Here is a 56568-nt window from a genome sequence, read left to right as displayed (position 1 = left end):
CAGCGTTTCCGCCACGGCTGAAACTGGAAAAACGGCGAAAATCGGTTTTCCGCCACGGCCGAAGAGTAAAAAACAACAAAAACAGCGTTTCGGCCGCGGCCGAAAGCTTAAAAATAAAAAAAATGCGTTTCGGCCATGGCCGAAAAACGAGAAACGGCAAAAACAGCATTTCGGCCACGGCCGAAGCTGAAAAAATGCCTCAAAAACGGTTTTCCAATCCCTTGGAAATGGGGAAAAAGCTTCAAAAACGGTTTTCCAACCTCTTGGAAGTAAGAAAGGCAGATGCTTCAACTGAATTCACATGAATAAAATAACGAAATCATAAACACAATGAGAGTATCATCATTTATTTTGACCTGTTTAGTAGCAATGTCTGCACCGCCTGCTTTCAGTCAGGTGGCACAACGTTACACGGACACCGTGGCTGAAAATGCCACGACATTCATCAGTAAGCGTCCTCCAATCCATGAGCGACTCTTTAAGTCGGAGGCCATAGACAAGGAGATAAAGCGGGTGAAGAAGATTTTGAAAGACAATCCTCGCTTGGCCTGGATGTTTGAGAACTGCTTTCCCAACACCCTTGAGACGACAGTCCACTATCGCGTGAAAGACGGCGAAGACGACACCTTTGTCTACACGGGCGATATTGCTGCAATGTGGCAGCGCGACTCCGGTGCCCAGGTATGGCCGTATGTCCGATTTGTCAATGGCGACCTTCAGCTGAAACGGATGATCAGGGGTGTCATCCTCAGAGAATTTAAGAATACAAATATCGACCGTTATGCCAATGCCTTCAATGATGGCCCAACAGGTGGAGAATGGCAGAGTGACGGGACCGACATGAAGCCCGAGATACATGAACGCAAATACGAAATAGACAGCGAATGCTATCCTATACGCTTGGCTTATCAATATTGGAAGGTGTCAGGTGATGCTACTGTTTTCGGGAATGAATGGCTGAATGCAATCAGAAACACGCTGCTTACTTTCCGCGAGCAACAGCGTAAGAATGGGCTTGGCCCCTACCGCTTCCTGCGTGTCACTGACCGTGCCTACGACACTGTAGGTTGGGGCGGCTATGGCTCGCCTGTAAAACCATGCGGACTGATTGTTTCTGTGTTTCGTCCGTCGGACGACGCCACAATCTTTCCGTTTCTCATACCCGCCAACTTCATGGCTGTGACCACTCTGCGCAAGGCGGCAGAGATACTCACTGCCGTCAACCGCGAAGCCGATCTTGCCAAGCAGTGTAACGACTTGGCCGACGAAGTGGAACAGGCTTTAAAGAAGTATGCCGTCTACAATCATCCGAAATATGGAAATATCTATGCGCTTGAAGTGGATGGCTTTGGAAATCATCTCCTTGCTGACGATGCCAATGTTCCTTCGTTGCTTGGTATGGGCTATTTAGGAGATGTGTCGCTTGACGATCCCACATATCAGAACACACTGCGTTTCGTTTGGAGTGAAGACAATCCTTGGTTCTTCCGCGGTAAGGTTGGCGAGGGCATCGGAGGCCCGCATATCGGTTTGAACATGGCTTGGCCAATGAGTATCATGATGAAACTGTTTATCTCTAAGGATGATAAGGAAATAGCCAAGTACATGACGATGCTCATGCATACTGATGCGGGTACCGGATTCATGCACGAGAGCTTCGATGTAAACGACTCTGACCATTACACTCGTCCGTGGTTTGCATGGCAGAATGGGCTTTTTGCCGAACTTGTCATGAAGCTTATCGACGAGGGAAAGGCTCCGCTTCTCAACAGCCTGAAGTGAAAACATATAGGGATTAATTCGTCAGAACATGGCCAACAGCAATGTTTGTCGGTCATGTTATAGCATTGTTCAACGATCAATATTTACTACACACTTATGAGAAACCTGTACGAGCGGCTTGTGTTGTCTGTCATCCTGATGTGTACAGCACAGATGTTGTCGGCCGTGGAAGAGAACGACTACGCTTCATTCGTCAACCCCTTAGTAGGCTCACAGTCATCGTTTCAGCTGTCTGCCGGCAATACCTATCCTGCCATAGCAATGCCGTGGGGCATGAATTTCTGGACTCCGCAGACAGGAAAGAATGGTGATGGCTGGCAATATGTTTACACTTCGCATAAGATTCGCGGACTGAAACAGACGCATCAACCGAGTCCGTGGATAAACGATTATGGTGTGTTTTCACTCATGCCGGAGGTTGGTCAGCCGGTCTTTGACGAGGAGCAGCGAGCCTCGTGGTTCTCGCATATGTCGGAGATTGTGAAGCCTTATTATTATAAGGTGTATCTTGCCGACTATGACATCAGGGCAGAGATGACGCCGACAGAGCGTGCTTGCATGATGCGGTTGACTTTTCCGAAGACCGACAGTGCCAGCGTGGTCATAGATGCTTTTGATTATGTTTCTGAAGTGAAGGTGATCTCGGAGCATAACATGGTTGTGGGTTACTCTACGAAGAACAGCGGTGGGGTGCCGAAGAACTTCCGTAATTATTTTATCATTAAGTTTGATCATCCCATAGCTTATGCTCTTGATAGTGAAGGTAACGCTTTGCCTTTTGCAACCAAGTGCAAGCGCGGTTGCATCGTAGGCTTCAAGACATCACGCCGAGGTGAGCCTGTGATTGCACGCGTGGCATCATCGTTCATCAGTCCTGCGCAGGCGCAATTAAACTTAAAGGAACTTGAAACTGCAGGGAATTCCATGGAGAACATCATGGAGCGTGGACGCAACTCCTGGAATGCGGCACTCGGACGTATAGAGATTGGCGATGACAACATCGACAACAAGCGTACCTTCTACTCTTGTCTTTATCGCTGCCTGCTGTTTCCACGCATGCTTTGGGAGAGGGATTCGGATGGCAATGTGATACACTACAGCCCCTATAATGGGAAAGTTCTGCCCGGATATATGTACACCGACACTGGTTTCTGGGATACATTCCGTGCCCTTTTCCCATTGCTGAACATGCTCTATCCTGATGTAAACATGCGCATACAAGAAGCACTTGCCAATGTTTATCGTGAGTCTGGCTTCCTACCCGAATGGCAGTCACCGGGTCACCGCGATTGCATGGTAGGCAATAACTCCGCATCTGTCGTTGCAGACGCATGGCTTTCAGGGGTCAAGACCAAGGATGCCGAGACGCTGTGGGAGGCTGTTGTGCATGGCACTGCGGCTGTACATCCGAGCATTGGCTCTACAGGCAGGAGGGGATTTGAATATTATAACAAGTTAGGCTATGTGCCCTATGATGTGAATATCAATGAGAATGTGGCCCGTACGCTTGAATATGCCTATGATGATTGGTGCATCTACCGGCTTGGCAAGGCTATGGGGAAGTCGAAGAAAGCATTGGAACCTTTCAAAAAGCGGGCGATGAATTATCGTAATGTCTTTGATCCGACGGTAAAGATGATGCGTGGCAGACTGAAGAATGGACAGTTTCAGTCGCCTTTCTCACCTTATAAATGGGGGGATGCTTTCACTGAAGGCAACTCATGGCATTGGACATGGTGTGTGTTCCACGACCCCAATGGACTCATAAACCTTATGGGAGGCAGGGAGATGTTCAATCGGATGATGGACTCTGTGTTTGTAGTCCCACCCATATTCGACGATAGTTACTACGGACAAGTAATCCACGAAATACGTGAAATGCAGGTCATGGACATGGGGAACTATGCACATGGCAACCAGCCTATACAGCACATGCCTTACCTCTACGATTGGTCTGGACAGCCATGGAAGGCACAGTGGCATATACGTGACATCATGGGCAGACTCTATAACGCCAATCCTGACGGCTATTGTGGCGATGAAGACAATGGTCAGACCTCTGCATGGTTTGTCTTTTCGGCCTTGGGTTTCTATCCTGTATGCCCGGGAAGCGGCGAGTATGCCATTGGCACGCCCTATTTCAAGCATGTGATTTTGCACATGCCAGAGGGGAAAACGGTAACGATTGATGCTCCGAAGTGTTCTGAAGTCAACCGATATATAGATGCGATGACTGTAAACGGGCTCTCTTGGAATGTGAACTATCTGAAGCTTAGCGACCTTAAGAAGGGGGGGAAGATAGTATTCAATATGTCGTCACAGCCGAATACTTCGCGTGGTATCACAGCCGAAGCAGCGCCATATTCCATGAGTGCTCTCAATGTGAACAAGTAATAAGACAAGATGAGCGCGCATGATGAAATGCCAAACAGAGTTGGTTGTCTTTCCATGAAATAGCCTATAAAGACTGGTTGTCAAAGGGAAAGAGCGTGCCGGATAGGAGTTCCCTTTCATATGTTTTAAGAGAGAGGTTGTTATTTGCGTCAGATTACCGTGTAATATGACTCAAGTTGCGCGGTGTTTTGACGCAGATTGCGACATAATCTGACGCAAGTCACAACGCATAGTGACGCAAATTGCACGGCGAAGTCTGCGAAACGATGAAATCATGCCTGTTGTGTTGCTTTCCTGTCCTTAGGGAACAGCGCTTGAAAATATAGGAAACAGGGGCGATAAACATTGCAGAAAGAGGGAAGTTCAGAGCGGCGATGCCATAGAAAACAGGCTTGCTGACACCTGTATTCAACTCACTATACATGATGAAAAAGAAGTACCAGAGACAGGCTCTGATACTTCTTTTGGTTTTATTATGGGTTAATGCGCTATTGGGCAGTAACCATCTGATAGTAGTCTTGTGTGTTGGCCCAGAAGAGTTTGGTATAGAAACCGGTCGACTCTTTATAATTCTTGGTAATGGCTGCTTGCACATTGTCGGCATTGTAGGTGAGTTCATCGCTTGGATAAGGCAGTCGATGAGCCGGCTTGGGATAGCTGCTGACCTGTGCATCTGTAGCGAAAGTCACTTTTGGATAACCTGTCCGGCGCACTACATTCCATGCTTCCAACTCGTTCATAAAACTGAAGTTAAGCCATAGTTGGGTTGCAACGACCTGCTCGGTCCCGTCCCATATCTGCGTGGCATAGGCTTGGGCTTGGGCTTCTGTGGGCAACTTTGTCTTTCGTTTGCCTGCGTAGCTGTCATTGAAGTATGTGTTGTCGATAGCCTTATAGAGCGTGCTGTTAGTCTTCAATTTCTTGTAGTATGCGAATGATTGTACTACGCCTTTGATGAAATAGTCTTTGGCTTTTGCAGCATTGGCAGTAACACCATATCCTTTGAGATAACACTCGGCAATGCTCAGACTCACTTCGGCGGCGTTGAGCCAGCATGCCGGAAGCCGTTCGTTGCCTTGATAGTTTGCCCAACCTTGAACGGCCTGTGAATCGATAACACAGTAGTAGTTGGCACTCTTGATGCCTTTACTTTGATAGACTTTGATGCTGTCGCTTTCTAAATTGGATATGTCGGTGTTGCTCTTGTTCACGTCGTAAGCCACGTATCTGCCACTTGGATTAGGATCGTAAACGAGGGGCAGGCGCGGGTCGGAGTTGGCATTTGGATAGCCTGTAGACGGAACGTGCATGGCATCGAGCATGGCTTGAGAACCCGAGCTGTAGGGCGAACTGTTGAGAGCTTGCGATACTGACTTTCCATAATTGAAGTCGTCGGTCTGTGTGTCGGCAGCAACACCTTGGTTTTTAGTGTTGTCATCAATCAGAGGATAGGTTGAGGGATTTTCCAAAATCTCCTTGATGGCAGCCTTTGCAACCGTGACACATTCGCCATTGGTAGCCAAGTGGAGGGCGATGCGCAGTCGGAGTGAGTTGACATAACGCTGCCATATGTCGGTGTTTCCATTGGCAAGCGTGAAGTCTTGGCGCTTTAAGTTGGCAACGCCATTGGCATTCAGATTGCCCGCAGCAAAGTAATCGCCGACTTCTTTCAAGTCAATAAGGATTTGTTTATAGGTGTCGACATCGCTGTCATACACGTCTTTCTTCTTTGCATCTGCATAGTCGCTTGATTTCCAGATTGTGGAAGCACCCTTGTAAGGAACGTCTCCCCAGATGGATAGTACTTCGTGGAGCTGTGCCTGCATGACAGTGCGTCCCAACAAAAGGAATATCTTGTTGGAAGGTTGTTCGGTTTCGTTTAGCTTGTTATAGTTATCTTCCAACAGGCGATATTGTGTGAGCATGTCATAGAAATCCTGCCAGCGTGTGTTGAAATATCCTTCACCTGCTCCTCTGAAACGCCCGCGGTTATTGGCATTCCCGATAACTCCTGAGTAGAAACCTGAGGTTGTAGACTGGACATAGTAGCGATAATACACGGGGTTCATCCATTTGTTGCCTTTGTAGAGCACTGCTGTGAACACTTGCGGCACGCCTACAGTTGAAGTCTTGGACGGGTCTTCGTATTTGGCATCGAAAGACGAGTCGCTGCACGATGTCGTTGACAAGAGTGCAAGCCCTGTTAAGGCTAAAGCTATTATCTTTTTCATAGTGTTTCTTATTTAATTTTATACATGTTAGAAGTTTGCACGGAGTGTGAGTCCGAACGAGCGTGAGGTAGCTGTTGTGCCGCCAATCTGTGCCTGATAGATCCAGCTTGTACCATCGGTAGCTTCTGCGTCGAAGAGCTTGAGACTGCGATAGATGTAGAATGGATTGCGTACATAAGCTGACACCGTGAGGGTGTTACAGTGGAACTTCTTCGTAATCAATTTGGGAAGAGTATAGGCAAATGTAATCTCGCGGCATTTCACATAGCTGTTCTTCTGAATGGCATCGGCATAGCTTTGTGTTGCACCTGTACCCCATCCGTATTGGTTGTCATTGACTTCGAATTGGGTAACGATGATGTCATTCGGTGTGCCATCTTCTTTCACGCCTTTCTGAATAAGACCGTTGTCCCATACGAGGTGACCGTTGATCTTGGTTTCTCCGCGCTTGTAATTGGGTATATCCGCAGGATTAACTCTGTGGAGAGAGCCTTTGTCACTGGCTTTATCGGTGTCGCTGTAATAGTAAATACCACCTGTTGCAGCATTGCGCACGCCCACAGCATCTTTAATATTACCGGCATCCATCATGTATTGCCATGGCAAGTTGAGTACATCTCCTCCGATACGGAAGTCGAAGTTGAAGGTCAGTGCGAAGTTCTTGTAGTTCAGCATTCCACCGAAACCACCAGTAGCTTTAGGCATGGCATTGCCCACTTTGTGGCGAGTAGAGGTGTCGGTCATGTAGAGACCGTTGCTGCCTACAATGCGGTTGCCTTTGTCGTCGGTCTTATAGGTGTAGGCATACCAGTCGCCCATGGATTCGCCGACATGCGACTCTAAGCTTGCTGCGCCATTATCGACTGTCATATGAGAAAGTACATCCAAGCCGTCGGCCAGTTTCTTGACCTTGTTTTTGTTGAAAGCGATGTTGAAGTTCAGGTTGAGTCGCCAGTCCTTTGTTAGGATTGGAGTGCCATAGAGACTGGCTTCAAGACCGCTGTTGGTTAGCTCTCCAACGTTCATCAGCATACTTTTTGCACCCATTGAAGATGCAGAAGTCGTGGTGAGGATTTGATCTTTGATGTCATTATAGTAGTAGCTGAGTTCCATTCCGAGTCGGTTGTTGAACCATTTGTTCTCAATACCGATTTCATATTCATACTTGCGCTCGGGCTTAATGTTCTCATTACCAATGTCGGTCGGTACATAATTATAGGTGTAGGTAGTGGAACGGGTGATGCTACCTTGGTTATAAGCCATGTTTGCACGATAGATAGAGGGGGAGTTTCCTACAACACCGTATGATAAGCGCAGCTTTCCATAGTCCCACCATGTAGGTCTTTTCTCTTTCATGAGTTCTGTATAGATGACACTACCGCTGAAAGAAGGATAATAGAATGTATTGTTTCCCTTCTTCAGTGTAGAGGTCTTTTCCTGGCGAGTGGTTCCTTCGAGATAGAGCCAGCTGTCATAACCATAGCTTGCTGTAAGGAAAAGACCGGTTCTGAGTTGGTCTTCTTTCACCATGTTAGCACTCTTTGTGCCGACAGAAGCATTCAGGTGGAACCAGTTCTCCTGTGTAAGTCCTTGGTTGGTATTGACACTTGAGAAATAATAGTCTTCGCGACGACCTGTCCAACCGGCACTGGCTGTGATATTATGTTTCTGATTAAAAGTCTTGTCATAGGTCAGCATGATATCTCCATAATAAATGCGATAACGGCTGTTTGACAGTCCATAATAGTCACTGTATTGTCCGTTGGTTGAGAAGGTGTGTGAATTTTCGGTGTTATATTTGTTTTCAATCTTCTCAATTGTCATGTCGGTTGCTACACGTCCGCTAAGTGTTAGCCCATCGATAATCTTCCATGTGGGGTTGACAGCACCCATGAAGCGTTCATGGTTGACATATTCATTATTGCTGAACACTTTCCAGAAGTATTCACTGATCAATGAGGTTGAACCCATTGGAGAATACAGGAATGTTTCATCGGGAGTCATAGTGTTGGGAGATCCACCGTTGATTTGCGCAACATTATTCATGTAACCGAGACTGGTGACAGTGTGATTGCGAATGTAGGCAATGTCGGTATATCCGCCAAACATACCTGAATAGTTGTTGGTCAGACGGCTAATGCGATAAGGACGGTTCTTGATTCGCTGTGGTTGATAACTTACAGAATAGTTCAACTTGATGTCGCGCGTAACGTCATATGCCCCGGCTAAGTTGAAATTATGACGGCTGTTCTCTGAATTATACTGCATGGAGCGCGTCTGATTATAAGTATAAGAGAAGCGCACATTATTGTGTTCAGTGCCGTTTGTGATAGCAATGTTATAATTCTGGTTGATACCTGTGCGGAAGATATCGGCCCACTGATTATGGTTGATGGGGCTATATGGACGTGTGTTGCCATCGAAGTAAGTCACCGATTTACTGCCGTCATAGGCTGGGCCGTATGAATAGATGGTCGCACGTGGGGTCGTAATCGTGTTTCCTGAACGGTCTTTGTAAACTTTGCGGAAGCCAGTTGCAGCCTCTTCGCCGTCACCTAATGCCCAGTTGTCATAGCCGGGACCAAACTTCTTCTGTATATCCGGCATGTAGGCAACTTTGTCAAAACCAATGCTTGCATTGAAGTCAATGTGGGTACCAGTGCCTCTTGTAGCTGATTTTGTAGTGATCATAATCACACCGTTGGCCGCTTCAGAGCCATAGAGGGCTGATGCTGCCGCGCCTTTCAGGATAGAGATGTTCTCAATATCCTCCGGATTGATGTCAACCAAGCCATTGGCTGTGATACGTTGACTTGTCCAATAGTCACTGTTGTTGGCGTTCCCATTATGGATTGGCACACCATCTAATACCAATAATGGCTGTGTATTGCCGGTGATAGATGACAGACCACGTACCGATACAGAGATTGCGGAGTTGCTTCCTGGTGCAGATTGAATTCTCACACCAGTGGCCTTACCATAGAGTCCGGATGCAATGCTTGCCGAACCTGTGCGGTTCAAATCTGCCGAACCAATGGAGCTGACAGCATAGCCCAACTTCTTGGCATCTTTCTTTATACCAAGTGCTGTGACTACAACCTCGTCTATGTTCTGACTTCCTTCGTCTAAAACCACGTTAATGGTCTTTCTTCCTTTCACATCAATGGCTTTTGTTGAGAAACCAATGTAGCTGAATTCAAGCGTTGCTGTAGCAGAACATTTGATGGAGTAGTTGCCATCAACGTCGGAAACACCTCCGGAAGAGGTGCCAAGGATTTTCACTGTGGCGCCTGCAATAGGTTCGCCTGCCTGATCTTTGATACAGCCTTTCACCATAAAGTTCTGTGCATAGGTGATGACTGTAAACAATAGAAATAAAGCTACCAAAGCCGTTCTCTGAACGCTTTGATAAAGACATCTCGATTGCTTCATCTGAGTAATAGATTTAGATAATAACATATTGTGCTTAGGTTTAAAGAGTTGTTTCTTGCTGAATATTATTGTTTCTTTGTGTGTTGAGCGTGTAATCATTCCAGTTTTCCTTTGGAAGATTCCTTCGCTTACATGTTCAGTTGCAATGCAAAAGGCTCGGTCTTCATGCCTGTCGGCAGGGTAACAGTGACTTTCCCATCATGCGTTTTGATCATTTTGAGCCTCTTCTTTGTGCCAAGGAGCATGACACTTTTGGGCGTATGCACTTGCCATGAGAGTGTCTTTGGCAAAGGCTCATGGTCTTGCAGTGCATAGACTGCATAGCGTTGTTGACCATTTTTACTGACTGTGAACCACAGTTTCCCCTCATTGTAATAGGGTGTTGTCACTGTGTTATAAATTGCTTGTCCATACCGTTGCAGCCATTGGCCAATGCTGTCCAAGCGACTGACGGCCTCGGGTTGAATGCGTCCTTCTGCTGTTGGGCCTACACCTAACACGAGATTTCCACCCTTTGCCACCACTTCTACGAGCGTATTGATGACTTTAGTCGATGTTTTCCATGCGGGATGTCTTACCCATCCCCAGTCATTCGATAGCGGGATACAGCTTTCCCAAGGGAAGTTGAGCTGCTTTTCAGGTATAGTTCGCTCGGGTGTCTGATAGTTTTCGTATGGCCCATGAATAGTGCGGTCGACGATAATCAGACCGGGTTGAAGTTCTCTTGCACGCGAGGCAATGCGTGGCATGTCTATGTCTTGCTGGTTTTTCTTGCATACCCATCCGCCATCAAGCCACAGAATGTCTATCTTGCCATAGTTGCTCAGCAGCTCTTCTGTTTGTGCATGGACAAATTTCTTAAACGCATTCCATCGCCAGGGCCATTGCTTGATGTCGTAGTTGACATTGCGTCCGTGCTTGATTGGATAGACATCCCACCAATAGTCCTGTGAGTGCCAGTCGGGTTTTGAATAGTATTCGCCAATCATGAAGCCTTTGTTGCGGAATGCTTGAAGCACATGGCGCAGTATATCGCGTTTAGGATTGTCACGAAATGCGTGTTGGGCAATGGTGAAATCGGTTTGTTTAGAGTCATACATGCAGAAACCATCATGATGCTTCGTGGTGAACAGCATGTATTTCATACCTGCATTCTTAAACGTTGAGGCCCATTGTTCTGGTTCAAATCGTGTGGGATTGAACTGCTTGCACAACCCCCAATACCACTCTTTGTATTGTTGATAGGTCTTTGTCGTGTCACGTGAAATCCAATTCTCATCGCAGATAGACCATGATTCCACTATTCCCGGTACGGCATAAAGTCCCCAATGAATGAGCACACCAAACTTCAAGTCTTGCCATTGCTTGAGCTTTCTCACCACAAGTGGGTCGGTAGGCCATTCATAGCTTTGCGAACGCTTGTACACATCGCCTTGTGCAGCGACTGTGATTGAGGTGATGAGGGCCATAATGCCCAATACTATTTTCTTGATGTTCATAATTGCTGACTGTTCGATAAGGGTATATTACCTGTTTATTCTGTATTTATGGTACTTTTGAGCAGGATATTGTTCGAAGCACTTCCTATGCAGACATCTATCGGACGAGGTTCAATGGTGGGGTTCATATCTGCTCCGATAAACGTCAGATCTTCTGGGAGAATGTCGAATGCCACCTGTTTAGTTTCCCCCTTTGGTATGAAGATGCGTGCGAAGTGTTTCAATTGCAGTATCGGCTGAACTACGGATGCCACCTGATCGTGCATGTAGAGCTGTGCCACTTCCTCACCATCTCTGTCGCCCGTATTGGTGACATCAAAGGTGACATGAAACCGATTGGCACCGCGTTTCTCTATTCTTAGGTTGTCATAATGGAATGTTGTGTAGCTTAGTCCGAAGCCAAAGGCATATAATGGCACTGCCTTCATCTCTACATAGTCGTGGGGAGCGGGCATGCGCTTATTGTAATAGCAGGGCAACTGGCCTACATGTGCAGGCACGGAGATAGGCAGACGGCCCGCGGGGTTGATGTCACCAAAGAGTACATCGGCGATAGCTTGTCCGCCTTCCTGCCCTGGATAATAGGCCGTGAGCAGTGCATCGGCATGTTGAGCAGCCCAATTCTTCTGCAGCGGACGCCCTTCAATATAGACTACCACAAGTGGCTTGCCTGTTTGTTTCAAGGCAGCTAACAGTTCATTCTGCCGTCCCAATAACGACAATGTGGCGCGGTCATAGCCTTCTCCCGACTCCATGTCGCTCATTTGTTGGGCGTTCACTTCGGCTGCTCCTGTTGCTTGATAATTCGTTTTGAAATCTCTGGCACTCGAACCACCTACGACTGCTATCACAACATCAGCCCACCGTGCTGCGGCAACGGCTTCGGGAATAGTGCTGTTGGCAGTATCTCGGATGGCACATCCCTGCACATATTTAATCTGTTGCATAGAGATTTTAGACTGAATGCCCCTTAATACGGTCTTCACATTGCCCTCTTTTTGCGGTGCCGTGTAGTCCCCCAGCATGTTATAAGCATTGTCCGCGTTAGGGCCCACTAAGGCAATCTTGATGTTTCTCTTGAGAGGTAGGGTGTTGTTTTGGTTTTTCAACAGCGTAATGAGTTGCTGCGCAGCTTTCAATGCCACATCCTTGTCGACCGTGTTGTTGATATCTTGTGTTGCACGTACATTGACGAAAGGATGTTCGAAAAGTCCCATCTCAAACTTCATACGCAGTATTCGGGCACAGGCAGAGTCGATAACACATTCTTTTACCCACCCTTTCTCCACGGCTTCGGCCAACCGTTGATAGGCACGTCCGCCCAAGTCAACGTCTACTCCGGCTTTCAGTGCCATTGCACCTGCCTCAGTCAGTGTGTGCGCCACATGGTGCGTATGCCATAATCCGTCAATACTGTAGAGGTCTGAAATAACAAATCCGGTGAAATTCCAACGTTTGCGCAGAACGTCATTATAGAGCCATTCATTGGCTGTTGAGGGCATGCCATCCATCGAATTATAGGAAGTCATGACGGAAGTTGCCCCTGCTTCAATCGCTTTCTGAAATGGAAGGAAGAAGTTTTGGCATATATCTCGCAGTCCACCAATCGTCTGACAGCCGTTCTGTCCGCCTTCTGTAGTACCATAACCCACGAAGTGTTTCAGTGTCGGGATTGTGGCATAAGGTTGTGAATGCTTTCCTCCTCCAAGACCTTTCACCATTGCTGCCCCCATGCAGGCTGTCAGAACAGGGTCTTCCCCCATGCTTTCTTCCACGCGCGACCAACGCGGATCTCTTGTCAAATCGAGTACAGGGCCGAAACTGATGTGTGCTCCTTGCAACCTGATCTGGCGTGCTATACATTGCCCTGTCGTTTCGGTAAGGTCTGTATTCCATGTGGCAGCAAGCGCTAATCCTGTAGGGAAAACCGTTGTCCCGATAGCCATGTGCCCATGAGGAGCTTCTTCTGCAAAGAACAGAGGAATGCCTAAGCGCGTGTGTTCGATAGCATATTTCTGCAAAGTGTTGGCTGCTTGTGCTGCCAGATAGGGGGTAAGACCGTTGGACAGACTCTTTTTTGTCCAGGGATCAGCGCGGAACGTAGCCCAAAGCATGCCGATGTTGCCTTCTGCAATGTCTTTCTTGAAGGTGTCAGAAGGATATACTTTGTTTTGCTGTAGCGTGTAGTAGTCCCATGCCAACAAGCATCTCAGCTGACCGATCTTCTCTTCAAGCGTCATACGATTGAGGAGATCGGCCACACGTTCAGCGGTAGGTAACTTCGCATTTCGATAAGGATAGTCACCTTTTGCTTGGAGAGTCGGGCACAGACTGCAAGCAGAGAGCAGCAAAACTAAGGTCAGCAGTCGCTTTTTTATCGCGATGTTCATCGGCACTTTGATTTGTTCTTGAGATTTCCTTATGCAGATAACAAACTTTAAGAAGACCGTCTGCAGCGGCTCGACACATAGCCGTTGATGCCTTTTTGACAAGGCATTTCATCATATGGCAATGGGCATGACATTAAAAAAGATAATGGCATAGATAGATTATCGCTTTGTTCCATAGCTCATTTTATTGGCATTTAATAAGGTTCATGTCGTGTGCAGCGTTCGCTTCAAGATGCTTTCTATGTAGGTAGCTCTGTAGTATTCTTTTGCATGGTATTATGAACACTGCTTGTTCTGCACACAAGTATTTCGGCGATAAAGATAACAATAAGCAATGATAAAAGCAAGGAAATTTTAAAATATTTTTGAAAAAGCAACATTTTCACAGGCAATTCGTCTGATTGGATGCTTATTCTTAGGTGGAAATATAGCTTAATACATTTCTTTATTATATTATAAAAACGAAATGAATAAAGCGATATGAAAAGGTATGTATTTCATTTTGAACGCTTAACTGATATGCAGGTTTCTGCGCAATTGCCCTGTGATGTTGTGGCTCTCTTGTAAAGTTCCTTGTCAGTTTTTAACATTTTCAGGGATGACCAAATAGAAATGAAAAGACAATTTCGGTGCTGTTTTGAAGTGATTTCAGTGCTTGGATTTCCTCATTTCAGTCCTCTTGCCTTGCAATCTCAGTCACTTTACCTTGCTGTTTCATTTATTTTATGGTGTGTTTCAATGCAGATTGTGCGGTGATTTGACGCAGATTGCAGCGATTTTCAGCATGATTTTATGTTGTGTTTTCTGTGGAGTTTTGTAACGTTTTGACAGTCAGTGCTTTGTAACTCATTAAAAATCGGCGATGGTTTAGCATGAGGATGCCTTGCTTTTCAAATATTCAAAGCTTACGACTGAATTTGTAAACAACTTTGAGAATTTGCAATTTATACATTCATATACGTATTTATGCAGAACCGTTGCATGGGTATAGTGAGCGTAAGCATAAGAAAGCAGGGGGTGCTTTCATGGTGCTTTTTACTTTATCCACAAGAAAAAGCGCTGCAGCTATGAGAGATGCAGCGCTTCATCTGTTTATTCTTGTGGCTTATCTTGTCGTAGTATAGCGGTGTAACACTGAGCGCACACTTCCCTTTCCGGCATAGAGTTCTTTGACAAAGGCTTCAATCTGTTCGCCAAGACCAGCCTCATAGAGGTCTAAACCGAATATATCCTTGCGACTGTAGAGCTCTTTCAGACAGCTGAAGTCTTGCTTTTTGCTGCCGATTTCAAGTGGGGCAACGATGCTTTGCAGTTCATCGAGCAGTGGATCGGGCGACGGAGTGAAAGGCTTTCCCACGTCGTCAATGCCTTTCAGATAGCGGGCATAGCCGGCCAAAGTCAAGGGGATAAGGATGAGATTACACTTGTCTAAACCGCGCGCAATATACTTCTTGATGGTTTCCCCAAAGCGAATGGACAGCTTCTGTGACGTGTCAGAGGCGATGCGTTGTGGCGTGTCGGGCATGAACGGATTGGGTAAGCGCTTGTTGATGAAGGCACCAATGAACTCATAAGGATTGAGAACACCTGGGTCAACCACAACGGGCATGGCCTCGATATACCCTATTTTCTGCACCAAGGCACGGATGTCGGCGTCTGCAATCTCTGCAGAAATGAGGTCATAGCCAAGCAGACAGCCGAAAATAGCCATGGCTGTATGCAATGGGTTCAGGCAAGTGGTGACCTTCATCGTTTCTACTTTATCCACGGTTTCGCGCGTTGTGTAGAGCACTCCGCCTAAATCGAGAGGCGGACGTCCGTTGGTATAGTGGTCTTCAACAACTAAATACTGCGTTTCTTCGGCATTCACGAAAGGCGCGGTAAAGGTGTGTCGGGTGGTTTCGATATAGTCGTTGTCTTCAAATCCGTCAGCAGCTAAGAGTGCTTTCACCTTTTCATGGGGGCGCGGAGTAATCTTGTCAATCATCGACCAAGGGAAAGTGATCTTGCTTTCGTCTTTCAGATAGTCCACGAACTCCTGCGGAACAAGTCCGTCTTTGGCCCAACGCTCAGCATAGGCAAATACTCCTGCCTGCACTTTACTGCCATTATGCGAGCAGTTGTCCATGCTCTGAACGGTCAACGGGAGCCTTCCTGCCTTGTAACGCTCATAGAGTAATGCCGTCACCTTACCCAAGGCAAAGACCGGAGTCATGCCACGTGCTAAATCATCTTCATTATAACTGTATCCTTTTTCAGTGATAGTGAATGATATCATCTGTAAGGAAGGCTTGCAGAAGATGTCAGTCAATCGCTTCCAATCGGTAAACTGAGGGTCGGCTTTGAGGGCTTCGGTCACGCTGGCAATGACTTTCTTCTCGATCGTTCCCGATGACTGAAGACTTACGAGCAGCGAAAGATTGCCATAAGGCGTATAGGCTTTGTCGATGACCTCATAGTCGAAAGTCTCTGCAACAATGACACCGCGGTCATATTTTCCCGTGTTCAGCGCATCATTCAAGATAGCCGCGGGGAAAGCACGAAAGATGTTTCCGCCCCCAAAGTGTACCCATGTGGGGTTTTCAAAGGTATTTTTACGCACGGCTCTGATGTCAAACTGTGGCAGTTCATACCCCTTGTTTCTCCATTCTTCGGCATTATAGCTGTCGCTTAATAGTTCTGTCAGTTTCATGATATATATGTTTTAGTTTGATTAGTCATAAAATCCCGGCTGCTGATATCTGATGCCTTGTTCGTTGTCGACAGTCGCCAGAATGCCTTGAACCTGTCCCATTGCAAACATACGGCCTAAGAAACTGTAGCCCGCATTATAGCCTTTGGTCTCATCTCCCAGCATAGTCATGCCGTGATCTACGCGCATCGGCAGTCTCGCTACATTGGGATTGTCTTTCCTGCACTGCTCTTCTTTCTCAAAGATACGGCAGAGTTCGATAATGTCGGCCCTTCCTCCGAGGTGGCTTGCCTCTGTGAAATCGCCATTAGGAAACACATGACAGCTGCGCAGATGCACGAACCAAGTGCGGTTGGCATACTTCTCGGCCATCTTTGTCAGGTCGTTCTGTGCACCGGCTGATAAGCTTCCGGCACAGAAGGTCAGTCCGTTGTGCTTGTCGGGCACGGCATTCAGGAACCACCGGACGTCTTCGTCACAGGTTACAATGCGTGGAAGTCCGAGGATTTGGAATGGTGGATCATCGGGATGTACACACATATACATGTCGCATTCGTTGCAAACCGGCATGATGGCACTTAGGAAATAGCGCATGTTTTCACGCAGTTGAGCCTTGTCAATGCCTTTATAGAGCGCAAGAAGTTCGCGGAACAGCTCCACAGGATGCTCGTCTCCTTCCTTGAAGTTGCCGCTAACGAAGCCCTGAGTCTTGATAACGATGTTCTCAACGAGGGCATGATCTTTCTCAGGAGTCATGGTTTTGGCTAATGCATCAACCTCTTTCAGAATGTCACGGCCATTGGGTTGCCCGTCAGGACCGAGGGTTTTGAAGGTTGCCCAGCTTTCTCTTGCTCCCTCACGCTTGAGGATATATATGTCGAAATAGGCGAACTCGGGAATGCTGAAGTATAAGTTGCTGCTGCCATTTGGGTTGGCATGGAGCAAATCGGTACGTGCCCAATCGAGCACAGGCATGAAGTTATAACAAACCGTATGTATGCCTTCAGCGGCTAAGTTGCGCAGACTTATCTTGTAAGTCTCTATCTGTTGGTCGCGATCTGAGCCACCATACTTGATCGTTTCAGTCACAGGCAGCGACTCCACCACGCTCCAGCGCATGCCATAGCTTTCGATATACGTCTTGAGGTCGTGGATTTTCTCGCGTGTCCACACTTCACCTAACGGCACATCATGCAGTGCAGTGACGATGCCTTCTACTCCGATTTCCTTCAACATGGCCAGCGTAATCTTGTCATTCTTGCCAAACCATCTCCATGTTCTTTCCATTTTATTTTAGATTTTAATCGATTGTTTCTTCTCTTTTGTTTTTCTTCATGGGCCGATTATCTTGAAGTTGCACCTCTCTTTGCGCAAACTTAGCATGTTTTCGGTCTGTTTCGGTAGATTTGACAAAGTTAATGAATTGCTGTGTAAACTGCAAATTAACGGGTAAGAAAAAGCAAGAAGTTCAACTTGTTGCCTGAAAAAGGAAAGCGAAGACACTGCAGTGCGGGGCGGATTGGAATTTCGTTTGGCTGCGTGAACTGTTGGAATAAAATGCTTATACATCCTTTGTAAGTAATAAACCAAGAGAAAACACGTTGTAGAAGATATGAAGTGGACTGACCGTTTGCACAACATACGCCTTCTTTTCATCATGGTTGCCGTGCTGATAGCCTTTGCTTCCGTGGTGGTTTCTCATCTTCTCATCAGCGATTTGGCCAAGGAAGAGGCCACGCGAATGGAGGTATGGGCCGAAGCAATGCGTTCTTTGAACGCAGCAGATGAGCATACCGATCTTGCACTTGTATTGAAAGTAATCAATGAAAACCACACTATTCCAGTGATTGTCATTAACCGACAGGGGCATGTTCAGACCTATCGCAATGTAAAACTGCAGGGAAAGAACCAGGCAGACAGTATAAAAGACGCCGTTGCCCAAGCTCAACGCATGCGCACTGACGGTCATGTCATCCGCATTATGCTTGACAACCGCAACGATTATATTGATGTATGCTATGCCGAGTCGTTGCTTCTGCGCCGCTTGTCCTGGTATCCTTATGTCCAGTTGGGCGTCATTTTGCTCTTTGCCGGCCTTGCTGTTTTCGCACTTCTGACCTTGAAACGTGCCGAACAAAACCATGTTTGGGTAGGTTTGAGCAAGGAAACGGCTCATCAACTCGGCACACCTATTTCCAGTCTTATGGCCTGGATGGAGATTATGAAAGAGGCTTATCCCGATGATAAACTGCTTTCTGAGATGGACAACGACGTGAAACGGCTTCAGCTTATCGCTGACCGCTTCTCGAAAATCGGCTCTCAACCCACGCCCGAACAGGCCGACTTGATAGCTGTGTTGCAGCGAGTTGTGGCCTACATGGACAGTCGAACGTCGCGCACGGTGGTCATCATGCTGCATGCTTCGGCTGAAAAAGTGATGCTGAACCTCAATGTTTCGCTCTTTGAATGGGTCATTGAGAACCTCTGCAAGAATGCTGTTGATGCCTTGGAAGGTCGAAGCGGTCGCATAGATATCTATGTTATGCAAAAGGAACAGACGGTCGTGATTGACCTTGTTGACACGGGAAAAGGTATCCGACAGAAGGACATGAAGAACGTGTTTCGCCCCGGTTTCACGACCAAGCAGCGCGGGTGGGGCCTTGGTTTGTCGCTGGCACGACGCATTGTTGAGGAATATCATCATGGAAAGATATTCGTCAAGCAATCTGAAGTGGGGCAAGGCACCACGTTTCGCATCATACTTCCTGAGTTGTGAAAAGGTTTGCCGACGGTTTATCTCCCTTTAGAACACCTCTTCTTCAGCTGTTTTCAGTTTGAAAAACGGCATTGAAAATAGTAAAAAATGAATACAGTCTCTGTCTGTTGAGCAGCTTCTTGAAATCTGAGTAAACTCATATAAAAGTGCATTTTCCTATGAAATCCATTGCATTTTGCTTCATGTCAGCTTGCATTCTCTGTCATGTTATCTTGTATTTTGACGCAAATCACGCAGTGTTTTGACGCAAATAAGGATGCAATATGACGCAGATTGCATCCTTATTTGGTGCGTGTCAACAAAAAAGGGAAGGCATGCATGCTTCCTTCCCTACGGCAAAGATAATGATTTTTTGCAGCGATTCCAAATTTGGTTTGAATTTAGTTTACAAATCATTCAGCTTGCTTGAAGGAGTGGAAAGAAAGAAATTATGGTGGAGAAAGAGGGGAGGTGACATTGATTAAAAGGGAAGATTGTGGACTGAATGATGAGAAACAGAACGCTTCAAGACGTTGCACGAATGTGTACCTTAATTAATATAGACAAGCGATATCGATGATATCAAGTTGAATTATGTTGAAAAATAGTGGGTAGATGAAATGTTGATATTAAGATATTTGTTGGTAGTTTGAATGGTTGACAAAGCTGTTGGCTGCTTAAACACGTAGTGGAAATAATATTTTTTTAACGCTTTCATTGGTTAATTTCAGAAAATATTTGTAACTTTGCAGCCCGTATGGGAAGTTCAGAAGTCTATAAAATCGACCTGAAAGCGTTGGAACAAGGGCAGAATGTCCTTGAGTTTGACTTTGATGATGCATTTTTTCAGTCGCTTGAGACTGCTGATGTGCAACATGGTCGGCTACACACAACGGTAACAGTGAACCGCACTGATGATTATTTTGACGTGGACTTTCATACTGTTGGCAGCGTCGTTGTGCCCTGTGATCTTTGTCTTGACGACATGGATCAGCTTATAGAGGCAGATTGCCGAATGGCTGCTAAGTTCGGAGAAAGCTACTCAGAGGAAGACGATCTTGTGACGGTGGCCGAGGAAGAAGGAATACTCGATATCGCATGGTTTGTCTATGAATCCATTGAACTCAATATCCCCATCAAGCATGTGCATGCACCTGGAAAATGCAACCCTGCTATGATAAGTATGCTCGAAGCGCATTCTGCTACCCGAAGTAGTGGGGATGAAGATGAGAATGCAGTGGATCCACGTTGGGAAGCACTATCCGATTTGAGATTAGAAGAATAGAAAAGTTAAAGATTAAAAGTTAAAAGATTATGGCACATCCTAAAAGAAGACAGTCAAAGACTCGTACACTCAAGAGAAGAACGCATGATAAGGCAGTAGCTCCTACGTTGGCAGTATGTCCAAACTGTAGCGCTTATTATGTTTACCACACTGTATGTCCTACTTGTGGTTACTACAGAGGCAAGGTTGCTGTTGTTAAGGAAGTAGCTGAATAATGGGAAATATCAACGCTATCATCACTGGTGTTGCCGGCTATGTGCCCGACTATGTCCTCAATAATGAGGAACTTTCACGCATTGTTGACACCAATGATGAGTGGATAGTCACACGAACGGGCATTAAGGAACGCCGTATTCTGACTGAAGAAGGACTCGGAACGTCCTATATGGCGCGCAAGGCTGCAAAGCTCTTGATAAAGAAAACCGGTGTTGATCCCGATAGCATTGATGCACTTCTCGTAGCAACTACCACCCCAGATTACATACATCCTTCGACGGCATCTATCGTCTTGGGTAAGCTTGGACTGAAGAATGCGTTTGCATTCGACTTCTCTGCTGCCTGCTGTGGTTTCATGTATGCACTTGATGTGGCTTGTAATATGATCCAAAGTGGCCGCCATAAGCGTATCATCGTTATTGGAGCAGACAAGATGTCATCAATAACCGATTATCAGGATCGCGCTACTTGTCCGCTGTTTGGTGATGGTGCAGGTGCTGTTATGGTGGAAGCGACAGAGGAAGAGAACATCGGACTCATTGATTCTTACCATCGTACAGACGGCAAAGGACTACCTTTCCTGCATGTGAAAGCAGGCGGGTCGGTTTGTCCTTCATCGCATTATTCAGTTGATCATCGTATGCATTATACCTATCAGGAGGGGCGTTTCGTATTCCGTTATGCCGTTACTGCCATGGGTGATGACTGTGAAGAGATACTCAAGCGCAATCATCTTACGATGGATGATGTGGACTATGTCGTTACACATCAAGCTAATCTGCGTATTATAGAAGCTGTAGCCAAGCGTATTGGTGCACCGATGGAGAAGGTATTGGTAAACATTCAGCGCTATGGAAACACGAGTGCTGCTTGCATGCCATTGGTTCTTTGGGACTTTGAAAAAGACCTCAAGAAAGGTGATAACATTATATTGACAGCGTTTGGAGCAGGTTTTGTCAACGGTGCTTCTTATTTGAAGTGGGCCTATGACGGTGCTTCTGCTGCAATGGTGAAGTAGTCTTGACAGACCATATATACAGAGAAACGCATCTTTCTTATTTGTATAATAAGATGATGCGTTTTTCTGTTTGAAACAATCAATAACAGAATGACATTATGCATAAGGCAGGTTTCGTAAACATTGTAGGCAATCCGAATGTTGGAAAGAGTACGCTGATGAACCAACTCGTCGGCGAACGCATCAGTATTGCTACGTTCAAGGCGCAGACAACGCGTCATCGTATCATGGGAATTGTCAATACAGATGACTGTCAGATCGTGTTTTCTGATACGCCGGGAGTGTTGAAACCCAACTACAAGATGCAGGAGATGATGCTTGCTTTCTCTGAATCCGCACTCACAGATGCCGATATTCTGCTTTATGTTACTGATGTTGTAGAGAACCCGGAGAAGAATATGGAGTTCCTTGATAAGGTCAAGAAGATGAAGATTCCTGTGCTTCTCTTAGTGAATAAGATTGATGAGAGCGACCAAAAAACGCTTGGTGACATTGTAACGAAATGGCACTCGCTGCTTCCCAACGCAGAGATTTTGCCTCTTTCTGCCAAGAATAAGTTTGGTGTTGATATGCTCTTGAAACGTATTAAGGAGCTTCTTCCCGAGTCACCTGCGTATTTCGATAAGGATCAGCTTACTGATAAGCCGGCTAAGTTCTTTGTAAGTGAGATCATTCGCGAGAAGATTTTGCTCTATTATGATAAGGAAATACCTTATAGTGTAGAGGTACGTGTGGAGCGATTTAAGGAAAACGACTCTGTCATTCATATCAATGCAGTGATTTATGTGGAGCGCGACAGCCAGAAAGGAATTATCATTGGTCATCAAGGTATAGCCTTGAAGAAAGTTAGTTCGGAGGCACGTAAGGCTTTGGAAAAGTTCTTTGGCAAGAAGATTTTCCTCGAAACGTTCGTCAAAGTGGACAAAGACTGGCGCTCATCACAACGGGAATTGGATAGCTTTGGGTATAATCCGGAGTAAAAGGAAACCTCTCCTATAACCTGCTTCAACATTCCTAAAGGGAGAAAAACGAGCTTGCGGGTTGGCAAAAAAGCTTGTTTGAAAGAACAGAAAATAAGGAAAAATATTTGGCCCTGAATAGAAAGAGGGCATACTCTCCGTCAAAAGGAGGGCCGAAGAATGTATAACTTCAGAAATTAAACAAACAGTATGGCAAATTTAGTAGCTATTGTAGGCCGCCCGAATGTAGGTAAGTCTACGCTTTTTAACCGCTTGACGCAATCTCGTCGCGCCATTGTCAGCGACACGGCAGGCACAACTCGCGACCGTCAGTATGGCAAATGCTCATGGAATGCAAAGGAGTTTTCAGTTGTAGATACAGGCGGTTGGGTCGTAAAATCCGATGATATATTTGAAGATGCAATACGCCGTCAGGTGCTTGTTGCCACAGAAGAGGCCGATTTGGTGCTCTTCCTTGTCGATGTTACCACAGGGGTTACCGACTGGGATGAGGATGTTGCCACAATTCTTCGCCGTGCAAAGCTGCCTGTTATCCTTGTTGCTAACAAGGTTGACAATAGCAGTGAGTACTACGAGGCAGCCGAATTCTATAAGTTGGGCATAGGCGAACCGCAGTGTATCAGTGCTGCAACTGGTGGAGGTACAGGCGATCTGCTTGATATGATCGTTGACAAGCTGCCACAGGAAAACCCAGAAACCATTGAAGATGAAATCCCGCGCTTTGCTGTTGTGGGTCGCCCGAATGCAGGAAAGAGCAGTATCATCAATGCTTTCATTGGTGAAGATCGCAACATTGTGACCGAGATAGCAGGCACAACGCGTGACAGTATCTACACAAGGTTCGACAAGTTCGGTTTCGATTTCTATCTTGTTGATACCGCAGGTATACGTCGTAAGAACAAGGTTAGCGAGGACTTGGAGTTTTATAGCGTGATGCGTTCTATCCGAGCCATTGAGAACAGCGATGTATGTATACTCATGTTGGATGCTACCCGCGGTGTTGAAGCGCAGGATATGAATATCTTCCAGCTCATTCAGAAGAACAACAAGAGTCTTGTTGTCGTGGTAAACAAGTGGGATTTAGTAGAGGAGAAGTCGCAGAAAGTGATAGATACTTTCGAGGCAGCCATACGCAATCGCATGGCACCTTTCGTTGACTTCCCCATTATTTTCGCTTCAGCTTTGACCAAACAACGCATCTTCCGTGTGCTCGAAACGGCCAAACAGGTTTATCTGAACCGTAAAACGCACGTGGGAACTTCAAAGCTTAACGAGGTAATGCTGCCGATTATCGAGGCTTATCCACCACAGAGTGTGAAGGGAAAATACATCAAAATCAAGTATTGTACGCAGCTTCCGAACACCCAGATACCCTCGTTTGTGTTCTATGCCAACCTGCCACAGTATGTAAAGGAGAACTACCGCCGCTTCTTGGAGAATAAGATACGCGAGAATTGGAGCATGCATGGTTGTCCTATCAATGTGTTTATCCGTCAGAAATAAATAGTTTCCTCCTTCCTTCCGCGTGCAGGGAAGGAGGCTTTTTTATAGATTCTATGAAGAAAGTCCTGTTTTTTATATGTTTCTCATGCTTGCTTTTCGGTTGTAAGAAGCAGGAAAAAGATGCCGCAGAGATTGTTGGAAAGACGGCTAAAATCTATTATGATTATCTGCTTCATGATGATTATGCGGCCTTTGTCGATGGCTCTTTTCGCCCTGACAGCATTCCCTCTTCCTATCGTGAACAGTTGATTGACAATGCAAAGATGTTTATTGCACAGCAGAACAAAGAACATCAGGGCATCAAAGAAATCACAATCCGCAGTGCCACTATTGATACCTTGCACCACACCGGCAATGCTTTCCTGATGTTTTCCTATGGCGATAAGACCAAGGAACAGGTGATAGTGCCAATGGTTGAGCGTGGGGGAGTGTGGTATATGAGGTGAAGCCTCACCTCCAACTCCTCTCCAAGGAGAGGGGAGTAGTTTGCTTTATGAATTAAACTTCTGAAGAAAAACGTAATTATAAATAGGATAATTGACTTTATCGAATAAGCCACTACAGATTCTTAGCATGGTAAAAGGATAAAGCTTAGAGTTTATCTGCATTTTATATCCCTCATTCTTTAGGGAAGAATTGGGTAGAGATACTTTCTATTTCGCTTCTCTCTTTTCGACGTTGTGCGTGTTGTGACCTTCCGTTTCCACCTCTTTCACTTTCCTGAACAGGTCGCTTGCAAAGACAAGGTCATTGAGTTTCTTGTTTGTGGAGCTCATGATTTCATTCTTGTTGCCCTGCCATTCCTTGCGTCCATGATAGATAAACATGATGTTTTCGCCAATTCCCATCACCGAGTTCATGTCGTGTGTGTTGATGATAGTCGTGATATTGAATTCTTTAGTGATGCCCGAAAGCAGTTCATCAATAACCAATGACGTCTTAGGATCAAGCCCCGAGTTCGGCTCATCACAGAAAAGATACTTCGGATTGAGTACGATGGCCCGCGCTATGGCCACACGTTTCTGCATACCTCCCGATATTTCATCCGGAAACTTCTGCTGGGCATCTATCAAATTCACGCGGTCCAAGCATTCCTGTGCACGCTTCACGCGCTCCCGATAGTTCATTGTTGAGAACATATCCAAGGGGAACATCACGTTCTCCAATACTGAGAGAGAGTCGAAAAGCGCTGCACTTTGGAAGATCATACCCATTTCCCGCCGCATCAACACTTTCTCTTTCTTCGACATTGTGACGAAGTTGCGGTTGTCATAGAGCACTTCTCCACTCGTAGGTTCAAGCAGTCCGACGAGGTTCTTGATGAGAACCGTCTTTCCACTACCGCTCTGTCCGATAATAAGATTGGTCTTCCCGTCTTCAAAAACGGCATTGATATCCTTCAATACCTCTTTATCTCCGAACGATTTATATAGGTGCTTAACTTCTATCATGACAGTAACTGGGTTAGGAATACATCTGAGAACAAAATCAAAACGCTGCTGGAAACCACGGCATCCGTACTCGCCTTACCCACTTCAACAGAGCCTCCTTCGACCGTATAGCCGAAGAATGACGACACACTGGCAATGACAAAGGCAAAGAACATGCTCTTAATGATACTCATCCAGATAAACCATGCGTTGAAAGAATGCTGTATGCCGAGGGTCAAATCATCAGGAGAGAGCATGTGTCCGATGTAAGCTGTGCTGTAAGCTCCAAGGATTCCGAGGGCCGAACTGAATACAACCAAGAACGGCATCATCGTTACCAACCCCAATATTTTAGGCAAAATCAGATAGTTTGCAGAGTTCACTCCCATGATATCGAGGGCGTCAATCTGCTGCGTTACGCGCATTGTTCCCAATTCTGAAGCGATGTTCGACCCCACTTTTCCTGCCAAAATCAAACACATGATACTGCTCGAGAACTCCAACAGCATAATCTCACGCGTTGTATATCCCGACACCCAGCGAGGCATCCAGGGGCTTTGAATGTTGACTTTCATCTGGATGCAAATCACTGCACCAATGAAAAACGAAATCAAAAGTACAATACCGATGGAGTCGACACCAAGTTGTGACATCTCCTTGACATAGCGTTTGAAAAACATTCTCATTCTTTCCGGCACGGCAATCGACCGTCCCATCAGCAGCAGATAGCTCCCGAAAGTGGTGAGGTATTTATAGAACAGCTTGAAAATAAACATGATGATTATCCTTATTCTTATTTGTTGCAAAAGTAACCAAATTCCTCTGAAAAACTGCTATAAACCTTATAGTTTTTGATTTTTTATTTTGTTATCCTCTTGATTTCAACTAACTTTGCATCAAAATGAAAGAAAATATGGACGAAACACATCTGACAACGCTCCGAACAGAAGGCCTTGTGAAACGCTATGGCAAACGAACGGTGGCCAATGGGGTAAGCATCAACGTCAAACAAGGTGAGATTGTAGGACTTCTCGGGCCTAATGGTGCGGGCAAAACCACGTCTTTCTATATGACAACGGGTAACGTTGTACCCAACGAAGGCCATGTTTATCTCGACGATGAAGAGATTACCAACTACCCCGTTTACAAGCGGGCGCGGGCTGGTATAGGTTATCTTCCGCAGGAAGCCAGCGTGTTTCGCAAGCTGAGTGTTGAGGATAACATCATGGCAGTGCTTGAAATGACGAAGCTTTCGCATACTCAACAGCTCGAGAAATTGGAGAGTCTCATCAGTGAGTTCCGTCTGAACAAGGTGCGAAAGAACAAGGGTGACCAGCTTTCGGGAGGCGAACGCCGCCGTACGGAGATAGCACGTTGCTTGGCCATCGACCCCAAATTTATCATGCTCGACGAGCCTTTTGCGGGCGTAGACCCTATTGCTGTGGAGGATATTCAGCACATTGTGTGGCGCTTGAAATATCGTAACATCGGCATTCTCATTACCGATCACAACGTGCAGGAAACGCTATCCATCACCGACCGCGCTTATCTCTTGTTCGAAGGTCGCATTCTTTTTCATGGTTCTTCCGAGGAATTGGCAGCCAATCCCGTAGTACGCAAGAATTATCTGAGCGAGAACTTCGTCTACAGAAAGTTCAAACCCAATGAAGAAGACGAGGCTTACGAGAGGTAAAAGAGTAGAGGAGGAAACAAAACAAAATGGGAAAGGCCGAACCCTATGAAAGGAAATTCAGCATTGCTCGTAAGTAATCCCATGTGTATAATAGGCCTATTGCAAGCTGGTTCATAGAATTATGTTTCACTAATACATGTATATTATGGAAAAATTCATAAAGTATCAATGGATAGTTTATTTGTTAGGGTGGTTTGTTTTTCAGTTGTTTCCGGCTTATTTTCAGCTCACTTCTGCGCCGGATGAGCTTATTCCGTTTCTTTTTATTGTGGGAATAATCGTGATTGCTATATGTTCTTTTAATTTTGGTATAGCGAAAGGAAAGCTTGCCGGCTGGCTGATGTTTGTATTTGCTATGATAGTTAATGTTGTCGTTGCATTAGCTACGTTCTTCCTCTTGTTAGGGCAGAGTTGGCATAATTAGGTCTTTGGCTTCATGCTTTTTGTTTAATTTCTTTTCTGTTTTTAACACTTCAGAACGCAGTCAAATAGAAATAAAAATGCGTTTTCAGCGCTTGTGCAAAGCCATTTCATGATTTCAACGCTTTCGTTTCCATCTCTTTGGCATGTAACTCCATTCATGTTACGTTGCTATTTGACTCAAACCATGCTGTGATTTAAGTCAGAATGCGTTGTAATCTGACGCAAGTTACACTGCTTTTCAATGGCATTTCATTGCTTGTTTTGCTGCTTCTTTTGTAACTTGTTGATTGTCATTGCATTGCAAGCTCATGAATTTTGGCTTGCATTTGGCTTGGAGTTTGTCTTTGTTTCAAATTCTTCAGGCATTTCATTGCTGTTGTAAATATTCATGATTAAAATTAACATATTTCCCTTTTCTTAAGTGGAAACAAGGTGAAATTTCTTTTCTTTTATTTAATTTTTATATCAAAAATGTTTGTAGGATATGTTATTTCTTTCTATATTTGCAATCTTAATGTATAAAGGATAAAATGATGAAAAGACTATTATTTACATGTGTGGCAGTGATGATTGCCGTATTTGCATTCGCTCAAGGCGAAGAAACTGTGAAAGATCTCAAGCGTGAAAAAGAAGTATTGCAGCTTAACACACAGCTGAAAAAACTCCAGTTAGATTTTGAAAAGGAAAAGATGAAGTATAATTCTATGACAGAAGAAGCTGCATCTATCAATGCTGAGGCAAATGCTGCTACGACAGATTTCAATACTTCTAACGCTTCAAACACTGTGAAAGACGCTAAGTCAACGATGAAGAAGCTTAAGAAAGTAAAGAAAATCAATAAGAAATTGCAAAGCAGTCAGAAGAAACTCGACAAATTGCAGAAGAAGATTAACAAGACACAAGCAAAGATTGACAAGCTCAGTGTAGCTGTTAAGATTGTAGAAAATTAATGTCTTGAAAGACAATAAGGCGTGTCATAACACATTGATGACGCCGGAAAAATAGAGACGAAGCACAGAAAAAGTGTTTCGTCTCTATTTTTTTGTATTTTAATGTCACAGCATTCGAGTTTCTGCGTAAATGGAATAGACACAAGGAATATTGCGTCTGGCATAGACTTTTTGGTGAGTTTAAGCGTCAAATGCTATAGAAATATCAATCGTATGAAAAAGAAACTCCTCGCAACGGGCCTTCTGTGGCTCTCTTTTGTCAGTGCTTCTGCAACGCCGACAGTCGTTGGAAAGGTAGTCAATGGACAGCAGCAGCCCCTGTCTTTTGTGAATGTAATGGTGTTGAACCCTATTGATTCGACCTTTGTGCAGGGTGCTGTTACCGATGAAAATGGGCGGTTTCATATCGAGGTTCCCCAGGAACAATCTTATTTATTGAAGCTGACCTCGGTGGAATATGCCCCGCTTTTCAAGCAGATTAACGGCGATGATGCCGGCACATTGACGCTGACAGAACAGGTGCATGCCTTGAAAGAAGTCGTGGTGAAGGCCAATCGGCCTCAGTTTAAGCCTGTTGCGGGCGGCCTTTCAGTCGACATTGCCAACACACTTTTGGCACAGGTGGGAACGGCTTCTGACGTGCTTCGCCAGCTGCCCCGCGTTGATGTAAGCAATGACGGCAGCGTGAACGTGTTTTCAAAAGGTACGCCCGAAATCTATATCAACAGCAAAAAGGTGCAGAACAAGAGTGAACTTGAGCAGTTGAAGTCTACAGATATTAAGACCGTTGAAGTCATCACGAGTCCTGGAGCACGTTATGATGCCACTGTGAAAAGCGTCATCCGCATCAAAACCAAGCGCTCGCAAGGTGAAGGTTTGAGCTTCCGTGCCGATAATAATGTGAAATATAACGACTATTTGACAGGCTTCCAAGAAGACTATCTGAAGTATCGTCACGGTGGTTGGGAGACCTTCATGGATGCTTATGTGTTCTCTTCGGTTTATGCACAAGACCCACATATCCGCGAAGAAATCAATGGAACGAATGATATTGTGGTTGATCAGCACATACGAAACATGAGTCGCACGTGGGGACTTTACGGCAAATGGGGGACAAGTTACGATTTCGACAGTGACAATTCTGTTGGTTTCAGCTACACTTTGACGCGCAATTTCTATGACAAGGGGCATTCCATCGGAGCTACGCAAGACGTCACGAAGAACGGCAATCCGATAGGACATATCGACCAAGCCTATACTTCAAATGCGCTCGGTGGCCCTAATCATGAAGCCAACGCCTATTATTTGGGGAAACTTGGAAAGGTGGGAGTAGACCTCAATCTGACGGCCTTGTGGAATAAGAACAATGAGACCAAACGGAGTGAAGAAGCGAGTTCACAGCTTACTAACCAGACGGTTACGACGCATAATCTGCGGGAAAATCATCTTTGGGCAGGCAAACTCATTCTCTCTTATCCGCTTTGGAAAGGTTCTCTCAATGTGGGGACAGAACTCACGAGCACTTATTCGCATAGTGAATACAGTAATGATGAGGGTGTTGTGAGTAATGCTTCGAATGAGATTAAGGAGCGAAATGCAGCGGGATTTACCGAATATCAATTCACGTTTGGCAACTTCTCGGCCAATGCCGGCCTGCGTTATGAGCACGTAGTGTCTGATTATTACGAGTTCGGAGTGTATCAAGAAGGCCCCAGCAGACGCTATTCTGATTGGTTTCCTTCGCTCTCTTTGGCTTGGCAGAAGGGCAAATGGGGATTTCAATGCGGTTATGTCTACAAGACGAAACGTCCGAGTTACGGCATGCTCAGCAATGAAGTGCAGTATGACAACCGCTATCTCTATGAGGGAGGAAACCCTTTTCTGCGTCCCGAAAAGGTGCAGAGTGTAAGTGTTGCAGGCACTTATTCGTGGCTAAGTGCTGAGATTGGCTATGAATATACCAAGGATGCGATGCTATGGACAGCTACACTTTACAACGGACAGGATATAGGATTCGGTCGTAATCTCAATTTTGATAACTTTCAATATCTTTATGCTTCGGTTGTGGCTTCGCCCAAATTCGGTTGGTATCAGCCCTCATATGAGTTGTATTTCAGCCGCCAAAGCTTTGATGCAAGAGGCTATGGAAGCAACAGAAACATGAATAAACCGAATCTCTTCCTTACACTTCGCAATCGTTTTGCCTTTCCTCATGACTTCACGGTGCATGTGAATTTCCGTCAATCCTTTGGTGAATACTATGGCTTTAACCATATGATGCCTAATTCCAACCTTAGTATTCAGCTCATCAAGCAGTTCTGTAATAAGGCATGGACGGTCAACCTGTCAGTCAACGACCTGCTGAAAACCAATGAAGTCAAGTCGTATACTTATGGAAACCGTGTCAATGTCAGCAAATATGGCTATGAGTATTCGCGTCGTGTGAGCCTTACCGTGACCTATAACTTCAATGCTTCGCAGAGCAAGTATAAGGGAAAGGGAGCCGGAAAAGGGGAGAGAGGCCGACTGTAAAAGCCTCTCTCGCAGTCTCTCTCCAAAGAGCGCAGATTGGCATATGCTGATAAACGTGGTGCAGTTTGTGCTGCGTGAGAACTGATGTTGTTGCTTGTTGTTTCGCTTTTCTGTTTGTAATAGCTCGGGAAACAGTCTATCTTGATGGTTAAAAAAACAAATTTTTCTCTTATATATTAGGTATATTCACTAATTATCTGTAATTTTGCGTCCCGAAAATTGCGAAAACAACAATCATAATATAAACAAAAACATCAGAGATGAACATTTCATTTGAAAACCCTGACAAGGTGAATGGTCTGCTGACTATCACCGTTGAAGAGGCTGATTATCAGGCAAGTGTCGAGAAGACATTGAAAGATTATCGCAAGAAAGCTAACTACCCAGGCTTCCGTCCGGGTATGGTTCCAATGGGACTGATTAAGAAACAGTTTGGTGCATCAGCCAAAATGGATGCTATCAACAAGCTCATTGGCGAGCAGATCTACAAGTATATGCAGGACAATAAAATCCAGATGTTGGGCGAACCTCTGCCTTCAGAGAAGCAGGAAGCACAGGATTTGGAGAAGCCGGCGCCTTATACTTTCGCCTTTGACATCGCTGTTGCTCCTGAATTCAAGATTGAATTGAATGGTCACAACAAGATAGATCACTATACAATCACCGTAGATGATGCGCTCATTGACCGTCAGGTGGATATGTTTGCATCACGTAGCGGCAGCTATGAAAAGGCAGAAAGCTACGAAGATAACGACATGTTGAAGGGTGACTTGCGCGAACTCGATGAGCAGGGCAATACAAAGGAAGGCGGAGTTACCGTTGAGGCAGCTTCCATTATGCCTAACTACATCAAGAATGAAGCACAAAAAGCACTCTTTAATGGTGCAAAATTAGGTGATATTATTACCATTAACCCAAGCGAAGCATATGAGAGTGAGGCTGAAATCGCATCACTTTTGAAGGTAGAACGCGACCGCGTGAAGGACTTCAAGGGTAACTTCAGCTATCAGATTACCGATATTCAGCGCTATAAGAAGCATCCGGTAGACCAGGAACTCTTTGATCAGATGTTTGGAAAAGACACAGTTAAGGATGAAAAAGCATTCCGCGAGAAGATTGCGGAGGGTCTGAAAGCGCAGCTTGCTGTTGATGCTGACTATAAGTTTATCCTTGATGTGCGTGCTTACTGCGAGAAGAAAGTAGGAAAACTTCAGTTCCCTGATGCTCTGTTGAAGCGCATCATGCTGAACAACAACAAGGATAAAGGCGAGGAGTTCGTTGAGAAGAACTACGAGCAGAGCGTCAAAGAACTCACTTGGCACTTGATAAAAGAGCAGCTTGTTGCAGCTAATCAGATTAAAGTTGATGATGCCGATGTACTCAATGCAGCTAAGGAAACCGCTCGTGTTCAATTCGCTCAGTATGGCATGAACAATGTTCCTGACGAGTATGTTGAAAACTATGCCAAGGAAATACTTAAGAAACGCGAGAATGTTGACGGTCTTGTTGACCGCGCTGTCGACATCAAGTTGACTGATGCTTTGAAGAAAGTTGTTAAGCTGAATGAAAAGGAAATCAGCCTTGATGACTTCAACAAGATGATGAGCGAGTAATCAATTTTTTCGAAAAAAAACTTCTTTTATAAGAGGTTATCGACTTTTTTTATTATCTTTGTCTATGTAGAGGCAAGCCAAGATGCTTTTTTCTTTGGCATTATCTTTGCAAAACCAGATAATAAATTAAGGTGGATAACCTCCTTTTTTTATCTTAACTTAAAAGGAAACTATATGAATGATTTCAGAAAATATGCTACAAAGCATTTGGGTATTAATGGTATGATGCTTGATGATGTGATTAAATCACAGGCACAATATCTTAATCCTTACATCTTGGAAGAACGCCAGTTGAATGTTACTCAAATGGATGTTTTCTCACGTTTGATGATGGATCGTATCATTTTTCTCGGTACAGAGATTGATGATTACACAGCCAATACGCTTCAAGCGCAGTTGCTTTATCTGGATTCTGTAGACAGTGGGAAGGATATTTCTATTTATATCAACAGTCCCGGTGGTAGCGTGACAGCAGGTCTCGGCATTTATGACACAATGCAGTTCATCAGCAGTGACGTGGCAACCATATGTACAGGTATGGCTGCATCTATGGCTGCCGTGCTGCTCGTTTCAGGCCAGGAGGGAAAGCGTTCGGCATTGACTCACAGCCGTGTAATGATACATCAGCCCTTAGGTGGTGTTCAAGGACAGGCTTCCGACATAGAGATTGAGGCCAAAGAAATCCAGAAATTCAAGAAAGAACTCTATACGATTATCTCCGAACACTCGCATACTCCATTTGAAAAAGTATGGCAGGACAGTGACCGTAACTATTGGATGACGGCGCAGGAAGCTAAGGATTATGGTATGATAGACGAGGTTTTGGTGCGTAAGAAGTAAGCTATGACAAAGAAAACATGTAGTTTTTGTGGCAGAAGTGAAAGCGAAGTACGACTGCTTATCACTGGACTGAATGGCTATATCTGTGAGGATTGCGCTAAACAAGCCTATGACATTGTGCGCAGTGCAGGCGTTGTCGGTGCCAAGGATGCAGCAGAAGACAAGGAAGAACCTTTCAATTTGAAGAAGGTTCCAAAGCCAAAGGAGATCAAAAAGTACCTTGATGAATATATCATTGGGCAGGATGAAGCCAAGCGTTTCCTTTCTGTTGCGGTATATAATCATTATAAGCGCCTGCAACAGCCTGCAGATGATGGTGGAGTTGAAATTGAAAAGAGCAATATCATCATGGTAGGTAGTACGGGAACCGGTAAGACTTTGCTGGCCCGCACTATTGCCAAGCTGCTTGATGTGCCTTTCACGATTGTCGATGCTACGGTATTTACCGAGGCAGGATATGTGGGAGAAGACGTTGAAAGCATTTTGAGTCGTCTGCTTCAAGTGGCCGATTACAATGTTGCTGCAGCAGAACGAGGCATCGTTTTCATTGACGAGATAGATAAGATTGCCCGTAAGAGCGACAATCCTTCTATCACTCGAGATGTCAGTGGAGAGGGAGTTCAACAAGGATTACTGAAGCTTTTGGAAGGAACTATGGTCAATGTGCCGCCTAAGGGAGGGCGTAAGCATCCGGATCAAGACTATATTCATGTCAACACCAAGAACATATTGTTCATTTGTGGCGGTGCTTTTGATGGCATAGAACGCAAGATAGCCCAGCGAATGAATACCCATGTAGTGGGTTATAACTCTGTACAGAACGTGGCAAAGATAGATAAAAACGACCTCATGAAATACGTGCAGCCGATGGATTTGAAGTCGTTTGGACTGATTCCAGAGATTATCGGCCGCCTGCCGGTACTCACTTATCTCAATCCTTTAGACCGCGAAGCGCTGCGACGCATTCTCGTTGAACCCAAGAATTCTATCATCAAGCAGTATGAAAAGCTGTTCGAAATGGACGGCATCAAGTTGAGTTTCGAGGAAGATACACTGAATTTCATCGTCGACAAGGCTGTGGAATACAAATTAGGTGCCCGCGGTTTGCGTTCAATCGTTGAGTCAATCATGATGGATGCAATGTTTGAGATACCGTCAAAGCGCACGAAAGAATTTGTCGTTACACTCGACTATGCCAAGAACCAATTGAATAAATCCTATTTGCAGAAGCTCGACGAGACTGCATAGACTATCTTTCCGGGCGATGAATTGCATCGTCCGGATACCCAATGGAAAACCAAACTATCATTAACTGATAGGGAAGAAGCGTGCTAATGGTATGACAAAGGACACAAATCTTACACAGCAACTGAAACATTATTTCGGCTTTGACAAGTTCAAAGGCGACCAAGAAGCCATTATCCGCAATCTGTTGGAGGGCCATGATACCTTTGTTCTGATGCCAACCGGAGGTGGAAAGAGCCTCTGCTATCAACTTCCTTCCTTGATCATGGAGGGCACTGCAATCGTTATTTCTCCGCTCATTGCATTGATGAAAAACCAAGTTGACGTCATCAATGGACTCAGTGAAGAGGTTGGAGTGGCACATTATCTGAATTCATCTCTCAACAAAGCAGCCATTCAACAGGTGATGGACGATGTGCGAAGTGGGCGCACAAAGTTGCTTTATGTAGCTCCCGAGTCACTCAATAAAGAAGAGAATGTGGAGTTCCTACAGTCAGTTAAGGTTTCATTCTATGCCATTGACGAGGCTCACTGCATATCAGAATGGGGACATGATTTCCGTCCCGAGTATCGTAATATACGCCCAACAATCAATAAGATTGGCACTGCTCCGATCATTGCTTTGACTGCAACAGCCACGGACAAAGTGCGTTCCGACATCAAGAAGAGCCTTGGTATAACGGATGCCAAGGAGTTCAAAAGCTCGTTCAACCGTGCTAATCTCTATTATGAAGTACGCCCGAAGACAAATGATGTAGATAAACAAATCATCAAGTTCATTCGTCAACATGAGGGGAAGAGCGGCATTATCTACTGTCTTTCGCGTAAGAAAGTAGAGGAACTGGCCGAGGTGTTGAAGGCCAATGAGATTAAAGCGGCGCCTTATCATGCCGGACTTGACAGTGCTACACGCTCGCAGACACAGGACGACTTCCTTATGGAACGCATTGATGTCATTGTGGCAACGATTGCATTTGGTATGGGAATTGACAAGCCCGACGTGCGCTTTGTCATCCATTACGATATTCCTAAGAGTCTCGAAGGCTATTACCAAGAGACCGGAAGAGCCGGACGTGATGGCGGAGAAGGCCTTTGTATTGCTTTCTATGCACAGAAAGACCTGAAGAAATTAGAGAAGTTCATGGAGGGAAAACCTGTAGCTGAGCAGGATATCGGACGTCAATTGTTGCAGGAAACGGCTGCTTATGCAGAGTCATCTGTATGCCGTCGCAAGATGTTACTGCATTATTTCGGTGAGGAATATCCGCATGATAACTGTCACAACTGTGACAACTGTCTGCATCCGAAAGAGAAGATTGAGGCGGGAAAAGCCTTGGTTATTGTGCTCAAGGCAATACTTGCAGTGAAAGAAAACTTCCGTCAAGAGTATGTCATTGACTTCGTGAAAGGACGTGGAACCGATGATATTCTTTCGCATAAACACGACCAGTTGGAGGACTTCGGCGCAGGAGAAGATGAGGATCCTAAGCTTTGGAACCCTGTCATTCGGCAGGCTTTAATAGCCGGTTATCTGAAAAAAGACGTTGAAAACTATGGACTTTTAAAGGTGACGGCAGCAGGAAAGCGCTTTATCAAGAACCCAACGGAGTTCATGATTGTACGCGATAACGAGTTCAGAGATGATGAGGAAGAAGAGGGAAATGAGGCAGTAGGCATGGCACTTGACCCCGAACTGTTCACCATGTTGAAGCAACTTCGCAGGCAGATGGCACAGAAACTCGATGTTCCGGGATATGTAATCTTCCAGGATCCGTCGTTGGAACAGATGGCAACGATGTATCCGATAACCACCGAAGAGTTGCAACAGATACAGGGAGTCGGTGCAGGAAAGGCCAAACGTTACGGCAAAGAGTTCCTCGATTTGATTAAACAGTATTGCGAAGAAAACGGTATTGAGCGCCCCGAAGAACTGCGCGTGCGCACTGTTGCCAAGAAAAGTATCATCAAAGTGAAGATTATTCAGAGCATCGACAAGCAGCTTGCACTCGATGATATCGCTGAAACGCTTGGACTTTCTTTCGATGAGTTGCTTGACGAAGTGGAGGCCATTGTCTACAGTGGAACAAAACTTAACATCAATTACTTTATTGAAGAAGTCATTGATGACGACCATGTGGACGATATTTATGACTATTTCAGTGAGAGCGAAACCGACAGTTTAGAGGCTGCAATCAATGAACTTGGCGATGAATACAGCGAAGATGAAATCCGTTTGGTAAGGATTAAGTTTCTTTCGGAAATGGCAAATTAGACGCTTTTCTTTAGTTGTCATATTCCTTTACAATTGCCTTTGCATAGCTCGCGTATTTGAAACGGATGTCTTTCTCATTGCAAATACGCGCCGTATTTTGACAGTTTGCAATGCGTTATCAATCAAACAGTTATGAAATATGAGGTGAAAAAAGAGATAAAATCACGCTGAAAAACATTGTATTTAGTATTGAAAAGCAGTGTAATCTCTGGCATTTTATCTCGTAGTTTGGTGCAGAAAGCGGTGTGTTCTGCATCAAATTACGGCGTATAATGGTTCATATTGTACGCCGTAATGTTTGAAATCGTAAAATAAAGCCTGTTTTCTTCCATTTTCATTTCTATTTGGTCTCTTCTGGAAGTGTTAAAAACAGGCAAACAATCTTTACAGAATGAGGGAATTCCTTGGCTTGGATTGGTGCAGTTTTCAACATGTATGAAGCCTGGATTAATCTCGTTCTGAGCTGTTTACGCAGGCTTGGAAAGCTGGCGAACCCTTGTTTATAGCCCGCAAGTTAAGTCTCCCCTCCTTGGGAGGGGCTGGGGGAGGTCTCTCAATTTAAGTCTCCCCTCCTTGGGAAGGGGTTGGGGGAGGTCCCTCAATTTAACTTTTCCCTCCTTGAAAGGGGTTGGGGAGGTTCCTACTTTATCATCTTTCTTCCTTCCTCTACTGCCTGCATATTCAGTGGAATGAGGTGGTGATGACGCTCAGGAAGCGTCTTGAAGAGCGCCTTTTGCAAGCCTTCTGTGCTGACAATAGGGCAGGCCTTGAGGAGTGCTCCCAGAATAATCATGTTGAAAACCTTGGCATTTTTCATCTCTGCGGCCTTGTCCATGGCATCAATGCGATAGGCAGTGATGTCGTCACGTGTGGGAGGATTGATGATACCGAAGCCGTCGTAGATGAGCATTCCGCCGGGTTTTAGCTTGGGCATGAACTTATCCAATGACGGCTGATTAAGCACAATAGCCACGTCATACTTGCTGAGAATGGGCGAAGAGATGCGTTCATCGCTGACGATGACGGTCACATTGGCCGTTCCTCCGCGCTGTTCCGGGCCGTAGGCAGGCATCCATGTAACCTCTTTTCCCTCGAGCATACCCGAGTAGGCAAGGATTTTTCCCATGGAAAGTACGCCTTGTCCGCCGAAACCTGCTATGATAATTTCTGTTTTCATACGTCTCCTTGTTGATTAAAGTGAGGTAGTATCCTTGAAAACTCCTTTTGGATACTTCTCAAACATGTGCTCCTGCATCCACTCGTTGGCTTTTTGTGGTGTCATCTTCCAACCGCTGTTACAGGTTGAAACAACCTCAACAAGACTTGAACCAAGTCCTTTCATCGAAGCCTCGAAAGCCTTTCGAATGGCCTTCTTTGCCTTGTGAATGGCTGCAACTGTCTCTACACTCTGTCGCGTAACATAACATGTGCCCTCCAAATGACTGGCTAATTCAGTGAGATTGAGTGGGTAACCATGGAGTTGCGGCTCGCGACCATACGGGCAAGTTGCTGTCTTCTGACCGAGCAAAGTGGTAGGAGCCATCTGGCCACCTGTCATGCCATAGATAGCATTGTTAATGAAAATGATTGTGATGTTCTCACCACGGTTCAGCGAATGGATGGCTTCTGCTGTTCCGATACAGGCCAAGTCGCCATCGCCCTGATAGGTGAATACGAGACGGTCGGGCCATAAACGCTTGATGCCTGTAGCCAAGGCAGGGGCCCGACCGTGTGGAGCTTCCTGCCAGTCAATGTCGATATAGCGGTAGGCAAACACTCCACAACCTACGGGACTGACGCCGATGGCTTTGTCTTCCATGCCCATTTCGGCAATGACTTCAGCCACAAGCTTATGTACAACACCGTGAGAACAGCCCGCACAATAGTGCATGGCTGTGTCGTTCATGAGTCTTGGTTTCTCGTAAACTAAGTTTTCAGGTGATATGATGTCTTTATTCATTATCAATAAGTTTAGTCTTTAGAGCGTTTACTATCTCTTCGGGATCAGGCACAATACCGCCTAATCGACCGAAATGTGCCACGGGAATGGTGCTGCCTACAGCCAGTTTGACGTCTTGAATCATTTGCCCTGCGTTGATTTCTGCCACGAGTATCCCTTTCTTTCCTGCTGCGGTCTTGCGCAATTCCTTTTCAGGGAAGGGCCAAAGTGTAATCGGGCGGAAGAGTCCGAGCTTGATATCATGCTCCCGGGCAATCTCCATGCTCTTCTCTGCAATGCGGGCTGCACTGCCGAAAGCTACGACAATATAGTCAGCATCATCGCATTTCGACTGCTCACAACGTGTTTCATTGTCTTTAATTTGCTGATATTTCTCTTGCAGATGCAAGTTTTTTTGTTCCATCACTTCAGGCATCAGTTCAAGCGAAGTGATGATGTTAGGAGTACGATCTTTTGTGCGTCCGGTAGAAGCCCAAGGGCATTCACGCAGGATTTCGGCCTCTGTGCGGCGCGGTTTCATTGGCGGAAGTACCACTTTCTCCATCATCTGGCCGATGACTCCGTCGCTTAGAATCATTGCCGGATTACGGTATTTGAAAGCCAAAGTGAAAGCAAGATCAACGAAATCTGCCATTTCCTGCACTGAATTTGGTGCGAGAACGATGACGTTGTAGTCGCCGTTTCCACCACCACGTGTGGCTTGATTATAGTCGCTTTGACTGGGTTGGATGGTTCCCAAGCCTGGACCGCCGCGCTGAACATTCACGATTACGCCTGGCAATTCAGCACCGGCCATGTAAGAAATACCCTCTTGCATCAATGCAATTCCAGGGCTTGAACTGCTCGTGAGTACGCGCTTCCCTGCACCAGCTCCGCCATATAGCATATTGATTGAAGCCACTTCGCTCTCTGCCTGCAAGACAACCATACCGGTCGTTTCCCATGGTTTGAGCTGTGCTAAGGTTTCAATGATTTCGCTTTGTGGAGTAATCGGGTAGCCGAAATAGCCGTCGGTGCCACATCTGATGGCTGCATGAGCGATGGCTTCGTTGCCCTTCATGAGTTTAACTTCTTTCTCTTCCATAGATTTGCTCTTGTTTAATCAAGTTTCTTTCGATAGACAGTGATGCATCCGTCGGGACAAACGATAGCACAAGATGCACAACCTATGCAGTCATCCGGACGGACAGCTTCGGCAAACGGATATCCGCTTACGTTGACTTTTCTATCAGCCAAGGCGATAACGGCTTTCGGACAGGCCACAACACAAAGCGAACAGCCCTTACACCGGTCCTCGTTTACCACGATGGCACCAACTACTTTTCCCATAATGTGATTGATATGTATTTGTTGTCTATGGCAATCCTAAGGATTATACATATCCTTACAGTAGAAGGCATAAATGTCTTCAAGCATCTTCTTGGCTTCAACGGCAGGACTTTCAGGATTGAGTGCGATAGATTCCATATAGGCTTCCATGGCACGTTTGAAGTCACCCTGTCGGCGAAACTCATTGCCAAGTGTGTAAAATTCTTCGGATGTCATGTCATAAAATGTCTTTGCTTAAACAAAATTACGATGCACAAAGACTTTCAACAAACATTCGGAATAATTTTAAGCTATATTAAAATAGTTTTGCTTAAAAGTGCGCACACGCCCTAAAGAATGTGCAGAAAACTAAACATAATTATCCCAATCGTCAACAAGCTGCGTCATGGTGTCGTATAATACATTGGCACCTTCATCAAGAAGTGAGACATCTGGCAGTGGTCCACTATTGATAGCAACGGTGAAGATGCCTGCACTGACACCGGCACGAACACCGAGTGGTGCGTTCTCAACTACGATTCCTTCGTTTGGTTGCAGGTTTCCAGCCTTTCTGAGTCCCGTGAGATAAGGATCGGGATAGGGCTTTCCACGTTTTACGTCGTAGGCAGTTGTGATATGATCTTCATCAAGGTATTGTCCGAAGTCATGAAGCAGACGCTCAATAAGCGGTCGCTGACCACTGCCTGTAACCACATTCACCGTCATGCCTGAACGCTGAATTTTCTCCATAATACTGAAAACGCCGTCGAAGATTGGGGCTTCCGGCATGGCATGGAATAGGCGGGTTTTCTCGTCATACATGCGTTGTGCTTCCTCAAGACTGATGTCTTTGCCCTGTTGTTGCTTGACAAACAGACGGATGGTATCAATACCTCGTGCGCCTTCTGTGGCGTAAGCATCAGCTGTTGTCATGTGAATACCAAACTTCTTCATGCTTTCTTGCCAGGCAATAGCATGGAGAGGCATACTGTCATAGAGTACACCGTCCATATCAAAAAGCACAGCTTTGGGACAGAAATGCCCAAAGCCGTGTTCTTTCAAGTATTGTTTTATCTCATTTTTCATTTATAAACGTTCGCGGATAGCCTTGCTTTCAGCTTCATAGCCAGGCTTATTGAGCAGTGCAAACATGTTCTTCTTATAGGCTTCTACACCCGGTTGATTGAATGGGTTCACCTGAAGTAGGTTGCCACTGATGCCACATGCAATCTCAAAGAAATAGATAAGCTGACCGATGTAGTAGGCATTTAAGCGTGGAATACTAATGCGAATGTTAGGTACTCCGCCGTCAACATGAGCCAAACGGGTGCCGAGTTCAGCCATCTTATTCACGTCGTCAACGCGCTTTCCCTCAAGGAAGTTGAGCCCATCAAGGTTTTCTTCATCGTGTGGGAAGAGCAGTTTATGCTCTGGTTCCTCTACACTGATCACGGTTTCGAAGATAGAACGCTCGCCTTGTTGTATCCACTGTCCCATTGAATGCAGGTCAGTTGTGAAGTCACATGCTGCCGGGAAGATGCCTTTATTGTCTTTTCCTTCACTCTCACCATAAAGCTGTTTCCACCATTCTGCAAAGAAATGAAGCTTCGGTTGGAAGTTAACGACAATCTCAATCTTCTTCCCTGCCTCGCTGTAAAGACCGTTGCGAACAGCTGCATACTGTGCGGCGGGGTTCTTTTCAAACGGTACATTCTTGTCGCATGCACGTTCCATTTCCTGTGCACCACTAACGAGTTCTTTCACATCGAAGCCTGCACAAGCGATTGGAAGCAGGCCAACAGGAGTGAGAACAGAGAAGCGTCCGCCGATATTATCAGGGATAATGAAACTCTTGTAGCCTTCTTTGTCGGCGCAAGTGCGGGCTGCTCCTTTTTTAGCATCAGTCACTGCAACGATTACATCCTTAGCTTCTGCCTTGCCACGTTGTGCTTCACACTGTTTCTTCAGCAGGCGGAAGGTGAGTGCGGTCTCTGTAGTTGTGCCGGATTTGCTGATGTTAATGACACCGAATTTCTTGTTCTTAAGATATTCTGTGAGTTCAAAGAGATAGTCTTCACCGATATTATTGCCTGCAAAGAGAATGGTTGGGTTCTTCTTGTCGGCTACTAACCAAGCGAAACTGTTGCTGAGTGCCTCAATAACAGCACGTGCACCAAGATAGGAACCACCAATACCCGCAACGACAATAACTTCGCACTTGTCACGCAAAGTGTTGGCCGTTGCCTGGATTTCATCAAGGAATTCAGACGTGATACTTGACGGCAAGTGGAGCCAACCAAGGAAATCGTTACCCGGACAAGTACCGTTTTCAAGAGCTTCTTGAGCGGCCTTGACCTGACTTTCGTAAGCTTCAACAGCTCCGGATTTTAGGAACTGTGCAGCTTTTGTAATGTCTAAACTGATATTTTTCATTGTTTTTTGTTATTATCCTGACCTTATAGATTGTACAAGATCATTGACTATCTAAAATTATCTGTTAATGTTTGGATGACTTTCTGTGGCGTATTATGCTCGTATAAGATGCTGTAGACGGCATCAAGTATAGGCATATTCACACCAACATGACCATTGATTTCCTTCATACACTTTGTTCCGAAGTAGCCTTCTGCAATCATTTCCATTTCAATCTGTGCACTTTTCACCGAATATCCTTTGCCAATCATCATGCCGAATGTACGGTTACGGCTGAAATTACTGTAGCCGGTAACAAGCAAGTCGCCTAAATAGACACTGTCACTGATATTGCGTTGTGCGGGATAAACCGCTGTAAGAAAGCGGTTCATCTCCTGAATGGCGTTGGAAAGGAATACAGCTTGGAAGTTATCTCCATACTTAAGGCCGTGGCAAATGCCTGCTGCAATGGCATAAACATTCTTTAATACGCCTGCATATTCAATGCCAACGATGTCCATTGAAGTCTCTGTCTTGATGAATTCGGTAGAGATGACATTGGCAAAAGCCTGAGCTTTTTCCATATCGGCACAGCCAATGGTCAGATAGGAGAGGCGTTCAAGTGCCACTTCCTCGGCATGTGAAGGGCCACTTACACACGCAATGTTCTCGTATGGAACATTCCAAACCTGGTGAAAGTATTCTGATACCACAAGGTTTTCATCGGGAACAATGCCTTTTATAGCACTGACAATGAACTTATTGTACAATGGAACCGTGAGCTTCTGTAGGTGGTTCTTCAGGTAAGGCGACGGGGTTACGAGCACAAGTGTGTCATATTCGCACACGATATGGTTGAGGTCGCTCGAAAACTCAATTTCGTTGATGTCGAAATGTGCCGCTTGCAGATAGGCCGGATTATGCCCCAATCGCTTGAACTCGGCTATTCTGTCGTCACGACGCATATACCAACCGATGTGATGTTCATGCTTCACAACTAATTTGGCAAGTGCCGTGGCCCACGAACCACCGCCTATAATGGCTATCTTTCCGCAGTTATGCATTTGCTTGGTCTATCCAATTCTGAATTTGTTCAACAGAGGGTTTCTCGTAACCCAACTTGTATTTCTTGTTGATTTCACCGAGTTTCTGTTGCAATCCCTGTGCTTTCTCGTCCTTGATGTCGCTGATGAGGTTGAAACCAGCCTTGCGAAGCACGTAGACCCAATCCTCTTCAACGCCTAATTCTGCCCATTCCTTGATGCTGCTTTGTGGCATCTTGGCTTCCGGTTTCATCTGTGGGAAGAGCAAAACTTCCTGAATGAACTCCTTGCCTGTCATCAACATGCAGAGTCGGTCAATACCAATTCCAATACCGGATGTTGGAGCCATGCCGTATTGTAGGGCGCGCAAGAAGTCTTGGTCGATAATCATTGCCTCGTCATCTCCCTTGTCAGCCAACTTCATCTGTTCCTTGAAGCGTTCTTCCTGATCGATAGGATCGTTCAACTCGGAATAGGCATTGGCAAGCTCTTTGCCGTTCACCATAAGCTCAAAACGTTCGGTCAAGCCTGGTTTTGAACGGTGCATCTTGGTCAACGGACTCATTTCTACAGGGTAATCTGTAATGAATGTCGGCTGAATAAAGGTGCCTTCGCAGAACTCTCCAAAGATTTCATCAATGAGTTTACCTTTACCAAAGGTCTCATCTATACCCTCCATCTTCAGGTCTACGGTAGCAATCGTGCGGATTTCATCCTCATTCTTCCCTGCAAGATCAAAGCCGGTCTTTTCCTTAATGGCCTCAAGTATAGGCAAACGACGGTAAGGTGCTTTGAAAGAAACCGTGTTTTCACCATTCTTCACCTCTGTACTGCCGTTGTTGACAGCCTTACAAATGGTTTCAAGAAGCTGCTCGGTGAAATTCATCATCCAGTTATAATCCTTGTATTGCACGTAGAGTTCCATGCAGGTAAACTCCGGATTGTGGAACTTGTCCATACCTTCGTTGCGGAAGTTCTTGCCGATTTCATATACACCTTCAAAGCCGCCGACGATTAATCTCTTCAGATATAGCTCGGTGGCAATACGCATATACATGTCAATGTTAAGCGCATTGAAGTGCGTGATGAATGGGCGTGCACTCGCACCCCCTGCAATACTCTGCAGCGTTGGCGTCTCCACTTCGGTATATCCGTGTTCATCGAAGAAGTTACGCATGGTGCGTAAGATGGTAGCACGCTTGAGAAAAGTTTCCTTTACGCCGTCGTTGACAATCAAATCCACGTAGCGTTGACGGGCACGAAGCTCTGGATCATCAAACTTATCGTAGGCAACACCATCCTTATATTTAACGATTGGCAGCGGTTTCAGGCTCTTGCTGAGGAGTGTAATCTCCTTGGCATGCACACTGATCTCGCCTGTCTGGGTTCTGAAAACGAAGCCTTTTACGCCGATAATATCGCCGATATCGAGCAGTTTCTTAAACACTTTATTGTATAAGTCCTTATTCTCATCAGGACAAATATCGTCACGTGAGATGTAAACTTGTATGCGGCCTTTGCTATCCTGAAGTTCAGCGAAGCTGGCTTTACCCATGATTCGGCGGCTCATCATACGGCCGGCAATCACTACCTCGCGTTGTTTTTCGTCATCATTAAACTCATCCTTGATATCGGTTGAGTATGCGTTTGTAGGATATTCTGCTGCAGGATAGGGATTAATCCCCATGTCACGCAGTTCCTGGAGACACTGTCTGCGAATGATCTCCTGTTCACTAAGCTCTAAAACGTTCATCTTTATGTTCGAATATATACATTACTTTGATTATGCAAAGTTAATAAATTATTCTGAATACCCACCTCTTTTATTGTTTTTTATGGTTCAATCTGTATGATGTTTCAACCGTTTCTTCATAGTCTTCCGAATGAGATAAAGATTGGATTTTCAACAGATAAAAGAATGAAACAGTATTAATTCTTCTTTCATGTCACAAACTTTAGTCTCTCATTCCCTGCTCCCCATTTCCCTTTCTTCATTACATTAATTCCTCATTCCACACTTCTCATTCCACTTTTTTTATTATCTTTGCACCCGAATTCAAATGAACCGAGTGCTTGATAAACCTCGTAAAAAACAAGAAATGACAAAAGAAAAGAACCAAGTCAGTGTGCTGTTCATGCTTTTCAGCATACTCTTCTGCGTTTGTCTGATTACGGCAAACGTACTCGAAACAAAGCAGATATCTGTTGGAAAGATTAGTCTTACCGGTGGATTAATCGTGTTCCCAGTGTCTTACATCATCAATGATTGCGTGTGTGAAGTGTGGGGTTATCAGAAAGCCCGACTGCTCATATGGGTCGGTTTCGCCATGAACTTCTTCTTTGTTGCCCTTGGTGCGCTTTGTGATGCTATTCCGGGAGCACCTTATTGGAATAATGAAGCGGGCTTTCATGCCATTTTCGGTCTTGCTCCACGCATTGCAGCAGCTTCGTTTGTGGCCTTCCTTGTGGGCAGTTTTATCAATGCTTACGTGATGAGCAAGATGAAACTACTCGACAATGGACGCCATTTCTCGGCGCGTGCCATATTGAGTACGGTCTTCGGAGAGTCTGCCGACTCACTCATCTTCTTCCCTTTGGCCCTTGGAGGTGTAGTTCCTGCGCTGGAATTGCCTAAGCTGATGTTGTGGCAGGTGGTGCTCAAGACGGGTTATGAAATTATCGTTTTGCCTTTGACGATATGCATTGTAGGTTATTTGAAGCGTCATGAAGGCGAGGATGTCTATGATAACGGCATCAGTTATAACGTGTTGAAAATATTTAATCTGTAAGTAATGGAAAGAAAAGATGAAGGCCTTCAGGCCTTGGGAGCCAAGACAAAATACCGTATGGACTATGCTCCCGAAGTGTTGGAAACGTTCAACAACAAGCATCCGGAGAATGACTACTGGGTCAGGTTCAATTGTCCTGAGTTCACTTCTCTGTGTCCTATCACCGGACAACCCGACTTTGCAGAGATCCGTATCAGTTATATTCCGGGCGAGAAAATGGTTGAAAGCAAGAGTCTTAAACTCTATCTGTTCAGCTTCCGCAATCATGGTGACTTCCATGAAGACTGTGTCAACATCATCATGAAAGACTTGATCAAGCTCATGCAACCGAAATATATCGAGGTGATTGGCCTCTTCACGCCACGTGGAGGCATCAGCATTTACCCTTATGCCAACTATGGTAAGCCGGGCACAAAGTATGAAAAGCTGGCCGAAGAAAAGCTGATGCAGGGACTCCCGCAATCACTTTAAGAACTTTATAAGCTGAGATTTTAGCAGAATTCAGTGCTTATGTGCACCCGATATGAATGAGGAAAGCAGCATGATGCAAGAGTATCATGTTGCTTTTTTGTTGCTTTTTTTACGAGAAAAAAGGGGTCTTGTAACAGGGGTAAATAGAAAAGGGAAAGCGAAAATAATCTCTTTGAAAGGCAAATTCCTTGAGATGATTTCGCTTTTTGTAGGCGTTGGTTTTCCCATTTGCGTCAAGTTACCTTGCCATATGACGCAGATGGCATGCTGTTATGACGTAGAACACGCGCTCATTTGACGCTGATTGCAAGCTGTTTTGACGTGAAATAGGTGTGGAAAATAGCGTTTTTTATTTCATAATTTGTTTGAAATTGTGTAATGACTTGACTGTCAACAGCTTGCCAACTCAAAGAATACAGCGCTTATTTCGACCGAAAGTGTTTTCATTTTCAAATACGTTAGCCTTATAAAGGCTTTTGTTTGATTTTTTCAAGAGATAGGAGTGGGGAGTGGAAGAAAATCAATATGCCATTCTGATTGCTCGGAAAAAATGTGTAACTTTGCAGCTTGTAATCAGTTGTTTATGGCATTTTCTGTTCTCATATCAGTATATCAGCGTGAAAAACCGCAATATCTTGAGCAGGCACTTGAAAGCTTGTTGGAGCAGACTTTGCTGCCCACAGAAGTGGTTATCGTTGAAGACGGACCGCTGACCGATGAGCTTTATGCGGTCATTGAGGCTTTTAAGACTCGATTTGCAGCAACGGTAAGCGTTGTCCTGCCACGTAACGTTGGACTCGGACTTGCCCTGAATCATGGATTAAAAGAATGTCATTATCCCATTGTGGCACGCATGGATAGTGATGACATTTGCAAGCCCCGGCGCTTTGAAAAGCAACTCGAAATCCTGAGAACGCATAAGGAAATAGATGTTGTGGGAAGTTGGATTGATGAGTTTCTGGGTACGAAAGAAAATATTATTTCTACGAGAAAAGTCCCTGAAACACATCAGGAAATCCTGCATTTTGCCCGATACCGCAACCCCATGAATCATCCCACCGTGATGTTTCGCAAGGCTGTTATTGAGGCTGTTGACAGTTATCATGACTTCCCACTCTTTGAAGATTACGACCTTTGGGTGCGGGCTTTGCAGCATGGAGTCAGCTTCTATAACATTCAAGAGAGCCTGCTGTGGTTCAGACTTTCCTATGAAGCATTCCGTCGGCGCGGTGGAGTTCACTATATAAAAGCCGAAAGCAGATTTCAAAAACGACTCTATCAATGTGGTTTTATCAGTCTGTCCGCTTTTCTTCAAAACGTTATTATCAGGCTTACTGTCAGGCTTTTACCCAACAGACTGCGTAAATTCATTTATATTTTAAGGATAAGAAAATAACAAAGTTGTTCTTTTTGCGTTCTTATAATATAAGAAGAAACAGACCAAAACTACTCATGACAATATTAGACAACGGTTATATACTTGATGGGATGAATGCATTTGAACGCGAAACCAAGCGTTTGATTGATTTGTTCGTAGCCTTAGTTTGTATCGTCATTTTCTCTCCCCTGTTTTTGTTTTGCTATGTAGCCATCAAGCGGGAAGACGGTGGACCTGCTATTTTCAAACAGGAACGCATAGGCCGTTTCGGTCGACCTTTCACGATTTACAAGTTCAGAAGCATGACTGTCAATGCGGAACATAATGGCCCGGCCCTTTCCAATCATTCTCATGACAAGCGACTTACCAAGATAGGAAAGTTCTTACGGCAGCGTCATTTGGATGAACTTCCACAGCTATGGAATGTGGTTAAGGGCGACATGGCATTCGTAGGACCACGCCCCGAGCGTCAATTCTATATTGACAAGATTATGAAAGAAGATCCGCGTTATCGCTGTTTATATCAAATCAGGCCTGGAGTTACAAGCTATGCGACCCTATATAACGGCTATACTGATACCATGGAAAAGATGCTTATGCGTCTTCAAATGGATTTATACTATTTGGAACACCGCAGTTGGTGGCTTGATTTGCGCATCCTTTCCCTTACTTTTCTGCGCATTTCTTTTGGGAAAAAGTTCTGAAAAAAGGCCTTTTGCTGTTTGAACTCCTGTCTTCAGACTTCATATTGTGCCTTAGGAAAGGGCGTTACGCAAGATACAAAGGAAAATAGAAAGCCCTCGGATTAAATCTTTCTCAACATCAATCTCAACGTCTTCGAACGCAAGATCAACTTATTGTTTGACAGGCTTTCGATTTCAAATCCTTCCTTCAAGCCATTCACTCCATAGGGCCTTACAATATTGACATCCGTGATTTTAATGTCGTCAGCGTCGCGGTCTGACAGATAAGGTGAGTCGAGAAAGAGGCTGTCTCCACGATGTTCAAAACTGAAATAGAGGTCAGAATATCCTCCTTTTGTATCTCTCATTTCGAGCAAACGACCTTGAAAAGCCCAGGTTCTTCCACTTGTTTTCAAGTCTGATGTATGTTGGGTTGCAAGCGTGTCTACGGCTATCATCTGCCAGAACCCATCAAGTTTGCCGTTATTGGAGAACTCGATTTCACAGCTTGTAAGCAGCAGAAGGGCTGCAAATAGGAATGTTATCTTTTTCATTTTCTTGTGCGTTTGAAGTTTAGAACACCTGATTTAGTGATTGTGAACTGCAGACCGGTGTTGTTGCCATACAGCTTTCCACGGTCTAATCCAAAGGCTCCTTTCACGCTCCAATCAGCAAATCGCGAACTTTTGGGGCATGTATAGCCGGCCTCAAGAAGCAGACTGAAGTTCTTTCGTGGGTCGGAATAGAATTCATAATAAGTGCCAAACCCTTTTTGATAGGTAGCCAAAAGACGATAATTCAGGCCTTCGGAAAGTCTACCTTCAGCCCCTAAGTGCCATGCAATGAAGCGATTGTTCTTCACTTCTATCGTTCCATCGGTGTTATAAAGCGGCGACATGTAGAGCGGATTGCCCATCACCATGCCCCAATGTTGCCAACCTGTGAAGAGATAATGATTGTAGTAGCTGTCCCGCCCGCATATATGTTCGTTGATATTTGCCGTGTGGTCGTGGTAAACAGGGCCTCCCTGATACTTCGTGTAGAGGTATTCGACAACCATTTTCCTTAGCCATGGTGTCTGTTTCAGTCGCAGTTCAGCCCCCAGCATCCAGTCTTTGAAGTCATAAGCGAAGTATTTCGATTTCACGTGCCGATGCTTGTCGGCGCCCTTTCCCCAGCCGTTTTTATTGATATGTATCATCTCAGAGTTGTCTTCAAAGTATTGATCGGCATAGAAACTCAAGCCCCATTTCGCGTTGTCATAGTTCAGACGGGCTACCCAACTGCCTACTTGGTTGCCCTCGGCATTGATGAAATTGCCGTCGGTTACATCTGTTCCGCCTGGGAAAAAGGCATTCCAGAACGAGCGAAGACTGTTGCTGCTCTTGGTTTCCTTCATTCGATTGCCGTCTCGGAGATATGATTTCCCACCGAATTGGCATGCCATTTCAAGACCTAATTCAACAGAAAAGGGGAAGTTTCGCTCGGGATTTCCAATCATCAGATAGCCTGCTTTGCTGTGATAGAATGTTCCTTCCGTATAGCGGTTTTGCTTTTCCGTGAAGCTGCGTTGCCATGCATCATCCGTCGGTTTGCCGTAGGCGATATGCCCTTTCAGTCGCAACCAACTCTTCGTGAAAGGCAAAATCCAGTATTCGGGCAGTGCAATGCGTACTTGGGGAATAGGCCTTGCGTTGATACCGAATGTCTGTGAACCCGATGAAAGCATGTTATCTTTCAGCTCTATCGGCTGTTCTTTGGCCCCGATAGTCAGCACACCATGCAGCCACCGGGCTTCAACAAAGGCCTGTTGAACAACAAATTGGCTCGTGAAACCATTGGGAAGAGCCAAATCTATGCCGTATCCGAAGCCCCAGCGACGTGCAGAATCGCGTTGCAAGGGGCGCATCAAGGATGCTCGGAGATAACCGTTTGTATGCTTGAGTGAACTTAATCCATAGCGATTGGCAGCTAACCAAAGTGGCGTTTTGCCTTTAGACAGGCTCTCTTGCCATGTCAGTTGGTAGCTAAGCTCTTGGGTAAGGTCGCGTTTCCCGACACTGTCTGTCTGATGATTGAGTGCAAGTAGCGGTGTCGAAGCCAACAGGAAAAGTCCCATTGTGACTGCTGTTCTTATGTTTTTTGTCATATATGGAAATCGTTTGAAATTCAAAATACAGCCCAAGCCCTTAATAGTTAGCATGCAGAAAGGCCGTCGAGCATAGCCCGAAGCACGTTTACGGCGGCCTCAACTGTTGGAATCTGGCTGACGGTCAACAGTCTTCGTGTGCCCACTTGCTTGAAGTCGCACTGCCGTGGATGGTTACCTACGTAGTTGATGACGGCAGAAAAGGTCTTGCTTTGATAATAAGCACTGTCGGGATTAGCCACAAACTGCATGTTCATCTTGCCCTGCCGGAGCATGATTTTCTCACAACCAAGGCGCTTGCCCAACCTGCGAAGCGGCACCACTTGCATCAGTTCGAGTGCTTCATGAGGCACTTCGCCGAAGCGATCCACCAACCGTTGACGGTAGGTCTCAAGGTCGTTGTCATTGTTGATGTTGTCCAATTCGCGATAAAGCAACATACGTTCGCTGCTTCCCGGCACGTAGTTGTCGGGGAAATACATTTCGAGATCGCTCTCAATGGCACAGTCTTCAACGAATTCATCGCCACTGATGTCCTTGCCTTGTGCTATCTGTTCGGCATAGAGCTCATGGAACTCATCGTTCTTAAGCTCTGTAACGGCTTGGCTAAGTATCTTCTGATAGGTCTCATATCCTAAGTCTTCCATGAATCCACTCTGCTCTGCGCCGAGCAAATTCCCTGCACCTCGTATGTCAAGATCCTGCATGGCAAGGTCGAAACCGCTACCTAATTCAGAGAAATTCTCAAGAGCTTCGAGTCTACGTCGGGCCTCGGGAGTAAGCGAAGTCTTAGGAGGTGCGAGCAAATAGCAAAAGGCTTTGCGGTTACTTCGCCCCACACGGCCTCGCATTTGGTGCAGATCGCTGAGCCCAAATCGGTGGGCATCGTTGATAATCATGGTGTTGGCATTGCTGATATCAATACCGTTTTCAACGATAGTCGTAGAGAGAAGCACGTCATAGTCATAGTTCATGAAGCCCATGAGTACTTTTTCAAGTTTGTCAGGTGGCATTTGTCCGTGGCCAATGGCTACCCGACAATCGGGCACATACTTATGGATGAGGTTGGCAATCTCCTGTAATCCGTTGATGCGGTCATGCACAAAATAGACCTGCCCGTTGCGACTCATCTCGAAATTAATGGCATCTGCAATCACTTCATGACTGAAAGTAGCCAGTTCTGTGTGTATAGGATAGCGGTTAGGTGGCGGAGTTCGGATGATACTCATATCGCGGGCACCCATTAAAGAGAACTGCAATGTGCGCGGAATAGGGGTTGCAGACATCGTCAGTGTATCGACATTGGTCTTCATCTTGCGCAGTTTCTCTTTCGTAGAGACGCCGAATTTCTGTTCTTCATCAATGATGAGAAGTCCCAAGTCGTGCCATTTCACCGACTTACCGAGTAGCTTATGTGTGCCGATTAATATATCAATCTTGCCGTCTTCAAGGTCAGTCAACACCTGTTTTGTCTGCTTCGCCGACCTTGCCCGTGAGAGATAATCCACCCGAACAGGCATACCTTTCAGGCGATTCTTAAAAGTTTGATAGTGCTGATAAGCCAAGACAGTGGTCGGAACGAGTACAGCGACCTGCTTACTATCGCATGCAGCCTTGAAAGCTGCACGCACTGCAACCTCTGTTTTGCCGAAACCCACGTCGCCACAAACAAGCCGATCCATCGGTCTTTGACTCTCCATGTCGGCTTTAACATCTTGAGTTGCCTTGCTTTGGTCGGGAGTATCCTCGTAAAGAAAACTTGCTTCAAGTTCATGTTGCAGGTAACTGTCACCGCTGAAGGCATAACCTTTCTCATGACGGCGCTGTGCATAGAGCTTAATGAGGTCGCGGGCAATGTCCTTAATGCGTTTCTTGGTTTTCTCTTTCAGCCTATCCCACGCTCCTGTTCCAAGCGTACTGAGGCGTGGAGGCTCGCCTGTATCCGCCCGACGGTACTTACTTATCTTGTAAAGTGAATGGATGCTGACATCTACTTTGTCGTTATGTTGGTAGATGATGCGTATCATTTCCTGATAGCTGTTGTCTGCAGGAACGCGCACAAGTCCGCCAAATTTGCCGATACCGAAGTCCACATGAACAATGAAGTCGCCTGGTTCCATCTCCTGAAGTTCCTTCATTGTGAGCGCCATCTTGCCTGCTCGGGCGCCGTCGCTTTTGAGATTGTACTTATGGTAGCGGTCAAATATCTGATGATCGGTAAAGAAACAAAGCTTCAGAGCATCGTCGGTAAAGCCTTCATGCAGTGTTCTGTTGACCGGTTCGAATGCGATTGACCGCGCTTTCTGCGAGTCCATGTCGGCGAAGATGTCTTTCAAACGCTGGGTTTGCTTGTCACTGTCGGCCAGAATATAAAGCTTGTAGCCCTTTAGGATATAGTCTTCGAAAGTGTCAACCAATAGGTCGAAGTTCTTATGGAACAGGGGTTGAGGTGTAATCTTGAATTTCAAGATATCATATTTCTTGGCTTTCTGCGTAGCTATTACCCCCGTTTTGCCGGCATTCATGCCAAATTCTATCCTGCGAAATGTTGTGGCATCTTCTGTAAACTGATAGGGCGTAATGAGCGATTTCTCCTTGTTGAGTTCGCTCATTATCTGCTTCTGTTCCATTTCCGTGGCCCCTTCAAGTCGCTCTGTGACGGCTTGTCTGGAGAAACCTACAGCATATACGTGCTCAATAACATCGTGGATGTAGGCAAAGTCTTTTGCAACAAGCACGGTATCTGACGGCAGAAACTTCAGAAAAGAAATCTTTTCGGTGGCTGACGTGGCCAATTCGGGCACGATTTCTATATCGCTCTGCTTGTCTTTCGATAACTGATCTTGCACTTCAAAGGTGCGGATCGTGTCGATTTCACGGCCGAAAAAGTCAATACGGTAGGGGTATTCACAACTAAACGAATAGACATCGAGGATGCTTCCACGCACGGCAAACTGCCCCGGTTCATATACATAATCAACCTCTTGGAAGCCATAATCGCGCAGCGTATGGGCCACATCGGTGATATCTATCTGCTGTTGTCCGGTCTTTAAGGACAGCCGACGTTCATCCAGATGCTTCTTGGAAACCACCAATTCGGCCAAAGCTTCGGGATAAGAAACGATGAACAATGCTTCATGGGCTTTGACATCGCGGGCCGAAACCTTTGCCAAGACCTCGGTTCTCAGTATTTCATTGGCGCTGTCTCGCTGCCCATACTTGACCGAACGCTTATAGCTTGACGGGAAGAACAACACGTTCTCCGTGCCCATTACCTGTGTGAGGTCGTGATAGAAATAGCCGGCTTCATCGGCATCTTGAAGCACAAAGAGAAACGTTTGTACGGTTTTCTCGGCCACAGATGCAAACAACAGCGGCGTTGCTGAGGCCTGCTGACCTTGTAAAAAGATGTTACCGCCTTGCTTGTCCTGTAGTAATTTGAGCAACGCTCCCGTTTGGGGAGCCATTGCATAGAGCTGTCTGATGTCTTTAATATCCAAACCTAAGCCTTGATTTTAGGGTATTTACGAAACCAACCGTCAAGCCGAAGGCGCATCACTCCAAAGAAAGCCTCGCCAAAAATGCCGCCACTCATCTTGCTTGTCCCCTCTCGACGATTGACGAAAACCACAGGAACCTCCTTGATTTTGAAGCCAATCTTATGGGCAGTGTACTTCATTTCAATCTGGAAACCATAGCCTTTGAAGCGCACTTCGTCTAAAGGAAGCGTTTCAAGAACGCGGCGTTTGTAGCACACAAAGCCTGCCGTGGTGTCGTGAACCTTAAAGCCTGTGACAATACGTACATATTTGGAAGCGAAGTAACTCATCAGTACACGGCCGATAGGCCAGTTCACAACGTTCACTCCACTGACATATCTTGAGCCAATGGCAACGTCGAAACCCTCGTCATGTGTAGCCGCATAGAGTCGCGGAAGGTCGTTAGGGTCGTGACTGAAATCGGCATCCATCTCGGTGATATAATCGTAGCCGTGAGCCAAAGCCCATTTGAAACCGGTGATATATGCCGTGCCAAGTCCTAATTTTCCCTTGCGCTCAATGATAAAAAGACGGTTATCGAACTCGCTTTCTATCAGTCGATGCACGATAGATGCGGTGCCGTCAGGACTTCCATCATCAATAACGAGGATGTGAAAACACTTTTCCAGGCCGAAAACGGCACGTATAATCTTCTCGATATTCTCCTTCTCATTGTAAGTAGGAATTATCACAATAGAATCACTTTCATGCATAGCGATGTTCGTTTTTATATCTTGCAAACTTACATAAAATAATTGAATTTTATGCTTTCGAATTGGAAAAAGAATGCAAAAGGATAGTTGCTGTGGCTTAAAAAGCCACAGAACGGGGCTAATGTTGAATTGTTTTAATTCATAATGCACAATTCATAATGCATAATTATAATGTGAATACCTACCTACTTCCCCGCAAATAGGCTCTCCCCTCCTTGGGAGGGGCAGTGGGAGGTTACGCAAGTTAGCTCTCCTCTCCTTGGGAGGGGCTGGGGGAGGCTCTGCAAGTTAGCACTCCCCTCCTTGGGAGGGGCAGGGGAGGTTACGCAAGTTAGCTCCCCCCTCCTTGGGAGGGGTCGGGGGAGGTTACGCAAGTTAGCTCTCCCCTCCTTGGGAGGGGTAGGGGGAGGTTACGCAAGTAAGCACTCCCCTCCTTAGGAGGGGCCGGGGGAGGTTACGCAAGTTAGCACTCCCCTCCTTGGGAGAGGCCGGGGGAGGTTACGCAAGTAAGCACTCCCCTCCCTTGGGGAGGGGTTGGGGGTGGGTATCTATTAAATTCTTTTACAAATGCTTTCACAGGAAGGGGCGTGCTGAAAAACGAAAGCGTTGCGGTCGAAAATACGTGAGTTTTCAGCCTTATTGATAAGTTGTTGGTTGTCAAAGTGTTACGCGAAATGAATGGAGAAAAGGCATTTTTCCAGTCAGATTATTTTGCAATTAGCGTCAAAACAGCCTGTAACTTGCGTCATATTACCGTTTATTCTGATGCAGAATGCACGGTGACTTGATGCAAATGGGAAGCTGATATGAGGCAAAACGCATGTAAAGAAGCTAAGAATGAGAAGATAACGAGACAGAAAACAGAATAAAACATGAATTTTTATCAGCTTCGATTTCTATTTGGTGTGCTCAGAATATGCAGTTTAAATTAGTAAATGCGACAGTCTC

The 56568-nt window shown here is 45.5% G+C and carries 43 protein-coding genes; 22 read left to right on the top strand and 21 right to left on the bottom strand.

Going from position 1 to position 56568, the window contains the following annotated elements; translation table 11 throughout:
- The 3 genes from HMPREF2983_RS14025 to HMPREF2983_RS09110 form a co-directional block, all read left to right on the top strand.
- Positions 1-305, top strand: a 305-nt coding sequence (locus HMPREF2983_RS14025) for a hypothetical protein (RefSeq protein ID WP_168166208.1), incomplete at its 5' end; no start/stop codon positions are given.
- 25 nt (positions 306-330) lie between these two features.
- Positions 331-1782, top strand: coding sequence for a glycoside hydrolase family 125 protein (locus HMPREF2983_RS09115; RefSeq protein WP_371441358.1), 1452 nt, complete (start codon positions 331-333; stop codon positions 1780-1782).
- 96 nt (positions 1783-1878) lie between these two features.
- Entirely contained in the window at positions 1879-4176 is a 2298-nt protein-coding gene (locus tag HMPREF2983_RS09110; RefSeq protein ID WP_070667823.1) for a GH92 family glycosyl hydrolase, read from the top strand.
- A 488-nt stretch (positions 4177-4664) separates the two neighbouring features.
- Here HMPREF2983_RS09110 and HMPREF2983_RS09100 read toward each other — a convergent pair whose 3' ends face one another.
- From HMPREF2983_RS09100 to uxuA, 6 genes are all read right to left on the bottom strand, one after another.
- On the bottom strand, positions 4665-6407 hold the full coding sequence (locus tag HMPREF2983_RS09100) for a SusD/RagB family nutrient-binding outer membrane lipoprotein (protein ID WP_070667821.1): 1743 nt from the start codon (positions 6405-6407) through the stop codon (positions 4665-4667).
- A gap of 27 nt (positions 6408-6434) precedes the next feature.
- Positions 6435-9743, bottom strand: a complete 3309-nt coding sequence (locus tag HMPREF2983_RS09095) for a SusC/RagA family TonB-linked outer membrane protein (RefSeq protein ID WP_246829391.1) — start codon at positions 9741-9743, stop codon at positions 6435-6437.
- A gap of 224 nt (positions 9744-9967) precedes the next feature.
- On the bottom strand, positions 9968-11338 hold the full coding sequence (locus HMPREF2983_RS09090; RefSeq protein ID WP_070667819.1) for an alpha-L-fucosidase: 1371 nt from the start codon (positions 11336-11338) through the stop codon (positions 9968-9970).
- Between the two features lie 35 nt (positions 11339-11373).
- Positions 11374-13728, bottom strand: coding sequence for a glycoside hydrolase family 3 N-terminal domain-containing protein (locus HMPREF2983_RS09085; RefSeq protein ID WP_070667818.1), 2355 nt, complete (start codon positions 13726-13728; stop codon positions 11374-11376).
- Between the two features lie 1105 nt (positions 13729-14833).
- Positions 14834-16420 carry a mannitol dehydrogenase family protein gene (locus tag HMPREF2983_RS09080; protein ID WP_070667817.1) on the bottom strand — a complete coding sequence of 529 codons (1587 nt, stop codon included), beginning with the start codon at positions 16418-16420 and terminating at the stop codon, positions 14834-14836.
- Positions 16421-16441: 21 nt separating this feature from the next.
- Positions 16442-17707, bottom strand: coding sequence for a mannonate dehydratase (gene uxuA / locus HMPREF2983_RS09075; RefSeq protein ID WP_070667816.1), 1266 nt, complete (start codon positions 17705-17707; stop codon positions 16442-16444).
- Between the two features lie 325 nt (positions 17708-18032).
- On the opposite strand from uxuA, the gene HMPREF2983_RS09070 reads away from it, so the two are divergent.
- The 7 genes from HMPREF2983_RS09070 to HMPREF2983_RS09040 all read left to right on the top strand — a co-directional run bounded on the left by HMPREF2983_RS09070 (position 18033) and on the right by HMPREF2983_RS09040 (position 24623).
- On the top strand, positions 18033-19196 hold the full coding sequence (locus tag HMPREF2983_RS09070; protein ID WP_070667815.1) for a sensor histidine kinase: 1164 nt from the start codon (positions 18033-18035) through the stop codon (positions 19194-19196).
- A 736-nt stretch (positions 19197-19932) separates the two neighbouring features.
- Entirely contained in the window at positions 19933-20460 is a 528-nt protein-coding gene (locus tag HMPREF2983_RS09060; protein WP_070667813.1) for a YceD family protein, read from the top strand.
- A 29-nt stretch (positions 20461-20489) separates the two neighbouring features.
- Entirely contained in the window at positions 20490-20675 is a 186-nt protein-coding gene (rpmF, locus tag HMPREF2983_RS13585; RefSeq protein WP_004377354.1) for a 50S ribosomal protein L32, read from the top strand.
- Entirely contained in the window at positions 20675-21694 is a 1020-nt protein-coding gene (locus HMPREF2983_RS09055; RefSeq protein ID WP_004374202.1) for a beta-ketoacyl-ACP synthase III, read from the top strand. The genes rpmF and HMPREF2983_RS09055 overlap by 1 nt, the downstream gene beginning before the upstream one ends.
- A gap of 98 nt (positions 21695-21792) precedes the next feature.
- Positions 21793-22674, top strand: a complete 882-nt coding sequence (gene era, locus HMPREF2983_RS09050; RefSeq protein ID WP_070667812.1) for a GTPase Era — start codon at positions 21793-21795, stop codon at positions 22672-22674.
- A 189-nt stretch (positions 22675-22863) separates the two neighbouring features.
- Entirely contained in the window at positions 22864-24177 is a 1314-nt protein-coding gene (der, locus tag HMPREF2983_RS09045; protein WP_004374206.1) for a ribosome biogenesis GTPase Der, read from the top strand.
- Positions 24178-24230: 53 nt separating this feature from the next.
- Entirely contained in the window at positions 24231-24623 is a 393-nt protein-coding gene (locus tag HMPREF2983_RS09040) for a hypothetical protein (protein ID WP_070667811.1), read from the top strand.
- A gap of 207 nt (positions 24624-24830) precedes the next feature.
- Here HMPREF2983_RS09040 and HMPREF2983_RS09035 read toward each other — a convergent pair whose 3' ends face one another.
- Positions 24831-25628 carry an ABC transporter ATP-binding protein gene (locus HMPREF2983_RS09035; RefSeq protein ID WP_004374210.1) on the bottom strand — a complete coding sequence of 266 codons (798 nt, stop codon included), beginning with the start codon at positions 25626-25628 and terminating at the stop codon, positions 24831-24833.
- The gene (locus HMPREF2983_RS09030) at positions 25625-26383 is read right to left on the bottom strand and encodes an MlaE family ABC transporter permease (RefSeq protein WP_004374211.1); all 759 of its coding nucleotides are present in this window, start codon (positions 26381-26383) and stop codon (positions 25625-25627) included. The genes HMPREF2983_RS09035 and HMPREF2983_RS09030 overlap by 4 nt, the downstream gene beginning before the upstream one ends.
- Positions 26384-26520: 137 nt before the next feature.
- Here HMPREF2983_RS09030 and lptB point away from each other — a divergent pair, with 137 nt between their 5' ends.
- From lptB to recQ, 8 genes are all read left to right on the top strand, one after another.
- On the top strand, positions 26521-27300 hold the full coding sequence (gene lptB, locus HMPREF2983_RS09025) for an LPS export ABC transporter ATP-binding protein (protein ID WP_210400377.1): 780 nt from the start codon (positions 26521-26523) through the stop codon (positions 27298-27300).
- Between the two features lie 145 nt (positions 27301-27445).
- The gene (locus HMPREF2983_RS09020) at positions 27446-27724 is read left to right on the top strand and encodes an NRAMP family Mn2+/Fe2+ transporter (protein WP_246829388.1); all 279 of its coding nucleotides are present in this window, start codon (positions 27446-27448) and stop codon (positions 27722-27724) included.
- A 529-nt stretch (positions 27725-28253) separates the two neighbouring features.
- Positions 28254-28673: a hypothetical protein gene (locus HMPREF2983_RS09015; protein ID WP_004374217.1), complete on the top strand. Its 420-nt coding sequence runs from the start codon at positions 28254-28256 to the stop codon at positions 28671-28673.
- A gap of 213 nt (positions 28674-28886) precedes the next feature.
- Complete coding sequence (locus HMPREF2983_RS09010) at positions 28887-31205, top strand: TonB-dependent receptor domain-containing protein (RefSeq protein ID WP_070667832.1); 2319 nt, start codon at positions 28887-28889, stop codon at positions 31203-31205.
- 260 nt (positions 31206-31465) lie between these two features.
- Positions 31466-32818: a trigger factor gene (tig, locus tag HMPREF2983_RS09005; RefSeq protein WP_070667808.1), complete on the top strand. Its 1353-nt coding sequence runs from the start codon at positions 31466-31468 to the stop codon at positions 32816-32818.
- Between the two features lie 174 nt (positions 32819-32992).
- Positions 32993-33658, top strand: a complete 666-nt coding sequence (gene clpP / locus HMPREF2983_RS09000; protein WP_070667807.1) for an ATP-dependent Clp endopeptidase proteolytic subunit ClpP — start codon at positions 32993-32995, stop codon at positions 33656-33658.
- Positions 33659-33661: 3 nt separating this feature from the next.
- Positions 33662-34906 (top strand): ATP-dependent Clp protease ATP-binding subunit ClpX, encoded by a 1245-nt coding sequence (gene clpX, locus HMPREF2983_RS08995; RefSeq protein WP_070667806.1) that lies wholly within the window; start codon positions 33662-33664, stop codon positions 34904-34906.
- 91 nt (positions 34907-34997) lie between these two features.
- Positions 34998-37175: a DNA helicase RecQ gene (gene recQ, locus HMPREF2983_RS08990; protein ID WP_070667805.1), complete on the top strand. Its 2178-nt coding sequence runs from the start codon at positions 34998-35000 to the stop codon at positions 37173-37175.
- A 640-nt stretch (positions 37176-37815) separates the two neighbouring features.
- Here recQ and HMPREF2983_RS08985 read toward each other — a convergent pair.
- The 9 genes from HMPREF2983_RS08985 to lysS form a co-directional block, all read right to left on the bottom strand.
- The gene (locus HMPREF2983_RS08985) at positions 37816-38352 is read right to left on the bottom strand and encodes a 2-oxoacid:acceptor oxidoreductase family protein (RefSeq protein WP_070667804.1); all 537 of its coding nucleotides are present in this window, start codon (positions 38350-38352) and stop codon (positions 37816-37818) included.
- Positions 38353-38367: 15 nt separating this feature from the next.
- A complete protein-coding gene (locus HMPREF2983_RS08980; protein ID WP_004374227.1) occupies positions 38368-39135 on the bottom strand; it encodes a thiamine pyrophosphate-dependent enzyme in 768 nt (255 codons plus the stop codon).
- Complete coding sequence (locus tag HMPREF2983_RS08975; protein WP_004374228.1) at positions 39128-40219, bottom strand: 3-methyl-2-oxobutanoate dehydrogenase subunit VorB; 1092 nt, start codon at positions 40217-40219, stop codon at positions 39128-39130. Before HMPREF2983_RS08975 ends, HMPREF2983_RS08980 begins: the two co-directional genes overlap by 8 nt.
- A gap of 14 nt (positions 40220-40233) precedes the next feature.
- A complete protein-coding gene (locus HMPREF2983_RS08970) occupies positions 40234-40464 on the bottom strand; it encodes a 4Fe-4S binding protein (RefSeq protein ID WP_004374229.1) in 231 nt (76 codons plus the stop codon).
- A gap of 36 nt (positions 40465-40500) precedes the next feature.
- Positions 40501-40680, bottom strand: a complete 180-nt coding sequence (locus tag HMPREF2983_RS08965) for a tetratricopeptide repeat protein (RefSeq protein ID WP_004374231.1) — start codon at positions 40678-40680, stop codon at positions 40501-40503.
- A gap of 132 nt (positions 40681-40812) precedes the next feature.
- Positions 40813-41529 carry an inorganic diphosphatase gene (locus tag HMPREF2983_RS08960; protein ID WP_070667803.1) on the bottom strand — a complete coding sequence of 239 codons (717 nt, stop codon included), beginning with the start codon at positions 41527-41529 and terminating at the stop codon, positions 40813-40815.
- The gene (locus tag HMPREF2983_RS08955; RefSeq protein WP_070667802.1) at positions 41530-42876 is read right to left on the bottom strand and encodes a glucose-6-phosphate isomerase; all 1347 of its coding nucleotides are present in this window, start codon (positions 42874-42876) and stop codon (positions 41530-41532) included.
- 47 nt (positions 42877-42923) lie between these two features.
- Positions 42924-43919, bottom strand: a complete 996-nt coding sequence (locus HMPREF2983_RS08950; RefSeq protein ID WP_070667801.1) for an NAD(P)H-dependent glycerol-3-phosphate dehydrogenase — start codon at positions 43917-43919, stop codon at positions 42924-42926.
- The gene (gene lysS, locus HMPREF2983_RS08945; RefSeq protein WP_070667800.1) at positions 43912-45651 is read right to left on the bottom strand and encodes a lysine--tRNA ligase; all 1740 of its coding nucleotides are present in this window, start codon (positions 45649-45651) and stop codon (positions 43912-43914) included. Before lysS ends, HMPREF2983_RS08950 begins: the two co-directional genes overlap by 8 nt.
- 346 nt (positions 45652-45997) lie before the next feature.
- Here lysS and HMPREF2983_RS08940 point away from each other — a divergent pair, with 346 nt between their 5' ends.
- The 4 genes from HMPREF2983_RS08940 (at position 45998) to HMPREF2983_RS08920 (ending at position 49240) form a co-directional block, all read left to right on the top strand.
- On the top strand, positions 45998-46687 hold the full coding sequence (locus HMPREF2983_RS08940; protein ID WP_210400376.1) for a queuosine precursor transporter: 690 nt from the start codon (positions 45998-46000) through the stop codon (positions 46685-46687).
- Positions 46688-46690: 3 nt separating this feature from the next.
- Positions 46691-47158: a preQ(1) synthase gene (gene queF / locus HMPREF2983_RS08935; protein WP_018919487.1), complete on the top strand. Its 468-nt coding sequence runs from the start codon at positions 46691-46693 to the stop codon at positions 47156-47158.
- A gap of 583 nt (positions 47159-47741) precedes the next feature.
- The gene (locus HMPREF2983_RS08925) at positions 47742-48554 is read left to right on the top strand and encodes a glycosyltransferase (protein WP_070667797.1); all 813 of its coding nucleotides are present in this window, start codon (positions 47742-47744) and stop codon (positions 48552-48554) included.
- A gap of 56 nt (positions 48555-48610) precedes the next feature.
- On the top strand, positions 48611-49240 hold the full coding sequence (locus HMPREF2983_RS08920) for a sugar transferase (protein ID WP_070667796.1): 630 nt from the start codon (positions 48611-48613) through the stop codon (positions 49238-49240).
- Between the two features lie 101 nt (positions 49241-49341).
- Here HMPREF2983_RS08920 and HMPREF2983_RS08915 read toward each other — a convergent pair whose 3' ends face one another.
- Genes HMPREF2983_RS08915 through HMPREF2983_RS08900 form a run of 4 tightly spaced genes read right to left on the bottom strand, consistent with a single transcriptional unit; the run spans position 49342 to position 55620 of the window.
- Complete coding sequence (locus HMPREF2983_RS08915; protein ID WP_070667795.1) at positions 49342-49773, bottom strand: lipocalin-like domain-containing protein; 432 nt, start codon at positions 49771-49773, stop codon at positions 49342-49344.
- Positions 49770-51368: a capsule assembly Wzi family protein gene (locus HMPREF2983_RS08910; RefSeq protein WP_070667831.1), complete on the bottom strand. Its 1599-nt coding sequence runs from the start codon at positions 51366-51368 to the stop codon at positions 49770-49772. The genes HMPREF2983_RS08915 and HMPREF2983_RS08910 overlap by 4 nt, the downstream gene beginning before the upstream one ends.
- A 47-nt stretch (positions 51369-51415) precedes the next feature.
- Positions 51416-54835, bottom strand: coding sequence for a transcription-repair coupling factor (gene mfd / locus HMPREF2983_RS08905; protein WP_083316783.1), 3420 nt, complete (start codon positions 54833-54835; stop codon positions 51416-51418).
- 35 nt (positions 54836-54870) lie between these two features.
- Positions 54871-55620, bottom strand: a complete 750-nt coding sequence (locus HMPREF2983_RS08900; protein ID WP_070667793.1) for a polyprenol monophosphomannose synthase — start codon at positions 55618-55620, stop codon at positions 54871-54873.
- Between the last annotated feature and the right edge of the window lie 948 nt (positions 55621-56568).

Origin of the sequence: Prevotella sp. HMSC077E09 (assembly GCF_001814685.1) — a bacterium.
Lineage (GTDB): Bacteria > Bacteroidota > Bacteroidia > Bacteroidales > Bacteroidaceae > Prevotella > Prevotella oris.
The sequence above is the reverse complement of the archived record's forward strand: the minus strand, read 5'-3'. Positions and strand labels throughout refer to the sequence as shown.

What these genes read in the sequence shown, in the direction of transcription:
- mfd (WP_083316783.1), bottom strand. Translation starts at nt 54,835, where the DNA reads ATGGCTCCCCAAACGGGAGCGTTGCTCAAATTACTACAGGACAAGCAA.
- HMPREF2983_RS08940 (WP_210400376.1), top strand. Translation starts at nt 45,998, where the DNA reads ATGACAAAAGAAAAGAACCAAGTCAGTGTGCTGTTCATGCTTTTCAGC.
- HMPREF2983_RS09020 (WP_246829388.1), top strand. Translation starts at nt 27,446, where the DNA reads ATGGAAAAATTCATAAAGTATCAATGGATAGTTTATTTGTTAGGGTGG.
- HMPREF2983_RS09100 (WP_070667821.1), bottom strand. Translation starts at nt 6,407, where the DNA reads ATGAAAAAGATAATAGCTTTAGCCTTAACAGGGCTTGCACTCTTGTCA.
- HMPREF2983_RS08910 (WP_070667831.1), bottom strand. Translation starts at nt 51,368, where the DNA reads ATGACAAAAAACATAAGAACAGCAGTCACAATGGGACTTTTCCTGTTG.
- HMPREF2983_RS09110 (WP_070667823.1), top strand. Translation starts at nt 1,879, where the DNA reads ATGAGAAACCTGTACGAGCGGCTTGTGTTGTCTGTCATCCTGATGTGT.
- HMPREF2983_RS08965 (WP_004374231.1), bottom strand. Translation starts at nt 40,680, where the DNA reads ATGACATCCGAAGAATTTTACACACTTGGCAATGAGTTTCGCCGACAG.
- HMPREF2983_RS08975 (WP_004374228.1), bottom strand. Translation starts at nt 40,219, where the DNA reads ATGGAAGAGAAAGAAGTTAAACTCATGAAGGGCAACGAAGCCATCGCT.
- HMPREF2983_RS09085 (WP_070667818.1), bottom strand. Translation starts at nt 13,728, where the DNA reads ATGAACATCGCGATAAAAAAGCGACTGCTGACCTTAGTTTTGCTGCTC.
- tig (WP_070667808.1), top strand. Translation starts at nt 31,466, where the DNA reads ATGAACATTTCATTTGAAAACCCTGACAAGGTGAATGGTCTGCTGACT.
- HMPREF2983_RS08980 (WP_004374227.1), bottom strand. Translation starts at nt 39,135, where the DNA reads ATGAATAAAGACATCATATCACCTGAAAACTTAGTTTACGAGAAACCA.
- rpmF (WP_004377354.1), top strand. Translation starts at nt 20,490, where the DNA reads ATGGCACATCCTAAAAGAAGACAGTCAAAGACTCGTACACTCAAGAGA.
- clpP (WP_070667807.1), top strand. Translation starts at nt 32,993, where the DNA reads ATGAATGATTTCAGAAAATATGCTACAAAGCATTTGGGTATTAATGGT.
- HMPREF2983_RS08925 (WP_070667797.1), top strand. Translation starts at nt 47,742, where the DNA reads ATGGCATTTTCTGTTCTCATATCAGTATATCAGCGTGAAAAACCGCAA.
- HMPREF2983_RS09060 (WP_070667813.1), top strand. Translation starts at nt 19,933, where the DNA reads ATGGGAAGTTCAGAAGTCTATAAAATCGACCTGAAAGCGTTGGAACAA.
- uxuA (WP_070667816.1), bottom strand. Translation starts at nt 17,707, where the DNA reads ATGGAAAGAACATGGAGATGGTTTGGCAAGAATGACAAGATTACGCTG.
- HMPREF2983_RS08985 (WP_070667804.1), bottom strand. Translation starts at nt 38,352, where the DNA reads ATGAAAACAGAAATTATCATAGCAGGTTTCGGCGGACAAGGCGTACTT.
- HMPREF2983_RS09010 (WP_070667832.1), top strand. Translation starts at nt 28,887, where the DNA reads ATGAAAAAGAAACTCCTCGCAACGGGCCTTCTGTGGCTCTCTTTTGTC.
- HMPREF2983_RS09015 (WP_004374217.1), top strand. Translation starts at nt 28,254, where the DNA reads ATGATGAAAAGACTATTATTTACATGTGTGGCAGTGATGATTGCCGTA.
- HMPREF2983_RS09115 (WP_371441358.1), top strand. Translation starts at nt 331, where the DNA reads ATGAGAGTATCATCATTTATTTTGACCTGTTTAGTAGCAATGTCTGCA.
- HMPREF2983_RS09040 (WP_070667811.1), top strand. Translation starts at nt 24,231, where the DNA reads ATGAAGAAAGTCCTGTTTTTTATATGTTTCTCATGCTTGCTTTTCGGT.
- HMPREF2983_RS08955 (WP_070667802.1), bottom strand. Translation starts at nt 42,876, where the DNA reads ATGAAAAATATCAGTTTAGACATTACAAAAGCTGCACAGTTCCTAAAA.
- lysS (WP_070667800.1), bottom strand. Translation starts at nt 45,651, where the DNA reads ATGAACGTTTTAGAGCTTAGTGAACAGGAGATCATTCGCAGACAGTGT.
- HMPREF2983_RS09070 (WP_070667815.1), top strand. Translation starts at nt 18,033, where the DNA reads ATGAAGTGGACTGACCGTTTGCACAACATACGCCTTCTTTTCATCATG.
- HMPREF2983_RS08960 (WP_070667803.1), bottom strand. Translation starts at nt 41,529, where the DNA reads ATGAAAAATGAGATAAAACAATACTTGAAAGAACACGGCTTTGGGCAT.
- HMPREF2983_RS08920 (WP_070667796.1), top strand. Translation starts at nt 48,611, where the DNA reads ATGACAATATTAGACAACGGTTATATACTTGATGGGATGAATGCATTT.
- HMPREF2983_RS08970 (WP_004374229.1), bottom strand. Translation starts at nt 40,464, where the DNA reads ATGGGAAAAGTAGTTGGTGCCATCGTGGTAAACGAGGACCGGTGTAAG.
- HMPREF2983_RS09030 (WP_004374211.1), bottom strand. Translation starts at nt 26,383, where the DNA reads ATGTTTATTTTCAAGCTGTTCTATAAATACCTCACCACTTTCGGGAGC.
- lptB (WP_210400377.1), top strand. Translation starts at nt 26,521, where the DNA reads ATGGACGAAACACATCTGACAACGCTCCGAACAGAAGGCCTTGTGAAA.
- HMPREF2983_RS09080 (WP_070667817.1), bottom strand. Translation starts at nt 16,420, where the DNA reads ATGAAACTGACAGAACTATTAAGCGACAGCTATAATGCCGAAGAATGG.
- queF (WP_018919487.1), top strand. Translation starts at nt 46,691, where the DNA reads ATGGAAAGAAAAGATGAAGGCCTTCAGGCCTTGGGAGCCAAGACAAAA.
- HMPREF2983_RS09055 (WP_004374202.1), top strand. Translation starts at nt 20,675, where the DNA reads ATGGGAAATATCAACGCTATCATCACTGGTGTTGCCGGCTATGTGCCC.
- der (WP_004374206.1), top strand. Translation starts at nt 22,864, where the DNA reads ATGGCAAATTTAGTAGCTATTGTAGGCCGCCCGAATGTAGGTAAGTCT.
- HMPREF2983_RS08950 (WP_070667801.1), bottom strand. Translation starts at nt 43,919, where the DNA reads ATGCATAACTGCGGAAAGATAGCCATTATAGGCGGTGGTTCGTGGGCC.
- HMPREF2983_RS09090 (WP_070667819.1), bottom strand. Translation starts at nt 11,338, where the DNA reads ATGAACATCAAGAAAATAGTATTGGGCATTATGGCCCTCATCACCTCA.
- HMPREF2983_RS08900 (WP_070667793.1), bottom strand. Translation starts at nt 55,620, where the DNA reads ATGCATGAAAGTGATTCTATTGTGATAATTCCTACTTACAATGAGAAG.
- HMPREF2983_RS09035 (WP_004374210.1), bottom strand. Translation starts at nt 25,628, where the DNA reads ATGATAGAAGTTAAGCACCTATATAAATCGTTCGGAGATAAAGAGGTA.
- HMPREF2983_RS09095 (WP_246829391.1), bottom strand. Translation starts at nt 9,743, where the DNA reads ATGGTGAAAGGCTGTATCAAAGATCAGGCAGGCGAACCTATTGCAGGC.
- era (WP_070667812.1), top strand. Translation starts at nt 21,793, where the DNA reads ATGCATAAGGCAGGTTTCGTAAACATTGTAGGCAATCCGAATGTTGGA.
- HMPREF2983_RS08915 (WP_070667795.1), bottom strand. Translation starts at nt 49,773, where the DNA reads ATGAAAAAGATAACATTCCTATTTGCAGCCCTTCTGCTGCTTACAAGC.
- clpX (WP_070667806.1), top strand. Translation starts at nt 33,662, where the DNA reads ATGACAAAGAAAACATGTAGTTTTTGTGGCAGAAGTGAAAGCGAAGTA.
- recQ (WP_070667805.1), top strand. Translation starts at nt 34,998, where the DNA reads ATGACAAAGGACACAAATCTTACACAGCAACTGAAACATTATTTCGGC.